This window comes from Thalassospira sp. A40-3 (assembly GCF_015871485.1).
Lineage (GTDB): Bacteria > Pseudomonadota > Alphaproteobacteria > Rhodospirillales > Thalassospiraceae > Thalassospira > Thalassospira tepidiphila.
Window position 1 is genome coordinate 759,215 of record NZ_CP065428.1, and the last position, 57,312, is coordinate 816,526.

Consider the following 57,312-nt stretch of genomic DNA (forward strand, 5'->3'; position numbering starts at 1 on the left):
AAAAATATTTCGAAGCCGCCTGTGATGGATTTTCCGTCATCTGGGAACGGCACGCGGAATTCACGGTCTATGTCTTCAAACGCACCGAGCCATTCGATAACCCGTTCGAAGACCCGGTGATCAATCTTGTGCCGCGCGACTGGCTTGATGAAACACCGGGACAATTGCTGGTGGGGTTGCATATCGTCGTCGACAAGGCTGAGCGGAGTGAGGATGAGCTTTCCCGGCTGTTTGATCACAATGGCCTGACCGGCAGCCGCATATTGGGGGGCACGGCACAGGTCTGGACGGATTTTCGCCTGCATGGCGATGGATTTGGGCGCATCCTGATCAAGGATTGCGGCCTCGAACACCTTCAGGCCGGGCGTCTGGTGCAGCGGCTTAAGGAAATTGAGGTCTATCGCATGATGGCGCTGCTGGCCTTTCCGTTGGCACATACGGCGACACCCAAGGTATCGGAAATCGATACCCGCCTGTCGGAAATCACCGCTGAAATGGCGAGTAAAACCCAGACCAATGACGAAGAAACACTCGCCAAACTGACCGACCTTGCCGCCCAGACCGAGGAAATGGCAGCCTCGCTCAATTACCGGTTCAGTGCAGCGCGGGCCTATTACCGCATCGTACAGGCGCGCCTTGGCGAACTGCGCGAAGAACGCATCGAAGGCATGCAAACCATTGCCGAATTCCTTGAACGCCGCTTGGCGCCAGCAATGCGGACCTGCCAGAATATCGGCGATCGGCTGGAAGTTCTGTCAAAGCGTGTCGCGCGAGCCAACAACCTGCTGCGCACCCGTGTTGATATCCTGCTTGAGGCGCAAAACCGCGACCTTCTGGCCAGCATGGACCGGCGTGTGAAACTGCAACTGCGCCTGCAACAAACCGTCGAAGGTTTGTCGGTGGCCGCCATCACCTATTATGCGGTCGGGCTTCTGGGTTACCTGTTCAAGGCGATCAAGGATACCGGCGTTCCGATCAACGACCGGGTTGCCACCGGTGTTGCCGTGCCACTGGTGCTGGGCGCGATCTGGTTTTCGATGCACCGCATCCGCAAGGCGCTGCATCGTGCCGATGACTAACTAACGATACGTCCGCGACTTAGGCCGTATCGCGCAGTTTGTAGGCGGCATAGGTTGTAGTCCCAACCAGAACAACCGCACCGGCCTGATGGGCGACACCCAGCGGTAGCCACACGACGCTCAGAAGCGTTGTGATGCCAAGCGTGACCTGCAGGCAGGCCGCAAGCAGAACCAGATGGGTGGCAAAGCGTTGGTTGGGGTTAAGGTCCCATTTGCCAGCACGCCACCAGAACACCAGCACCATCACGAATGTCAGTTTCGCCAGCCAGCGATGATCCCACTGTACTGTCATGTGGTCCTCAAATGGCGCGAGCCAGGCCGGATCAAACACGAACAGGCCATCGGGGATCAGTTGCCCGTCCATCAGCGGGAAGGTGTTGTATATGTGCCCGGCATTAAGACCGGCGACAAAGCCGCCGGACAGGGCGGTAAGCACAATCAGACACAGCAACTGCAAGGCGCGCGTTGACGCGGCTGTGGTTGTCACACGCGGGCTCAACTGTTGCAGGGCAACCCACAGCAGGGCGATGAAAATAACCAGTGCCAGACCGAAGTGCGCGGTCAGGCGATACTGGCTGACATCGGGGCGATCAACCAGACCGCTCATCACCATGTACCAGCCCATCAGGCCCTGCAGACCACCAAGGATGAACAGCCCCCAGAGCTTCCACTTGGTTGCGCGATCAATCGATTTCTTGGCCAGGAACCAGACAAACGGGATGAAGAACACGATCCCGATCAACCGTCCCCACAGGCGGTGGATGAATTCCAGCCAGAAGATCGATTTGAAATCCTCCACCGACATCCATGCGTTGATCTTCTGGAACTCGGGATACTGGCTGTATTTTTGATAAAGCGTTTGCCAGTCGGCCTCATTCATCGGCGGAATGATGCCGGTAAAGGGCCGCCATTCCACAATCGAAAGCCCGGATTCAGTCAGGCGCGTCAAGCCGCCGATCACCACCATGATGAACACCATCGCCGCACATGAAAACAGCCAGATGGCGACGTTTTTGTTGGCTTGTGGGTGCGCAAGGCTGACTTCGGACAGGGCAGGGGAGGCACTGCTGGACATCTGGACGCTCTCTTGACGATATCTTCTGGCGGACGGGTTTTGAAATTTGGCCCAATATAGGGCGATTTTGCAAGAATTGCAGGAAAAGCTTTACGGAAAAATCGGGTCTGATGGATCAGTCAGTTCGCAACTATTAAATACCAATATTTAGTGTTATTTATATATAAAACACATAAAAAATGTATTGAATAATTTGCTATCCACACTCATAGTCATGGGCAATAGAGAGAAACCCGCATTAGAGGATCGACGATGTTTCCCATCAATCTGGACCTGACGCGACTTTCGGTCGCTTTGGTCGGCAACGGTCAGGCCACCCTGAACCGGTTGCGCCAGTTTGACGGTGATGGGGCAAAATACGTTACCGTCTATTCTGAAGACCCGATACCCGAACTGACCGAACAGGCCGGTGATCGGTTGCAGCGCTATTTGCCAAATTCGGCGGATGTCAACGCGGCCTCCATCATGTTTATCATCGACCTTGATCTTAAAAAGGCAGCCGAGCTGGCCTCCATTGCCAAGGCCGTTGGCACGATTGCGAATGTCGAGGACGTCAAACAATATTGTGATTTTTCATCGCCCGCGCGCATTCAGCGCGGTGATCTGATGATCACGGTTTCGACCAATGGGAAGAGTCCAAGACTTGCAGGACGCATTCGTCGTGCTATAGAGAACTGGCTTGATCCGAAATGGTCCGAACGTCTATCCATTCTTGCCGACCAGCGAGAGAAGTGGAAGGCCGACGGTGCTGATATGAAGCAGTTACTTGAGAAAACCGACGATTTTATTGATCGTCGTGGATGGTTGCCATGAATGTATTGCGCGAAGAAGATATTGTGACCGGCGGTTCGATGTCTACCGAAGAGGCAACAGACCGTGCTGCGGCTTTGCTAAGCCGTTATGGAGATCTGCAAGGTGTCGCTCTAATTGAACCGATGGTGCATGAAGAATTCAACGGCCGCATCACCATGACCTCATCCTTCGGGACAGAGGCCGCCGCCCTTCTGGCGCTGGTGGCCGAGGTCGACCGTGATCTGCCGGTGATCTTCCTTGATACCCGCAAGCTGTTTGGCGAAACGCATACCTATCGCGAAAAGCTGGTCGACCATTTGGGCCTGACCAATATCAAGATCATGCGCCCGGACGAGGAAAAGCTTAAGGCCGAGGATCCCAACGGCATGCTGTTTGCCTCGGACGTGGCGAAATGCTGCTATCTGCGCAAGGTGGAGCCGCTTCAGCGTGCGCTTGAGGGCTATGACGCCTGGTTGACCGGGCGCAAACGCTTCCACGGTGGCGAACGTGATGCGCTTCCGGTGATCGAGCCGGCGGGTTCGCGGATCAAGATCAATCCGCTGGCGGGGTACAAGCGCGAAGATATCGAAGACATCTTTGAGCATCGCGCGTTGCCGCGTCATCCGCTTGAGGCTGAAGGCTTCCTGTCCATCGGGTGCATGCCTTGCACCGAACGTGTTGATCCCAACACAACCGATGTCCGTGCCGGACGCTGGGCCGGGCAGGACAAGACCGAGTGCGGCATTCACTACATCATCTAGGCCCAATCAGCCTTTTATGAAAAACCCGGCCATCTGGCCGGGTTTTTTGTTAGATGGTGATGCCCTGAAGCTTCCTGAACAGGGTCACCGCATAGCGGTCCGTCATGCCCGATATGTAATCCATCACCCGCATCAGGCGGCTGTAAAGGTCGGGGGCTGCCATCAGCTTGCCCGACAAAAGCTTGTCGATGCGGTCCGCCTGGGGCGGCAGGCGTTTGCCGTGGTTTTTATGCTCATCAATGTCGATGGCGGCCCGAACAAAGCTGTCCAGCAGGCCATTGATGACCTCAAACCCGGCCATTTCAATCGGCAGGACATGCGGTGCGTTATAAATCTTTTGCACGGCCAGTTTCTTGCACGCCTTGGCATAGGGGCCAAGCGGGGTGTTGGCCAAAAGATCACCTTCTATGGTGCCGGCAAGCAATGCGTCTTCATGTTCGATGAAGGCATCAACTGCCGCCTTGACCAGATTGCCAATCGCCTTGCCGCGCAGGAACCCGATCCGGTCATCTTCGGATTTTTCGGCATACCAGCCTTCAGAACGCAGGTCTTTCCAGCGTTGTTCGGCATCGCCGTCATATTTTTCCGGATGGCGGGCAATCGGGGCAAGGGCACGTTCGACTTCCTCGAAACTGACACAGCCCAGTTCCCAGCCATCTTCAAGATCGACCACGGAATAACAAATGTCGTCGGCCGCCTCGACCAGATAGACCAGCGGATGACGCCGCCATGCACCATCAAATCCTTCAAGCGGGGACAGGCCGCAAACCCTGGCAATCGCCTGCGCAATGTCGCGTTCGGCCTGATAATATCCGGGCTTTTTAAGGCCGGTATATTCCTTGCGGCGGGCGTCGGGAACGGACGTGCTGCGCGGATATTTGATGAAACTGCCCAGCGTGCCGTAAGTCAGGTTAAGCCCACCGTCAAAGCGCTTCATTTCAAGCTGGCTGATGATGCGTAACCCTTGGGCGTTGCCCTCAAAATGGCGCAGGTCTTCAAGCTCCGGCCCGGAAAGGCGTGATGTCAGTTCATCCTTGGCAAGGCGCGATGTGGTGAACCATTCATTGATGGCGTCCTCGCCAGAATGCCCGAATGGCGGGTTACCGATATCGTGCGCAAGACATGCTGCCTGCACCATGTAACCGATATCGGCCACGGTGGTTTCCGATCCCTTGGCCAGGTTTTTGACGATATGCGCGCCCGCCATCAGTCCCAATGATTGCCCGACCGAGCCGACCTCGATCGTGTGGGTCAGGCGGGTATGGACATGATCATTTTCGGATAAGGGGTGAACCTGCGTCTTGTTTTGCAGACGCCGGAACGAGGATGAAAAAATCACTCGGTCGACATCGATCTGAAACGGGCTTCGGCCATCGGGTGTCGGATAGGGGGCACCTTCGGGCAGGCGAATTTTGCCATCCTTGAATTCAAGCCGATGAGAAGAAAGAAGATCTTCCCAGCGCATTTTATCGCCGGAACCCTGTACAGACGACGCCACTTTTTACCCCTGTCCAAATCAAATGTTATTATCGGGCAACTTTAGCGGGCCGGGGAGTCCGGTGCAATCGGACAAACAGTCTTTGACCCGATTGCACCGCGTTTATGGGCGATCAGCCAAAGAACCAGCTTTGCGGGCTATCAATCGGACGGCCATTCAGCGCACGCAGAAGGCCGATCACATTACGCCCGATAAACCAGGCGGTGGTGTAAAGGGCCATCAACCCGACAATAGCCCAGCCCAGAAGCGGGATCCAGCCAATCACGAAGGTGAAGAAGCCAAGAATGATAGCATAAAGGATGCTGATCCAGAATGTCCGGATGACAAACGTGTAGTGGCTGTTGGTCCAGTGATTGTCGTCTTCGCGCGCGACATAGGACACAATCAGCGCAATCAAACCGGTGGCAAAGGCCGTAAACAGGGTTGCGATCATCAGCCCGTAACAGACAGCGGCCGTATTCCCGCCGCGCTCGTCAGTATAGCGCGGTGCATTGTCAAAAGACGCATCCTGACCGTGGATATGGTCGTTCATGGATAAAATCCTATCAAGTTGTCGCAATCCCCATCGCGTCTTTGCCATCATATAGCGCGAAAGTTTATAAAAGCTATCCCATAGCGGCATCTTGCGCCTTTGCGGGCACCTTGGGGCTCTTTCACGCGGATTTTACGCCCGGTTTACCGTGTTTTGCCTCGACTCTTGGCAAATTCGCCCTACATTTGGCGCCATGTTGTCAATTGACCAAAAACAGGAATTTCCGCATGTCGGACTATGATTTTGATTTGTTTGTTGTTGGTGCCGGTTCGGGTGGTGTACGTGCCGCCCGCGTGGCATCGGGATATGGTGCCAAGGTCGCCATCGCCGAAGAAAGCCAGGTTGGCGGTACGTGCGTGATCCGTGGCTGTGTGCCGAAAAAACTGCTGGTCTACGGCGCACACTTTGCCGAGGATTTCGAAGATGCCTCCGCCTATGGCTGGACCCTTCCGGGCGAACCGAGCTTTAGCTGGAAGACCCTGATCGAAAACAAGGATACCGAGATCAATCGTCTCAATGGCATCTATAAAAGCCTTCTGAAGGGATCGAATGTCGAGCTGTTTGAAAGCCGTGCGGTCCTGAAAGATGCCCATACCCTTGAGGTCGGCGACAAAACGGTGACCGCCGAACGCATTCTGATTGCCGTGGGCGGTACACCGGTCATGCCGGACATTCCGGGTATCGAACATGCCATTTCATCCAATCAGGCCTTCCATCTTGAAGACTTGCCCGAACGGATCGCGGTTGTTGGCGGCGGTTACATTGCCGTTGAATTTGCCGGTATCTTTGCCGGTCTTGGCGCAAATGTGACCCAGTTCTATCGCGGGGATCAGATCCTGCGCGGCTTTGATAACGATATCCGTAACCATCTGGCCGCCGAAATCGTCAAAAAGGGCATCGATCTGCGCCTGGAGACCAATGTTACGGCGATTGAAAAGAATGATGACGGCTCGCTCAGCCTGACGCTGACCGGTGGTGGGCATCAGGAAGTTGATGCCATCATGTTTGCCACAGGGCGCGAACCCAAAACCCACGGTCTGGGCCTTGAGCAGGCCGGGGTGGAGCTGAACGACCGCGGGGCGATCAAAACCAATGCCGGTTTGCAGACCAGTGTTCCAAATATCTATGCCGTTGGCGATGTCCGCGATCACGTGCAACTGACCCCGGTCGCGATCAAGGAAGGCATGTCATTTGCCGACACTGTCTATGGCGGAAAGCCTTGGTCAATGTCCTATCAGGCCATCCCGACCGCTGTCTTCAGCCAGCCACCGGTTGGCACCGTCGGCCTTTCCGAGGAAGAAGCGCGCGATAAGGGCAAGGACATCGAAATCTATAAATCGACCTTCAAACCGATGCGCCACACCCTCTCGGGACGTGATGAAAAAACGCTGATGAAACTGGTCGTCGACAAAACCACCGATGTTGTGCTTGGCGCGCATATGGTCGGCCCCGATGCCGCTGAAATCATTCAGGGCATCGGCATTGCGGTTCGAATGGGCGCAACCAAGGCCCAGTTCGATCAGACTGTTGCTGTGCATCCGTCAGCCGCCGAGGAATTCGTCACCATGCGCTTCCCGGTCGCGAACTAGGCAATCTGTTTTAACGAAAAAAGGCGGGACCTGATTGGTCCCGCTTTTTTGTTGTTCTTGTTTGGTGTCTTAGCCCCCGGCAAGTCCCGGGAAGATGATCAGAAGGGCCACAGCCAAAATCTGCAGGCATATAAAGGGCAGAAGCGACTTGAAGATGTCGCCAAGCGATATGTCGGGTGGCGCGACCGATTTCAGGTAAAAGGCCGCGGGCCCGAATGGCGGCGACAGGAAGCTGACCTGCATGTTCATGGCAAACAGCACGCCAAACCAGACCGGGTCATAGCCAAGCTCTTTTACGATCGGCACAAAGATCGGCATGGTCAGAAGCGCAATACCGACCCAGTCAAGGAACATGCCCAGCACAAACAGGATCAGCATCATGAACAGGATGATGATGGTCGGATCATCGGAAATGCCGGTGATCAGGGTTGAGACAAACTTGATCCCGCCCATCAGGTTGAATACGCCGACAAGGGCCGATGCACCGATGCCGATCCAGACAATCATGCCACAGGTCGAGAGCGTTTGAAGTGCTGCCGCCTTAAGCATCGGAAGCGAAAATTCACGCCGCAGAACAGTCGAGGCGATCACACCGGCCACACCGACGGCCGAGGCCTCGGTCACGGATGCGATCCCACCATAGATAGACCCCAGAACGCAGAACACGACCAGAATTGGCAGGAAAAGGCCCTTAAGCAGGCGGATCTTTTCTTCGCGCGGGATTTTTTCAGTCTGCGGCGGCGGGGCGATGTTGTTACCAGTGTACGAACGGAACAGCACATAGGCGACATAGAAGCCCGCCAGCATGAAGCCCGGCAAGAAGGCCGAGGTGAACAGATCGCCAATCGATACGTTCGCGGTCAGGCCATAAATGATCAAAACAATCGAAGGTGGCACCATGGTGCCCAGCGACCCGCCAGCACAGACAACGCCGATGGCGAGGTTTTTGTCATAGCCCTGACGCAGCATCTGGGGCAGGGCGATCAGGCCGAGCAGAACAATTTCGCCACCGATGATGCCGCTCATGGCAGCCAGGATCACCGCAACAAAGATCGTTTGAACCGCAACGCCGCCTTTAAGGCGTCCGCCAAACAGGCGCATGGCATCAAACAGGTCGCGCGCAATACCGGATCGGTCAAGGATCGCCGCCATCAGGACGAACATCGGCACCGAGACGAAAACAAAGGATGAAACGAATGAATAGACCCTGCTTGTGATCAGCGGCACCGCCATCGGGCCGAACCAGCCAAGGGTAAAGATCAAGGCAATCAACAGCGTGACAAATGCCAACGGCATGCCGGTCACAAGGAAACCAAGCAGCATGACAAACATGGCAAGTGTGCCGAATTCGATGCCAAGGGACTGTAAATCAAACATTTAAATGTATCCTGTTGCGCTGCTTGGCATGGCCGTGCGAAGACGCATCAATTGATTGGGCACGAGGCGCAGATTATTCGGTCGAAGTGTGGGATGCCGGCATGATCGGTGCCTTGCGGGCATAGTTGAAGGCCTGAACCAGGAACTGAACCATCAATACAATCAGGACCACCAACAAAAATACCTTAAGCACGCCCGGATAAGGCGCATTGAACGCACTGCCGGTTGTTTCAAGGTGGATGTCGCCGGTGGGCGTAAAGACAGCACGTTCGACCATCAGCCAGGCGGCCCAGGCAAAGAAGCCCGATGCGATCATGCAGACCAGCGAAATGCAGATATCAAGCGTCTTGCGCATTTTCGGTCCGGCAATGTCATAGAGCAGGACAACACGAATATGCTTGTCGCGCGCGGCACAATAAAGGCCGCCAAACACAAAGCCGACAGCGCAGATAAAGGTCGTGGTTTCATGCGCCCACAAGGTCGGGCTGCCAAAAACGTGACGTGCCACGATCTCATAAATCAACGTCGCCATGGAAAGCAGAAATCCAATGGCGAACACGCTGGAAACCTTCGTAATCATCTGGCCCAGAAGACCGGACACCTCAGTTGCCTGATCGGTGCTTTCTTCAAGTTCGGGAAGTTCGGGCAACGGTGAGTGTTGCGGGGTGTCAGACATTTCTGCGTTCCTTGCATCAACAGGAAATACAATCCGGCAAGGAGGGAGGCCTTCAGTCCCGATACGTCTCGGATCACGGAACCAGCCGGATTGTATCCCAGCAGTTTGCCGGCAGCAACACGGTGCGTTGCTGCCGGCGAAAAAGCTGTTCTGTCTTAGATCATACCCTGTGACTTAAGGTAGTCTACAAGGGTGTCGTATACACGCTGTGCATCTTCGGAACGTGCCGCGACTTTTTCCCACTGGCTGGTGGCAATCTGACGGAATTTCGCACGCTCTTCAGCCGACCAGTTGTGGATGGTGACGCCACCTTCCGAACGGGCCTTGGCAACAGCTTCCATGTCTTTCATCGCCAGACGTGCATCCATGTCATGGGCCAGATCACGGACCGACATTTCAAGGATCGCCTGGATATCAGCCGGCATGGAATCCCACTTGGTCTTGTTGATCGATACTTCAAGCATCGGCATGGAGTGGAAGCCCGGATAGACCGGATGTTTTGCAACATCATGCAGACCCATGGCCTGGTTGGTCGAGAACACGGTCGCATCCGCAGCATCGATCACTTTTTTATCAAGCGAGGTGAATACTTCGGACTGCGGGATGTTCACCGGCGATGCGCCGGCTGCTGCGAAGACCTGCTGAACCATGCCTTCCGGGGCACGCATTTTCAGGCCTTTAAGATCGGCAACGCCATCAAGCGGGACAGAGGAAACAAATGCTTCCAGGCCCGGGGTAACGGCACCGACGAACTGCAAACCACGCGGGTTCAGAAGGCTGTTCATCAGTTCCTTGCCGCCGCCATATTCAACAAAGCGCAGCATTTCGGACGGTGCCGACCACGCGCCAACCGGGTTGGCGATCAGGCCGAATGCCGGATCTTTACCGGTGAAATAGCTGGTGTCGGTGATGTGACCGTCAAGAATGCCAGCCGCAATTGCGTCCTGGGTTTCGGCATGTTCGACAATCGAGTTAACCGGCAGCATTTCCACGGAAACGCGGCCACCGGTCATGACGCCGACACGTTCGGCCCATTCCTGTTCCAGCTCAAAGTTAGGCACGCCAGCAGCATCGCTCGACTGCATCTTGAGGGTAAATTCCTGTGCATTGGCGGCAAACGGCGCCGTTGCAATCAGGGTTGCGATAAAGCCTGCACCTGCAAGCGATTTAAGAGTCTTGGTCATTCGTCTTCTCCCTAAAATGCCTTATTTTCCGGCAGTATTCTCTTTGACAAAGGAAAAACTGCCGTCTTCACGCTCCGCCAGTCGGTCAAGGACCGTGGCAACAACAGTTTCAAGCGGGGCATCGATAAAGACAGTCACGCAATTCTCGTCCGGCCCCGGCGGCTCGAGAGCTGTAAACTGGCTGTCTAAAAGTGCGGATGGCATGAAATGACCGACACGGCGTTCAAGCCGGGACTGGATTACTTCACGTGTGCCATCCAGAAAAACAAAGGTGATCGGGTCGAGGTGCGTGCGCAACACATCGCGATAGCGACGTTTAAGCGCAGAACAGGCGATGAAAATGGCCTGACCGGACTTTGCGCTTCCCTCTGAACTGGCAACCGAACCAGCCTGCGTGCGGGCCGCTGCTGCGACCGCATCAAGCCAGGGCCAACGCATGTCGTCATTGAGCGGAAGACCACGGCGCATGTGTTCGACATTCGTGCTTGGATGGTGATCGTCGGCGTCAAGATACATGGTATCTGTCATGCTTGCCAGACGACGCGCGACCTCGGTCTTGCCCGATCCGCTCACACCCATGACAACGACATACTGCGTTTGCCGGTTCATTGAATTCGATGCACTCACTGATTTTCAGGGCGGGTTTTACTCTTGGACTGCCCTGTTGTGTTATAATGTTAGCGCTAACATAATGTTAGCGCTAACATTGAGTCAACAGCCGAATTTCCGGTGTTTGCTTTACCGTCACAAGGTGCTTGTCGGTTTGGAAAAGACGTAATAAATGTAAGGTTATGAGGAAGCGCAAAGGGGCCGGACGGCCAACAATATCCGATGTTGCCGAACGGGCTGGCGTCAGCACCATTACGGTCTCACGCGCGTTGCGCGATCCGTCAAAGGTGTCTGATCACCTGCGACGAAAAATCAACGATGCGGTGCGCAAGCTTAATTATGTGCCCCATTCGCATGCCAGTGCGCTGGCCTCGACCCGATCAAATGTCATCGGTGTGATCGTTCCCTCGCTGACCAACAACGTGTTCGCCGATACGCTGCGTGCCATTTATGACGAGCTCTATCAGGGGCCGTTTCAGGTGCAGCTTGGCAACTCGCGCTATGTTGCCAAGGACGAGGAACGCCTTGTGCGCACCTTCCTTGGCCAGGGCCCGTCAGCCATGATTGTCGCCGGGGTTGATCAGACCGATGCAACCCGAGAACTTCTTGAAAATGCCGAATGTCCGGTGGTTCAGGTCATGGACATCAGTGATGACCCGATCGACATGATGGTCGGGTTTTCGCATTTCGAAGGCGGGCGGGCTGCTGGTGTGCATCTGGTGCAAAAGGGTTACAAACGCATCGGGTTTCTCGGCGCGCGCATGGATCCGCGCTCGCACCGCCGTATGGAAGGTTTCAAGGAAGCCTTGCGTTCAGGCGGGCGATACGACCCGGACCTGATGATGACGACGACCGATTCTTCAAGTGTTTCGCTTGGCGGGCATTTGATCGAACAGTTGCGCAAACGTCGTCCGGACCTTGATGCCGTGTTTTGCAACAATGATGACATGGCGCTTGGCGCGCTGTTTGGTTGTCAAAAGGCCGGTATCTCGGTCCCTGATGAAATGGGGATCATCGGTTTTAATGATCTTGAAATGATGGCGGCAAGCTACCCGTCACTAACGTCCATCCGAACCGACCGCTATCAGATCGGCAAACGGGCCGTGCAGATGATCAAAAGCGTGCTGGACGGCGAAACCCCCGAACAAAAAATCATCGATCTCGGTTTCGAGCTTCAGTGCCGTGAAAGCACCATGCGCCCGAAGTCAAAAGCGCGCTAACACCTTTTACTTACTCAGGCATTGGAAACTGAACGCTAAGCTCTGCCAGGCGTTCACGTGGTCCGGTGATTTTGATGCGTGTTCCATCGGTATCGAACTGACGATCCAGGATGGTGATGCCGTCCTCTGCGCAGGCTTGTTCCAGCGTTCCGGCATCGGAAAATCCGGCAAACAGTTCTGCCTCGCCCTGCGGGGTGTATTCGATGATCTCGGCAACGTCGCAAACCGCATTGGCTGCCCCGCTATAGGCGCGCACCAACCCGCCGGTGCCAAGCTTCGTGCCGCCAAAATAGCGCGTCACAATCACCGCAACATTGATCAGACCCCGTCCCTGAAGGACTTTGAGGCAAGGGATGCCCGATGTACCTGATGGTTCCCCGTCATCTTTGCCGTGTTCAATCAGCTGGCCTTCGTCATTAAGATAGCGATAGGCGTTCACATGATGATTGGCCTTGGGATGGAGGGTGCGCAATTCATCAATCCGCTTTGCCAGATCATCGTGAAAAACGAGTTCGGCCAGAAAGCGGGACTTCTTTTCTTCGGTTTCGGCAAAGGCAGGGCGGGCGATGGTTTTCATGGCGATGTGCTATCAGAAATGGCCGGGTTGTGCCAGATGACATCTCGGCCCGTACTGGCGTTTGACCGTTAAGACGCAAACAGTTTGCCGACCAGAATGACGCCAAAAATGATCAGCATGATCAAAACAACCTTGCGGAAGGTTTCCGCATCCATGCGATCCCGCACCCGCGTGCCCAGCTTGGTGCCAAGATAGACTGGTACCAACCCGGCCAGCGATATCCACAGCGTTTCAATCGTCATCAGCCCCAACCGAGCAAGGCCAAGTGCCATGACGATGCTGGAAAGACTGAAAGATATATTGATGGCCGTCAGGAAGCGTTTGGGTTCAAGCCGCATGGAAAGCAGGAAGGGCAACACCGGCATGACCTGCGATCCGGTGATGCCGTTGATCAGGCCCGTGGCAAAGCCGGATATCGGGGCCAGTCGCCGTGCAAGCTTGTCAGATAGCGGCTTGCCATGCCGAAACAGGGTAATCGCCCCGTAATTCATCAACACCAACCCCAAAGCTGCCCCGGCCAGAATGCTGTCGACCATTTCAAGCACGGCAAGCCCGATCAGAATGCCCGGAATGGTCGCCAGAAACATCGGCCAGAACCGGTTGATCGTTTCGCGAAAGTGACCCGCCTGGGCCATGATGATTGAATTGCTGACAAGCGATGGAATGATCACCAGCGGCATACCCGCCTTAAGCCCCAGCCCAAGGGCCAGGATCGGCAAGGCCGATGTCGAAAAGCCAAGCCCGGTTGCCCCTTTGACGAAGGCGGCAACGAAATAGGCGCAGGCAATTATCGCAAGTGTTTCAAGGGGCATAGGGGATCCGGCTGAACGGTGGCGCTTGTGGTGGTAGGCGCTCGCAGTGTGCCCGCAAATCATAAACTGTGCAATTGGTCTGATGATTGCGCAGTGCCGGATTCGCACTACCTTGTTTGGTATGACGAATTGGCATTCACCGGTGCCACATGCATGAATTCACTCTTATGGGTGGAATTTTGCGTGGTTTTTGGGTCGGTTGGCAAAAAATTGCGGGATTTTATTGTCCAAACGTCGAGAAGGGGTGGAAATGCGTTGGCAAAACCCGTATCAAGTTTGGCCCGGTTGCATGACCGGATGCCAAGGCGGAAAACCGCCGGACAACTGGATTTGTGTTATAATGGCGGCATGATGATGAACATGCCGGATTGAGAGGAAGCAAATGAGCAAGAGCTGGAGCATTGAAAGCTGGCGTAACCTGCCGATCAAGCAGGTGCCGACTTATCCTGATGCACAGGCCGTAAAGGCCGTAGAGCAAGAGCTCGGCAGCTATCCTCCTTTGGTGTTTGCTGGCGAGGCGCGTGCGCTTAAGGAAAAGCTTGGTGACGTTGCAGAAGGCAATGCCTTCCTGCTGCAGGGCGGCGACTGTGCCGAAAGCTTTAAGGAATTTCACCCCAACAACATTCGCGACACCTTCAAGGTGATGCTGCAGATGGCGGTGGTTCTGACCTATGGCGCGGCATGCCCGGTGGTCAAGGTTGGCCGTATGGCCGGCCAGTTTGCCAAGCCGCGCTCATCAGACACCGAAACCATCAATGGCGTCGAACTGCCAAGCTATCGCGGTGATGTGGTCAACGGGATCGAGTTCACCGAAGAAGCCCGTATTCCGGACCCGCAGCGCCAGATTCGCGCCTATAACCAGTCGGCAGCGACCCTTAACCTGCTGCGTGCCTTTGCGCAGGGCGGTTTCGCCGATCTGACCAAGATCCATCGCTGGAACCTGTCTTTTGTCGATGGCAGCCCGGCCGGTGAGCGTTACAGCAAGATGACCACCCAGATCGATGAGGCGGTTGCCTTCATGGAAGCATGCGGCATCACGGCTGAAAGCGCGCCGCAGCTGCGTGAAACCGATTTCTATACCTCGCACGAGGCGCTTTTGCTGGGTTATGAGCAGGCCTTGACCCGCCAGGATAGTCTTACCGGCGAATGGTATGATTGTTCGGCACACATGCTGTGGATTGGCGACCGCACCCGTCAGGCCGATCATGCTCATGTTGAATTCCTGCGTGGGGTGAAAAACCCGATTGGTATGAAATGCGGACCGACGATGGATGAGGATGATCTGATCCGTCTGATCGATATCCTTAACCCGCAGAACGAAGCCGGTCGTCTGACCCTGATCGCACGTATGGGGGCGGACAATGTGTTTGATAACCTGCCGCGTCTGGTCAAACGTGTTAAGGCCGAAGGCCGCAAGGTCGTGTGGTCCTGCGATCCGATGCATGGCAACACGATCAAGGCATCAAGCGGATATAAAACCCGTCCGTTTGACGCGATCCTGTCGGAAGTCAAAAACTTCTTTGACGTGCACAAGGCCGAAGGCACCCATGCCGGTGGCGTTCATTTCGAAATGACCGGTACGGATGTGACCGAATGCATCGGGGGTGCCCGCGAAGTGACCGAAGATGCGCTTTCGGATCGTTACCACACTCATTGCGACCCGCGCCTCAATGGCGGACAGGCCCTTGAGCTTGCCTTCCTGATGGCGGAAATGATCAAAAAAGAACGTGACAGTGTACGCGCAGAACAGATGGCTGCTTCTGCTTGATTTGATTGGTCGGGTTGATATTGTCACGGGCGTCCGATTGCCGGGCGCCCGTTTTCTATTGTATTTTTCAGGTGATTACTGCTGTGAAACGCTCAGCCTTTCCAGATTTTCGAGCGTCAACCTTTGACGACAGAAAACTGTACCTTTCCGTCATTTTTATGATCCTACTGTTCAAGATCGCTGTATTGCTCATTTGGGGGCCAGGAGTTGCACCGGATACCGGTGGATATACACGCTTTGCCGAGTTGATATTGGAAAGTTCGGATTGGTTGACCGACGCCGGTCTCGAGGACAGTGCAATGCCGACAACTGTCTTCAGAATAGCCGGATATCCTATGTTCATTGCGCTAACGCAATTGATCTCCTCAGAGAACTGGCAGTGGATTGTTGTTCTTTCACAGTTCTTGCTGTCCGCGGTATCGCTTTACAGCCTTTCGCGCCTTATCTCCGCGTTGGGTATGAAGCCTTTTTGGGGTGCGTTCTGTTTGCTGGCAACGGGGCTGTCATTCTCGTTGCTGTTGGACTCCATGATCTTGACCGACAGTTTTGCCACGAGCCTATTTGTGATTGTGCTTAGCGAAAACGCGGTAGCGACCTTGCGCGGACGCCCCTTTGGGTTTGTTCAAGCGCTGCTCTTTGGCATGCTGATCACCCTTGGCTTTCTTGTTCGAGAAGGAGTGGCGATACTGTCAATCCTGTTTGTCATACCGTTTTTAGTTCGAGCTTTTGTCGCGGAAAAGCAGCGGTGGAAATCATGCGCTGCAATCGCTGTTTTCTTTATTCCACTAATCGTGGCTACGCAATTGTATAAGACGTGGAATGAGGACCGGACTGGATATAGTTTTATCACATCAGGATCGCAAACCATCTACATGGTTGGGCTTGTCGACGCAGCAGAAAAAGATCAGAGAATATTCTCCGGCAATGAACCGGTAGACATAACCGCACGTGAAAAACTAAGCAATTACTCCTTCTCGGAGGTTCTCGCCGTTCAGTGGAGTTTGTTCGAGCAAGGGTGCGTTGCTCCAGAGTTGGCAAATATTTCGAAGCAGAAGTATTTCGAAAGCTGGGTTAACTATCCGGGTTCAATGCTGCGCATGACAATCGGGCACATACGTGAGAACTACGCGACGCTCACTTTCCGCCCGTTCGGCGCGATTAGGGAAACAGGTTTCTGGATTCACGGAGAAAAACCTTGGCCCGATTATCGGGAACTTCGCGAAAGTATGTTTGATGATGCGGCGGCATTCGCACTGTTCTCTGGCGAAATGGTCGAGCGCGTAATTGCTATCATCATTACTGTTGCTTTCGTGATTCTACCGATTGTCTGGCTTGTACGTCTTTATCTCGGCAAGAATGTGTGCAAGAGAGAAGTACTTGTCTGCGCGGCTTTGTGGGCAGTTTATTTTGGTGTGTTATTTGCACACGCTTTGGTCCACTTGGAAACGCGTTATCTTGCACCGGTGGTACCATTCTCAACACTGATTGGTTGTTTTTATCTTCAGCGTATTTTCGATCGGAAGAAGGTACTGGACGCTAGCTCCTGACGTCGTCGACAGGGTTATGTAACCATTTTTTTCCTGCGAGGAATTGTAAAGGGGCAGCGATTGCGACAACAACGAGCGGCGCGATGATATGTGGTACTGAAATTTGTAATGTAATCCACATAAGTGATGCGAATAAAAGAGAATAACCAGAATAAATCAGAAGTGATTTTCCTGCGTTTGCGAGCGTGAGCTTAGCGTTGAAAACAAAAGGTGCCATCATTGCGATCTGAATGACAAACGCTACTGCCAATGCACACCAGTAGGCAGTCATAGGTCCGAAAAACTGTAATGCTATCAGATAGGTCGAATAAGTCGCCGCGGTCGTAATTGCACCTAGTCCAATGAATTTAGCTATTGCTCTCATTTGGTCACTTGTCTCTGGTCGTTAGTGGCAAACGCCAACGGGGTATAGATCTGTTAAAACCGCCCAGTCGGACTGTTTTGCAGCGCCAACCAGTTCCATAGGAAAAAGCGGTTGTCGCTCTTGCCGCTGTGATGCTCAGTCCACTGGGATGCAGCGTAGTACATATCCACCCCTGGGACTGGCCGTGGCGATTGTACCTCAGGCGTTTTACGCATCCAGTCTGCCAACGGGATGCCAAAGCCTTTCTTCTTACGATTTATCGTTTGGCTGGGCAGCAGCGGTTCTAGAGCTTTCTTGAGTAGGTACTTTCTTTGACCGTTCCGGATTTTGAAGTGCGATGGCAGCTTGATGCAGAAATCAACAATGTCGTTGTCGAGGAAGATAGCGCGCGTCTCTAGCGACGACATCATGGATGCACGATCGACCTTGGTCAGGATGTCATTTTGCAGATAGAGATTGGTGAAAAATGTTAGTAGTCGGTCAGTTCTGTCCACAGCAGAATTGCTATCCCAGATTTCCATGGCTTCGGAGTAAAGATCTTCAAGAGGAAGGGGCTCTTCGAAGAACTCTTTCATTTGGTCAGGAAATAGTGGCGCCATCCAGACAGGTGCCCAAACAGATTCCTGATACGACAATCCAGCAAGTGTCCGCCGAAGCTTGAAATCGAAACTCATGTTGCGACCGGATTTCGGTAGTGCGTTTGCAAGTCCGGTAAACAACTTGTGCGCGAGATCTGGCACGTATTTCTTGTAGGCCTGTGCCGGCTTCAGAGCCAAAAAAGGGTCATACCCAGCAAAAAGTTCGTCGGCCCCATCGCCCGAAAGTGCAACTGTAACATTTTCCCTTGTGAATTTACTTAGAAGGTAAGTCGGAAGCAAAGAGGCGTCACCAATTGGCTCGTCCAGTTGCCCCAGGACCTCCGGAATGAGTTCTTGTGCGTTGGCAAGGTTTAGCATTCTAAGATGATGAATGGACCCCGCGTGCTCGGCAACCAACTGAGCGTAACCCGACTCATCATAGGATGCTTCCTCGAAGCCAATGGTAAAGGATGATACCTTCCTATCTTTGGCATTCTTGGCTGCTGCACACAAAATTGCGCTTGAGTCGACGCCGCCGCTCAGGAAAACTCCGAGAGGGACGTCACTTACAAGGCGGCGAGAAACTGATTGCAAAATAAGTTCCTGAAGATGTTCTGCAAGTTCGTCATCTTTGGCTGCGGTGAGGTTGTCATCCGGGGTGATCAAAAATTCCCAATACTTGCTGATCTTCGTGTCAAGTGTATCCAGTTCGACAGTCATTTGCTGGCCAGCTGGTAACTTAAAGACATTCTCAAGCAAACTGTTCGGGGCAGGAATGTAGCCGTAAGCAAACAGTTTCTGCAGGCCAAAGTTGGATATATTGCCGTCGATCCCAGAATGTTTTTCAAGCGATTTCAGTTCGCTTGAAAAGGCAAACAGATCACTTTTAGCTGTATAAAATAGTGGCTTTTCACCAAAGCGATCACGGGCGAGGTAAAGTCTGCCTCGTATCTTGTCGATAATAGCAAAGGCAAACATGCCGTTCAGGCGTCGAGCCAGATCGGTGCCCCAGTGGCGATAGCCATGAATGAGAACTTCGGTATCAGAGTGCGATGTCTGAAAGACGGCACCTAATGCTTCAAGTTCTGCTCGTAACTCGGGGAAGTTATAAATTTCGCCGTTAAAGACGATCCCCGTTTCGTTTGACGCATCCCACATCGGTTGGGCACCGCCTTCAATGTCTCTAACAGACAGACGACGATGTCCTAAGTAGATATGTTTTTCTTCGTCGAAGTAAAACCCTTCCCCGTCGGGACCGCGATGTGCCAGTGCATCAGTCATGGCATGGATATCTGAGCGACTACCCCGTCCCATAAAGCCGGCAATGCCGCACATCGCTATTCTTGCTCCATATTGACCGTCTCTTTGACGAGGTAAGGGCTGCGCCCTTGTGATTCAAAGTATGTTCGGACAATCATCTCCGCCAGAAGACCGAGTAGGATACACATTACGCCGACCAGGAAAGTCATCGTAACGACAAGCGGTAGTGGGGTCTGGATCATTGAAGTATTTTCAAAGAACTTCAGCCAAAGCATCCAGATTGTACTCAGAAAAGAAGCGAAGAAAGACACAAGACCAATTCCGCCGAACACATAGATCGGTTTGACCATGTGACGGTCGAGGAATTTCACGACCATAAGGTCCAGAAGCACTTTCGCTATCCGCTCCAAACCGTACTTTGACTGCCCAAATTGACGGGCATGGTGCTGAACCGGAATTTCACAGACCTTTGCGCCCATCCATGTGGCGTAAATGGGAATAAACCGATGCATTTCGCCATAAAGCCGAATGCCTTTAACAACATCTTTCTTATAGGCTTTGAGCGTGCAGCCGTAGTCGTGAAGGTGAACACCAGAAATCTTTGAAATCAGTCTGTTAGCCAAACGGCTGACAAAGTTCCGGCGTATGGCCGCGTCTTGACGGTCTTTGCGCCATCCAGATACGACATCATAGCCTTCTGCCAGTTTGCCGAGCAGTTTGGGGATGTCGGCAGGATCATTCTGCAAGTCGGCATCAATTGGAATGATGACTTCGCCTGACGCATGATCAATGCCAGCCATCGTGGCTGCGGTTTGGCCGTAATTTCGGCGGAAGTTGACGATTTTCAGTTCAATTCGCTCTTTTGCCGCATCTTGCAACAGCGAGAAAGAGTTGTCTGAGCTTCCGTCATTAACGAAGATTACCTCGAATGGTTTTCCCATTTCATCGAGGACAGAGAGCAAGCGTTCGCAGAGCGGCTTTATGCTTTCTTCTTCGTTATATATCGGAACGATGACCGACAGTTCGGTTAGGTTGACAGTTTGAGAAACAGCTTGCGCCACCTGAATGCCCTGTTATCTGATGCTTTAAAGGAGTAGCGCAATGGTTAGCATGATAACATTGGAAACGTCCAGATTTTGCCGCGTCTACCTTGTTACATTTGGCAAAGTTTCAAGTCTCTTTGTTGCTAGTTGACGACTCAAAATATCAATTTGTTGCGCAATCGGCACGAATTCATAAAAAACATCTACCAATGGGCTGTAAATATTCTTAAGTATGGGTAATTGCAGGGTGTTCCTGACAGACGATTAAGGGCGAGGGATCGCAACGGGTATGATGGACGACGCTGCATTCAGCGCATGGCAAAAGAAGGTGGAGGGAACCAACATTTCCTCGACCACGCTTTTGGCGACCGACTATCTGAACCATTTCAACGAGATCGTCATGCTGCTCGAAATGGTGCCCGACATGCCCGACATGATCGAGGATTGCAAGGAATGGGCGCCGAAAAGCTATCAGGAGCATTTCCGCGATAGTGCCTTTTCCGACAAGGAGCTTGCAATTGAGGCCTATGAACACGTCCCGCCAAGATTCCGTCAGCCGTTCGAGGAAACCATCGAGCACCTCAATACAATCGTGGCACACGCGGTTTCGCAGCTTGAAACCATCATCGAGACGGGTGATGAAGACCTTCTGCGTGTGACGGCCAGCGCAGTGACCACCTCGCTTCAGAAATTCATGGATGTCGCCAGTGGCATTATCCATGGTTCGGCCAAAACCATGAGCCAGGACGAGATCGACGCAGCCCTGGCACTTTAATTGTTGCCGACGTTTTCATGTATGCGGACACAAAAAAACCGGGACTGCGAACAGCCCCGGTTTTGTTTTTGTCTGGTCGAGAAGTTAATCGTGATCAATCCGTCATTTTGGCGAGTTCACCATCAAGACGCTGAATTTCGGACTGCAACAGCGGCAAGACATCGGCACGGGCGGTGGCGACAATTTCCTGCATGTTTTTAAGCGCATGTTTGGCCATGCCGTTGGCATTTTGTTGCATGAACATGATCGTCATCTGGGCTTCGATATCGGAATAAAACCGACGTACACCGGTGATAATTGCCGGATCGACTTCAAAGGTGCGCTGGGAATAGCGCATTGTTTCCCAAACCATATCGTCAAGCTTGTGACGTTCGCGCGGGGCGAGGTTTGCCGCATGCCAGGTCATCGGCCCTTCGGGATAGTCGGCAATCCAGGTTTCGATCTTTTCGATGTTATCGACAAACTCCGCCTCAAGCGATCGTTCGAGGTTATAGACATCAGACGTGCTTTGATAACGGTCGAAATCGACAGCAATTTCAAAACCGGCAAAGCTTGCCAGATACACACCCAGAACGGTTGATGCCAGAATGATGCACTGGGTAAGCCAGAACTCGGTATTGGGCTGGCCACTTACGCTCAGAAAGCGAAACGGGGCGAAAAGTCCGCGCATGGGCTAGTGTCCTGTATTGGTAAGATTGAATTGGTGGCGGTCTTCAAGCGCGCTTGCCGGGATTTCACCGGTGCGCACCAGAAAATTCTCAAAGGCGATTTGAAGATCAACCGGCTCCCCGATCGGAAGACCCTGTTCGCGCGCCATATCCTCAAGCCGTTCCACCCGATCACGCGGATGCGGATGGGTTGAAAGATAATCCAGCAAACTGCGGTCGCCTTGAAGCTGTCCCAGCTTTGCAAAGGTGGTGGATGCTTCTGCGACATGGCCGTATTTGGCCATGAGGATGCGCAGGCTCCAGTCATCGGCATCAAGTTCCTGACTTCGGGAATAGTCCCGATCAGCCAGAAGTTTCGGCCAGCTTGCCGCCCAGGTGGTCAAAACCGCATCGGTCTGAAACATCATGGCCGAAAGTGCGACACCAACGACTTCACGGCCAATGCCTTCAAGGTGATCGCGTCCGTTGTAATGACCGATTTCATGGCCAAGGATCGACAGCAGCTCGTTCTCGGTATCGACCAGTTCAAGCATTCCGGTATGAACGAGCATCAGGCCACCGGGCAATGCCGCGGCATTGGGACTGTCATCGGGGATGATCAGGACGTCAAAGTCATAATCCTTTGCCGGGCCAATGGCCTCCTTGGGGATGGAATTGACCAGATCGAGAAGATAGCGTTCCGGCAGGCTGCGTTCATAATCTTCGCGATGTTCTGCGATCAGTCCGGGTTCAAGCTCCGACCAGATAGCAACTTCTTCCTGAACCGAAATGCTGTTTGCGGCCCATTCAACCGCGAGGCCGCTTGCCGTATAAATCCCCCAGCAAATCAGCAGGAACGCGATACTGCCCGACGCAAATTCGGCCAGAAGATTGCGATGCGAAATATTCACCCCGTCATCGGGAAGGGCAGATGGACGCCCGCCCGTCGGGCGATGATAGGTATAAAGGGCGGTACCGGAAACGATCACCTCGATCATGCCGCGTCCAAGTTCGGCAGAATCAAAGCGCAGACCTATAATGTGACTTGCACCCTTGGCATTGGTGCGAAGCCGCAAGATCGCCTCGCGCTTGGCCCTGGTGACGGTGGCTTCGTGTGCGGCCAGTCGACCGCCGACAAAAATGCGCAGGCGGGCCAGAAGATTGTGAAAACGGTCTTCGGCAATGACGACCTTGCCGGTCACCAGTTTGCTGTCATGCAACGTGATGTCATCGGGAACTGCATCCCCGGAATCAAGATATTGATGGGGCAGCAATGCTTCGTCGCGTCTGAGCGCGCGTTCATGTGCCCCATCGGCCAAACGGCCGGTTATATAAGCGATTCCGATCAGGATGGTCAGGGCAATTCCCGGAAGAAACAGATCTTCCATGGTACTGTGCCTGCCCTGTTATTTCAGTCGTACGGCTGTGCCGTATGCGAAAATCTCGGCCGCCTTGTAGGCCACCTGTGACGTTGCGAAATGAACATCCACAACTGCGTCGGCATCCAATTTTTTGGCTTGGGCAATCAGGCGGCTGGTGGCTTCCTGCTGGGCGTCTTCCAAAAGCCGGGTGTAGGAACGTACTTCACCCCCGAACAGGTTTTTCAGCATCGCAAAAATATCGAAAAGGAAGTTGCGGCTGCGCACGGAACTGCCAAAGACAATGCCAAGGTTTTCACTGATTTCGCGGCCTGGAATATGGGAAATGGTTACCGCCGCCATTTCGGCGGCCGCATTGGGGCTGTGGGTCATGTTGTTTGCTCGTATTTTAATTTGTGTTTATTGCCGTGTTTTCACGGTCGCCTGTAATAGATCGGGATGAAGCCGATTTTGCAAGTCATTATCAACACGCTAAGTCGTTGATAAGAATAAAATCACGCTGAAAGACAGCGTACTTGCAGGTTTCAAAGCTTTGCATTTCTGCCATGCAAGAATGGTGATCTTGTCTGAAACATGGGATATTGCGCATTCCGCAATTGACAGCGCGCAGGGGCGATCCTATTCCAACATCATGACAAAGAAGCTTGCCATTGCGATTGCCCAACTCAACCCGATTGTCGGTGATGTCACCGGGAACCGGGACAAGGTTGTGGCTGCCTGGGAAACTGCGGCCGATCAGGCTGCGGACGTGGTTCTGTATTCTGAACTGGTCCTGTCGGGCTATCCGCCCGAGGATCTGGTGATGAAGCCGGCCTTCATGCGCCATCTGCATGACGCGGTCGAATTTATCTGTGAACACACGGCCAAACGCAAAGATGGTCCGGCCTTGCTGTTGACCACGCCATGGGAAGTCGATGGCACACGTCATAATGCGGTGTTGCTGATTGATCAGGGCAAGATCGTTGATGTGCGCGCCAAGAATGATTTGCCGAATTATGGCGTGTTTGATGAAAAACGCGTCTTTGCCGCAGGCCCGATGCCGACCCCGATTTCATTCAAGGGCATCAAGCTCGGCGTGCCGATTTGCGAAGATGTCTGGACGCCGAACGTCGTTGCCCATCTGGCGAACGCGGGGGCAGAAATCTTCCTTGTGCCGAACGGATCACCGTTTGAAGCCGACAAGGATGATTTGCGCCATAAGCTGATCGAGGACCGGGTGCGCGAAAGCGGCAAGCCGATGATTTACTGCAACGAAGTCGGCGGTCAGGATGAGCTGGTGTTTGACGGCGGATCATTCGGGCTGAACGGCGATGGATCGCTTGCAGTAGCTTTGCCTGCCTTCGCCGAGGATGTGGTGCTGACCAACTGGCAACAGGATGAAAACGGTCAATGGCGTTGCGCAGATGACGCGCCGAAGGTTGGCTATCCCACCGGGCTGGATGCGATCTATCAGGCGCTGGTTCTGGGCCTGCGCGATTATGTGAACAAGAACAGCTTCCCCGGTGTTGTGATTGGCATGTCGGGCGGGATCGACAGTGCGCTTTCGGCCGCGGTTGCGGTGGATGCGCTGGGTTCTGATCGTGTGCGTCTGGTGATGATGCCATCGCCTTATACCTCGGCCGAGAGCCTTGAGGATGCGGAGCTTTGCGCAGGCATGCTCAAGACCGGGATCGAGAGCATCAATATCGGTCCGGCCATGGCCGCGTTCGAGCAGATGCTGGCCCCTGCCTTTGAAGGCCGCGATGCCGACATTACCGAAGAAAACATTCAGGCCCGTTCGCGCGGGATTATCCTGATGGGGCTTTCAAACAAGTTTGGCCACATGGTCCTGACGACCGGCAACAAGTCGGAAATGTCGGTTGGCTATGCGACGCTTTATGGTGATATGTGTGGTGGCTATTCGGTTCTCAAAGACCTTTATAAAACGACCGTGTTTAATCTGTGCCACTGGCGCAATGAACACAAACCGGTTGGGGCTGTGGGCCCGGATGGCATGGTGATCCCGGAACGGATTATCACCAAGCCGCCATCGGCCGAACTTCGCCCGGATCAGAAAGACGAAGATAGTCTGCCGCCTTATGATGTTTTGGATGATATCCTGCATCAGATGATTGAAGGTGAGCGGTCTGTTCGCGATATCGTGGATAGCGGTCACGATGAGGCAACAGTACGCCGGGTCTGGCGGTTGCTGGATCGGGCGGAATACAAACGCCGTCAGGCACCCCCGGGGGTCAAGATTACCCCGCGTGCCTTTGGCCGTGACCGTCGCTATCCGATTACCAATGGTTTCACGAACCTTGTTACGTGATTGAAAAGTTTGAAATGACAAAACCTGTTCTGCGATTTGCCCCCAGCCCGACCGGGCTTCTTCACGTCGGTAACGCCCGTGTGGCGCTGATGAACTGGCTTTATGCCCGTAAATCAGGCGGGAAATTCATCCTGCGCTTTGACGATACCGATCCGGTGCGCTCCAAAGACGAATATGTCGATGCGATCCGTGAAGACCTTGCATGGCTTGGCATCGACTGGGATCAGGAAGAACGTCAAAGCCTGCGTCAGGATAAATATGACGCGGCGATTGATGACCTGAAAAAGCGCGAATTGCTCTATCCGTGCTACGAGACCGAGGGCGAGCTCAACTGGAAACGCAAGGCTGCCCGCCAGCGTCACCAGCCCTTCATCTATGACCGCAAGGCTTTGACGCTGTCTGATGAAGAAATTGCCGCCCTTGAGGCCGAAGGCCGCAAGCCGCATTGGCGTTTTCTTCTGACTGACGGCATGGTCGAATGGGATGACCTGACGCGCGGGATTTGCTCGTTCGATACCGAACATGTATCTGACCCGGTCCTGATCCGTGAAGATGGCTCGTTGCTTTATATGCTGGGCTCGGTGGTGGATGACCTTGAAATGGGTGTTACCCACATCATTCGCGGCGAAGACCACGTGACCAATACCGTGTCGCAGATCCTGTTGTATCTGGCGCTTGGCGGCAAGCCGGGCGCGCTTGAATTTGCCCATATGCCGCTTTTGGCCGGGCCGGGTGGTTCGCAGCTTTCAAAGCGCCTTGGCAGTCTTTCACTGCGTGAGTTGCGTAATGACGGGTTTGAGGTCGAGGCGCTTGTTGGCCTTCTGACCGGCCTTGGTGCGTCGGACAAGATTGAGCCGGCGAACCTTTCGCAGGTGCTCGAGAAATTCGATCTGGATCATTATGGCCGTTCGACGCCGAAATTCGATCCGGCCGAACTGGCAAGCCTCAATGAAAAAGTCATTCACGAGATGTCGTTCGAGGCCGCCAAGCCGAAGCTTGAAGCAGCTGGCATGGCAGATGCTGATGAGATGTTCTGGAATGCGGTGCGCGGCAATTGCTGGCGCGTGGCCGAGGCACTGGAATGGTGGGATGTGATCCACAAAAACGTCATTCCGGAAATCGATGCCGAGGACGAAGCTTTCCTCAAACAGGCCGCCGATATGCTGCCCGAAGGTGAACTTGATGGCACCAGCTGGAAAACCTGGACCACGGCGCTTAAGGATGAAACCGGCCGCAAGGGCAAGCAGCTTTTCATGCCGCTGCGCAAGGCGTTGACCGCGCGCGAACATGGTCCGGAAATGTCGACGATGCTGGTTCTGATCGGGTCTGAAAAGGCGCGTGACCGGTTGTGTGGGAAGGCGGTCTAAGCATCTGCTTTGATCGCCGGAAAATGCACGCATTTGACCCGATAACACAGCCAAACGGACGTTTGAAATGACCAAAACCCTTCGCATCTTTGATACGCTCACCCGCGAAAAGCAGGTGTTCGCGCCGATCGATCCCGATCACGTGCGGCTTTATGTCTGCGGCCCGACGGTTTATGACTATGCCCATGTCGGCAATGCCCGCCCGGTGGTGGTGTTTGATACGCTGGTGCGCGTGTTGCGCCATATCTATCCTAAGGTGACTTACGTTCGGAACGTCACGGACGTTGATGACAAGATCAACGCACGTGCCAAGGAAAGCGGCGAGCCGATTTCCGAAATCACCAAACGCACCCATCAGGCTTATCTGGAAGATATGGGCGCGCTGAATGCCGCCAAGCCCGATATCGAACCGCGCGCGACCGAACATATCGCGGAAATGATCGCCATGTGCGAAAGCCTGATCGAGCAGGGCTTTGCCTATGCCGCCGAGGGCCATGTGCTGTTCTCGGTCGAGGCGTTCGATGATTATGGCAAGCTGTCGCGCCGTGACCGCAAGGAAATGATTGCGGGCGCCCGTGTGGAAGTCGCCCCCTATAAAAAAGACCCGGCGGATTTCGTTCTGTGGAAACCGTCGAGTGATGATATTCCGGGATGGGATAGCCCGTGGGGCCGTGGTCGTCCGGGCTGGCATATTGAATGCTCTGCCATGTCGACGCGTTATCTTGGCGAAAACTTTGACATCCATGGCGGTGGTTCGGATCTGGTGTTCCCGCACCATGAAAACGAACTGGCGCAAAGCTGCTGCGCGAACAAGGGTTCAAGCTACGCCAAATACTGGATGCATAACGGCCATCTGATGGTCGAGGGCGAAAAGATGTCCAAGTCATTGGGCAACTTCGTCACCGTGCACGAGCTGCTTAAAAAATGGCCGGGTGAGGCGATCCGTCTGGCGATGATGGGAACGCATTACCATCAGCCGATCAACTGGACCGAGGAAAACCTGCGTCAGGCCAAAGAGGCGCTTGATCGTTTCTATACAGCACTTCGTCAAAGTACCGATGTCACGCCGGAAACCATGCCGGTGCCGCGTGCGGTGCTTGATGCGCTGTGTGATGACCTTAATACGCCGCTTGCGATTTCGGAATTCCATAACCTTGTGACCAAGTTCAACAAGGCGGAAAAGAAGTTCGAACGTGCTGAGGCCAAGGGTGAAATCCTTGCCGCAGCCAAGCTTCTGGGCATTCTTGAAGCGGATCCCGAAGCCTGGTTCACCGGATCAGCCGATGAAGACGAGGCGGCTGAAATCGATGGGCTGATCGCAAAGCGCGCAGATGCCAAGAAGAACAAGGATTTCGCAACGGCGGACAAAATCCGTGATGACCTTCTGGCACGCGGCATCATCCTTGAAGACTTTAAGGAAGGTACAAGCTGGAAGCGCGTTTAACCCAGATTGACAGTTTTTGACCAAAGGGCTGCAAACATCAGGTTTGCAGCCCTTTTTTCGTTTCGGGTGATATAGGTCTCTTGTCAGTTTACCAAAAGTTGCGTTCGGGCAGAATTCTGCCCAAATCTTGATGGATCATGTTTGAAGATTGGTCCGAAGCAACGAAAAGGTGCTCTAAGCCATGTCTGAATTTGACCGCCGAGGGTTTCTGAAGGCTTCTGCCTCGTTAGGCGCGCTTGGCCTGTTGTCGTCGGGTATGCCGGCCTGGGCGCAGGGAAGCTCCGATGCGCGTGCATCGGAAGTTTTGCAAAAGCAAATCCCTTCAACCGGTGAAGAAATCCCCGCTGTCGGGCTTGGAAGCTGGATCACGTTCAATGTCGGCCAAGACATTGAATTGCGCAATCAATGCGCGGATGTGATGTCGGCGTTTTTCGATGCCGGTGGCCGCATGATTGACAGTTCGCCGATGTATGGCTCCGCCCAGGATGTGATTGGCTACGGGCTTGATAAGCTTGGTGCGCGCGATCGGGTGTTTTCGACCGACAAGGTCTGGACCGCAGGCGATGGTGCCGAACAGATCGCCGAGACGTCAGATCGTTGGAAGGTCGAGCAGTTTGACCTTTTGCAGGTCCATAACCTGCTGGGTATCAATGAAAACCTGCCGCTTCTGTTTCGCATGAAGGACGAAGGGCAGTTGCGCCATGTCGGTGTGACGACCTCGCACGGGCGACGTACCGAAGACCTGATCGCGGTGATGAAGAACGAACGGCTTGATTTCGTGCAGGTGACCTATAACCCGATTGACCGCAAGGTTGAGGACTACCTGCTGCCACTGGCATATGATCGCGGCATTGCGGTGATTGTGAACCGGCCGTTTCGTGGCGGCAGCCTGACCGAACGTCTAGAAGGCCAACCCTTGCCGGAATTTGCCGCCGAACTTGAAGCCAAAAGCTGGGCGCAGCTGATTTTGAAATATCTGATTGCCCATCCGGCGGTGACCTGTCCGATCCCGGCCACCACCAAACCGGCCCATGCGGCGGAAAACATGGCGGCCGCAACCGGTCCGTTGCCCGATGAAAAAATGCGCGAACAGATCGCCGCTGTGATTGGCGTTCTGGTGTGATCAAGGCAATCAGGGGCAGACAGCATGACTGAATGGTGGGATTACGGACTGGCGGACTTGTTGCTGTTTTCGCCGCGCGTCTATTACCGGCTGTTTGAAACCATGAACACCACCTGGTGGCTGGTGGTTGCCAGTGCGCTGATTGCCGGGTTGATCGCATCGGGCCTTGCCCTGCGTCACGGTTTTCGCGGCAACCGGGTTATTCTGGTATTGTTGGCGCTGGTCTGGGCCTGGTCGGGCTATGGCTTCCTTTGGCAATATTATCAGCCGATCAATTGGGCGGTGCCCTATCTGCTGCCGGCCTTTGCCCTGCAGGTGGTCTTGTTTGCCATCTTTGCTGCGCGTCCGTTGCCGCTTCGTTTTGGCTGGCGCGGGGATTTGTCGTGTTATGTCGGGGCGTCTCTGGTTGCCTTTGCGCTGATTATCTATCCGTTTATTGGCCTGCTTGAAGGGCGCGACTTGGTGCAGGCCGAAATTTTTGGCAGTGCCGCCGATCCAACCGCCCTTGGCACGTTGGGCTTTGTTTTGCTGTCACGCGGAACCTGGCGGTGGGTTTTGTTGCCGGTTCCCCTGGCGTGGTGCGTGATATCGGCAGGCACGCTTTGGGTGATGGATCAGTATGTCGCGTATTTGATGCTAGCCGCCGTCTGGGTGACTGTTTTTTGCGGCTGGCTTGATCTTAAAAACGGGGTCACCACCAAACGCCTGACCGAGGCAGAGATCAGAGACCCGGCTGCCTAGGCCAAAAAATCCCCTTCATACCGAAAAAAGTCTGGAAACTGAATGTGATCAGTGGTTTCGTACTTTCCGCTGAGACTTATCATTTGTCTGAACCAACACGACATCAGACCAAGGCGCGCTGAGCTCACAGACAGTCCGGTAATCCCCAAAGTGCGAAAGGGCGATTCATGATCCAGGTTTTAACCAGTGTCTGGGCACTTCTTATTGGAGTTGTCCTGATCATGCTGGGCAATGGCATGCATTTCACCCTGATCGGTTTGCGCGGCGGGATTGAAGGTTTTTCCTCTGCCGAACTGGCGATTGTCACATCGGGTTACTTTGCCGGTTTCCTGTCGGGGGCGCGCATCACACCGCGCATGATCAAGCGGGTGGGCCATGTGCGCGTCTTTGCCGCACTCGGCAGTTTTACCTCGGCCGGGTTGATTGCCTTTCCACTGATTGCCGAGCCATGGGCATGGACGGCGTTGCGCGTAATCTTGGGCTTTTGCATGTCGGGGATCTATGTCACGGCGGAAAGCTGGCTTAATGATGCCTCGACCAACGAAACCCGCGGCAAGGTTCTGTCGGCTTATATGATTGCCCAGACGCTTGGCATTATCGGCGCGCAGGGTCTGTTGACGCTTGGCGATGCCGCGAACTCGGCGCTGTTTATTGTTGCGTCCATTCTGGTGTCGATTTCCTTTGCTCCGATCCTGCTGTCGGCCTCGTCCGTGCCAGTGACCGAGGCCGCCCGCCCGATGGGCCTTAAGGAACTGTTTGCGGGATCGCCGCTCAGTACTGTGGGCATCTTCCTGTTGGGGTGTGTGTATGCCACCCAGACCGGTATGGCGGCGGTTTATGGCACCCAGATTGAAATGACGACCGTGCAGATCGCGACCTTTGTGGCGATGCTGTTTGCCGGTGCGTTGGTGTTTCAATATCCGATTGGCTGGTTGTCGGACCGCATGGATCGTCGCAAGCTGATTTTTGGTGCGGCGGCAGTTGCCATGTCAGCCTGTATGCTTGGCTGGCTTTCGGGTAACCAGTTGGTCTTTATGATGTGTGCAGCCTTTGTCGCAGGCGGCATGACCACGCCGCTTTATGCGCTGTTTCTGGCCTACACCAACGATTTCCTATCACTTGAAGAAATGCCGGCGGCATCGGGTGGTCTTGTTCTGACCTTCGGGGTGGGGGCAATTCTTGGCCCGTTGATTGCCGGTTGGTCGATGGAACATCTTGGCCCGCAGTCGTTCTGGCTGGTGCTTGCCGGGACCTTTGCGGTGATTGCGGTTTATGCACTTTATCGCATGACGCGTCGTGAAGCCCTGCCGGTTGAAGAAACCGAAAGCTATGTCAGCGTTCTGCCGACGGCATCCCCCATGGCGGTTGAAACCGCCGGGGTTTGGGCAGCTGAGCAGGCCGAGGCCGCCGCAGAAGAAGCTGCTGCCGAGGAAGCTGCTGCTGAAGAGGCCGAAGCAGAAAAGGCCGGGGCTTCTGAAGACAAGAAGCCCAAGGCATAGCCTTTCCCTGACAGCTTAGCGGTTGAACAACAACCGCAGCCCAACGGCGGCAAAGAACACACCAAGCAACCCGTTGATCCATCCACCGCCCCGGCGATAAATCGAAATCGCCGGGGCGGTGGAAAAGGCGGTGGCATACAGCAAATGAATGCTGGTTGAAATCAGACCACAGCCAATCACAATCGCCGCACCAACCCAAAGCGGGGCGCCTTCGTGAAAGCCGATTGAAATGATGGCAATCCAGGTCAGGATGGCCTTCGGATTGGTCAGGTGAAGCCCCAATCCTCGAAAATAATACCCGCGTCCGGATATCTTTCGGGCATCAACAGCGTCAGCGATGTCTGATGTGGTGGGTGGTTTGCGAAATGCCGTACGAAACGCCCGATAGGACATCCACAGCAAATATAGCCCGCCAAAAATCCGGATGGCCGTCATCGCATCGGCATAAGTCGCCAGAACAGCCGACAGCCCCGTCAGGGTCAGAAGACCGATCGAAAACGATCCGGTTCCAATGCCAAGGGCAAAATGTTGTCCGGCACGGCGGCCCTGATCAAGTGACACGCCCATCAAACCCAAAAGGGCAGGGCCGGGGCTAATCAGGCCGACAAGCAAGGCAGCATAAGACAGCAATATTCCGGGCAGATATTGCCCAAATTCGGCAAGGCTGATCATGGGGCGTTTCCTTGTGTGGTGGCAAGATCAGCCTAGATCGGTATTTGAGTTCTGTCGAGGGCCACGAAAAAGCCCGATCCAATGGACCGGGCTTTGTTCAACTGTCTGCACTGGGGTCTAATCAGGCGTCGTTTTGGGCTTCGGCAAGGATTTCGTCACCCTGACGCGCAATTTCCGAAAGGGCCTGCTCGAACACTTCTGGCGGGTGGCCGCCGGAAATGGCGAACTTGCCATTGACCACATAGGTCGGTACTGAACTGATGCCGGCATCGCCAAATTCGTCTTCCTCGGCGCGGACTTCCTTGGCGAATTCGTCGCTGGCAAGGATTTCGGCGGCACGTTCCGGTGAAAGACCAACTTCCTCGACCGCGCGTTTCAAAACACCATGGTCGGCGGTGTTATCGCCACCCTGGAAGTAGGCGGCAAACAGGTTAAGTTTAAGCGCGGTCTGCTGGCCGTATTCGCCTTCTTTGCCCGCCCAATACAGCAAACGGTGGGCGTCAAAGGTGTTATAGATGCGTGCATCTGATCCGAAATGGATCGGGAAGCCGACATTTTCGCCCATCATGGTGATGCGTGCGCGGTTATCGGCACTTTGATCGGCAGTCAGTCCGTATTTTTCGCTGATATGTTCCGAGAGGTCCTGGCCCTCGGGCGGCATATCGCGGTTAAGTTCGAACGGGTGCCAGCGCAGGGTGACGTCAATTTCGCCGTCCAGACGGCTGATGGCATCTTCAAGGTTCTTGTAACCGATGATGCACCACGGACAGACAACGTCCGAAACAATGTCGATCTGCATGGGAATGGCTTTGGTCATTGGATTAGGCTTGCCTTGGATTATGTAACGTTGTGCTACCCCAACACATAATCGACATGGCGTCAAACGCAAGGAAAAGCCGGGGTGGACGCGTATTTGAGGGGCGATTTATTAGTTTTATCTGATTTTTTGGGCGTGGTTACCCGCCGATCATCAGGACGATTGCCGCCGGGCGTTATCGACCATGTATTCGGCAAACGTTTCAAGGATCGGGCAAGACCAGTCCGCACGGGTCAGTTCCCCGTCCCGTTCCCAGTCGCCATACCAACGTTCATCAATGTCACGGAATATGATGTAGCGGGCAAAACGGTCTGATGCAGTCCAGCAATTGCGACCGGTACGTTCCCACGTCAGGCCGGCAAGCATCATGATATCAACGCTGGTGGGGGCGTCATTTGCCATTTTTATTGTCCTTGGACGTCGCGCGATCATTAGCTTTGTTCTACATGTGCAGGGATTTGATCAAGCGTACTACAACCTAGGATAAAGGTAATCATCGCATAGTGGTGGTTGCAACCATTCAAGGGGACAGGTCAGCTATCCTAAAGATGGGTAATTTGTTGAATTAGAGCAGAAATTGTCGTCGGGATGGCAATTTGAGTAATGCTGTTGCGCTGCTGTCTGTTTTGCGGCAATTTGCCAGACCCGCAAAAGACATGAAATCATGAGCCTTGCGAACAGAATAGCGGCGGCCAAAAAGCCGGTCGCGGCACCCGAGACGATCGATCAGTTGGAATGAAAATGTCAGACAAGCGCGTCTATCTCTATGACAGTACCTTGCGCGATGGGCAGCAGACCCAGGGCGTGGATTTTTCGGCCGCGGACAAGACCGCGATTGCCAAGGCACTGGACGAACTGTCGATTGACTATATTGAAGGCGGCTGGCCGGGGGCAAACCCGACGGATGATGCATTCTTTGCCAATCCGCCCAAACTCAAGAATTCCAAGCTGACCGCCTTTGGCATGACCCGCCGTGCCGGTCGTTCGGCGTCAAACGATCCGGGGCTGACCAGCCTTGCGCAGAATGCGCCGATCGTTTGCATGGTCGGCAAAAGCTGGGACTTTCAGGTGACCGAGGCACTCGGGATCGAGCTTGATGAAAATCTGGCGATGATTTCGGATTCAATTGCCCATCTGAAAACCAAGGTTTCCGAAGTCATGTTCGATGCCGAGCATTTCTTTGATGGTTACAAGGCCAACCGGGACTATGCGCTTGCCGCGATCAAATCGGCCTATGAGGCTGGCGCGCGCTGGGTTGTTCTGTGTGACACCAATGGCGGTACGCTGCCCGACGAGATTTTTGACATTGTCACCGATGTCTGCAGCCAGATCCCCGGCAGCCATGTTGGCATCCATTGCCACAACGATACCGAGAATGCGGTCGCGAACTCTTTGGCCGCCGTACGTGCTGGTGCGCGGCAAGTACAGGGGACGCTGAATGGTTTGGGTGAGCGATGCGGCAATGCCAACCTGATTTCGATCATTCCGACGCTGATGCTGAAAATGGGCTATGACGTTGGCATTTCCCACGACCAGCTGACCCATCTGCGGCGCATTTCGCACATCCTTGATGAGCGGCTGAACCGTGAACCGCTGCGTCAGGCGGCCTATGTCGGCGACAGTGCCTTTGCCCACAAGGGCGGCTTGCATGTCTCAGCGGTCGAAAAGAACCCGACCTGTTACGAACATATTGAACCGCATCTGGTTGGCAACCAGCGCCATATCCTTGTTTCCGATCAGGCGGGGCGATCCAACATTCTGGCGCGTTTCCGCGAGATTGGCGTTGAAGTTGATCCCAAATCCGAGGCGGTCGGCAAACTGGTTGAAACCGTCAAGCGCCGTGAGTTTGACGGTTATGCCTATGACGGGGCCGAGGCCAGCTTTGAATTGCTGGCGCGTAAGGCCATGGGCGAGCTTGATCGTTATTTCCGGGTGACGTCTTTCCGTGTGATTGACGAACGCCGCTGGGTTGATGAGCAGGACGAGCAGGTCATCACCATGAGTGAGGCCACCGTCAAGGTCGTGGTCGGTGATGATCAGTTCATGTCGGTGGCCGAAGGCAACGGCCCGGTCAACGCCCTTGATGCGGCCCTTCGTAAGGTCCTTTTGACCGTGCCGGAATACCGTGATGCGGTCGAACAGATCGAACTGATCGACTATAAGGTCCGCATCATAACCCGTGGCGATGGTACGCGCGCAGTCACCCGCGTCATGATCGAAAGCCGTGATGCCGAAGGCAATAACTGGGCAACGGTTGGCGTTTCGACCAACATTATCGAGGCGTCCTATAACGCGCTTCGGGATTCCATCACCTATAAACTGTTCAAATCCGGTGTGCGCAGCCAGCACGCCTGATGATGTGATCGGATATCCGTCAAATACATGCAGCCGGGCCATATCAAGGTCCGGCTGTTTTCGTGACGGATAAGGAGACTTAAATCTGGAGGCTGGCGCGAACGGTTGGCTTTTGCTAAGTAAGCGCCAATATGGACGGGGACGCCCGAAAAACAGCTTCTATGCCTTCCTTTGACGACCGGAGAATACCGCGATGAGCGAGCCCATCGGCAGTGCCAAGCCTGAAACAGGCGGAATTGCCAATCCGCCCGTAATCATTCTGATTGAGCCGCAGCTTGGCGATAATATCGGCAAGGCCGCGCGCGCGATGCTCAATTGTGGTCTGGTGGATTTGCGTTTGGTGCGGCCGCGCGATGGCTGGCCAAATGAACGGGCAACCGCCAATGCATCGGGTGCCGATATCGTCATCGACAACACCAAGGTGTTTGAGCGCGAAGAAGATGCACTGGCCGATCTGAACCGGGTTTACGTCACCACCGCGCGCACCCGTGATGCCATCAAGCCGGTCTTTACCCCCAAGGGGCTGGCACCGGAAATGCGTGCTGTGATCGGGCGTGGTGAAAAGGTCGGCGTGATGTTTGGTCCGGAACGCACCGGCGTTCGCAACGAACATATTGCCATGGGTGATGCGGTGGTGACCGTCCCGCTTAATCCCGGTTTTACGTCGCTTAACCTGGCCCAGGCGGTTTTGTTGATCGGGTATGAGTGGTGGCAGGCGGGTGTTGATGTGCCTGACTATCAATTGATGATGGCCGATACCTTCCCGGCGACCAAGGATGACATGGAACGCCTTTTCCTTCATCTTGAAAGCGAACTTGATGAGTCGGGGTTCTTCCGGGTGGCGGAAAAGCGCCCCGGCATGGCGCGCAATATTCGCAACATCTTTAACCGTGCCAATCTGACCCATCAGGAAGTCCAGACGCTGCGCGGGATGATTGTTGCCATGCGTGGTGGCAAGCACAAGCCAAAGGACTGATTTTCCACCCGATTGCCAAGTGCGGGGCAGGTGGGGTGCCATTCGTGCAGAACTCGGCAGAAATGCAGGGCTTCCATGCGGGATGGCCGGCGCGATTAATGTTTGACTCTTGATCAATCATCTCTATATTGCGCCTCACTTCCGAGAAAGTGGGTCGAAACATGTGGTTTCGTCCCCGTTCCGCATGCTCAGGTTTGGGCGGCTGGAAACTATCGGGACAATAAGTGATCTTTAAAAAAAGAGAGTTACAAAATGTCGAAACGTATTGCTGCAAAGCATAAGATTGACCGCCGCCTTGGTGTGAACCTTTGGGGCCGTGCAAAGTCGCCGCTGAACAAGCGCGAATATGCACCGGGCATGCACGGCGCAACCCGCCGTAAGAAGCCGACCGACTATGGTACCCAGCTGTTTGCGAAACAGCAGCTCAAAGGCTACTACGGCTCGATCTCTGAAAAACAGTTCCTGCGCTACTACAAAGAAGCATCCCGTCGTCCGGGTGATACCTCCGAAACCCTCGTTGGTATTCTTGAGCAGCGCCTTGATGCGGTTATCTACCGCATGAAATTTGTTCCGACCGTGTTTGCTGCACGTCAGTTCGTGAACCACGGCCACATTCTTGTTAACGGCAAGAAAGTAACCATCCCGTCCTACCTGGTACAGGAAGGTGACGTTGTCGAAGTGAAACCTGCTTCGCGCGAAATCCCGATGGTTATGGAAGCTGCCAACCTGAACGAACGTGACGTTCCGGAATATCTCGACGTTGACGCGAAGGCCTTCAAAGGTACCTTCGTTCGCGTTCCGAAATTCGCCGAAATTCCGTACCCGGTTCAGATGCAACCGAACCTGGTCATCGAATTCTACTCGCGTTAATCCTTACGGATTTCGCGACGAACCGATACGAAGACGCCCGCTGGAAACAGCGGGCGTTTTTGTTTTGATGGTGTGTTATCTGAGCGGGTGTCGGCTTGCTTCAACAGTTGTGTTCTACTCTTGTGGACAGGTTGACGTCTTCACCTGTTTCCTGAACGCTGATCTGGGCTCTGTATCTATATTCTCGGATTTTATTTTTCAGGTTGAGGTTGATGTTATGAAGATAACGAAATTGGCAGCGATTGTTGGGCTGTCTGTACTCACGTTAAGTGCTTGCCAAACAACAAAAGAGGCGGAAAATATGGCTTCTTTGGATGTGTCATTCGATTGGCACGGAACTTCCGCTTGCTCCACCAAGTCGCCTGCGTTCATCATTTCAAACATTCCCGCTGACACAGCTTCACTCCGCTTCAAAATGGTCGATCTGGACGTCCCAACCTATAATCACGGAGGAGGGACGATCGATTACTCTGGTTCCAGTGAAATTCCGGCTGGTGCCTTTTCCTATAAAGGGCCATGTCCTCCAAGCGGATCGCATGACTATCGCTTTACCGTCACGGCTTTGAATGCCGATGGCAGCTTGATTTTGGGCAAAGGTGAAGAAACTCAGGCATTTCCACCCAAGTAAGCCAAGTTGTCTTGTTTCGGGCGTCAAGCTCTTTAATCTCGAACTTCCGAGCCATTCGGTTCGGAAGTTCGTTTTAGGAATGGATCAGGCGGGCGGCTTGTTCAGTTGCTCGGACGCCTGCTGGGCGGCGGCGGCAACCGCTTCCTGTTTTTGTTCAGGTGTTGCATCTGGCGGTACATCGACCTTGACGTTGCGCGAGGCCATCTGGATGCCGTTTTCCTTGAACATCGCCAGAACCCGCTGATAGACGGTTTTGCGGATGGTGAATTGTTCGCCGGGTTTTGAGGTGTATTTCAGCCCGATCACCATGTTGAATTCTTCCATCCGGCGCACCCCCTGGGATTTCAGCGGTTCGATGAAGCTGTCGCCAATCAGCGGATCTTCCAGAAGTTCGGCCGCCAGTTTCTTGACCAGTTTCTTGATCTTGTTGACGTCGGTTTCAAACGGCACACGGAATTCGAGTTTGACGATCACCCAATCGCGGCTGTGGTTGACGATGGATTTGATCTCGCCAAACGGGACGGTCTGAAGCGGGCCACGGTGATGGCGCAGCTGCATGGACCGGATGGAGATGTTTTCGACCCGGCCACGCAGATTGTCGACTTCGATATATTCGCCAAGCCGAAACGCATCATCAAGCAGGAAGAACACACCGGCGACCACATCGCGCACCAGTGCCTGACTACCAAAACCAAGGGCAAGGCCGACAACACCGGCACCGGCAATCAGCGGTCCGATATCAACGCCAAGTGATGACAGGGTCACCATCGCGACCATGATGACAATCACGGTCAGCGCGAAGTTTTTCAAAAGCGGCAACAGGGTTTCGACCCGTGACAGCCCGGTGCCACCGCCCTCATCGCCGGCATTGCCCGTTGCTGACGCGCTCATGCGTTCATCAAGGAACGTCTTGATCAGCGACCAGATCAGATCGGCGATCAGAAGGATCATGATGATTTCGGTCGAGCTATCAATGATCCGGGCAATGATCCCGGCATCATCGGCCTGAGCCAACCGGTCAAAGCCCCAGATGCGCCAGATACTTGCCAGCACAAACACCAGTGCCAGAAGCCGCACACCGCGTTTAAGCACCTTGGTAAAAACAGGTGACTTGGGCTTTACCGGTTCAAACACTTCGTCATGTTCATGCGCAGCCGCCTCTGCCCGGGCATTGTGCTCTGCGGCTTCCTGTTTGGCGACTTGCAGTTTCTTGCGATGCTGGCTTTCGATGATGTTGCGAAACACCACGTCGAACAAGCAGGCAAGCCCGATGGCAAGCAGTGCCTTAAGGATGCGTTCGGCACCAATGATTGCAACCCCGCCCACCAGAATGAACCAGCCACAGACAATCATCGGCCACAGACGGGCAATCGATGTTGGCAGGGCCATTTTCTCGACCTCGGCACTTGCCGCATGACTGGCAAAGAACTGGCCAATTGAAAACGTGACCGCGCAAAAGGTGACGACTGAAATTACCACGGCCGCATCAAACAGGATGATATCGCCCGCAACCATGGTCGGCGCGGCACCAAACACATTGGCCAAGGCAAAGGCAAACAATGATATCCCCGCAGCCCAGGTCAGGCGTCTGGTCAGCACGATTGCGGCCTGCGGATCGACATTGATCATGCGAAGGCCTTCGGCCTTGGGCGCAAACAGGAATTGCAAAACGATGATCAGGACACGCAGGGCAAAGAACGCCATCAGAAGCGACATCACAGCCGATTTCATGATTGGCGGCCAGTCAAACATCATAAACGCGCCAAGCGATCCGATGGCAAAGACAAGCAGCGAAAACAGCGAAAGCACACAAAGCCCGACCATGTGTTTGAGGCGTTCCGAAAACTTCCGCGGGCTTTGCGATTCAAGATAGGCACATGCCGGTGCCGAAAGACGGCGATAGATCACCTCGGCCACAATACCGACACCAACGAAAATGACGGTAAATAGCAAAATCCGCATCAGGCCGGTCTGGCCAAAATCGGTCGACAGCAAGGCCCGCGTGGCATCGAGTTCTGCGGGAAAGGCATCAAGGCCGGACATGGTTTCGGCAATGCGGGCCTGGGTGTGGGTGACACCTTCTTCAAGGAAGCCATAATAGCTGAAGGTTTCGGCAATCACCCCGTCTTCGGGAAGTTCTGTGGCGGGGGCTGATCCGTCTTCTGATGCGTCTTCTGAGCCGCTTAGGGCGGTAACGGCCGCCATCTGTGCTGCTGTGGGCGGGATGGGCAAGGCAAACCAGATTACAAACAGCCAGATCGCAAAACATGCCATTGTTTTGATTGCCGGTTTCATGCCTGTGACTTCCCCTGTGGCGCAAATTGCAGCATGCCCTAAAGATGGGGAATAGCAGACAAACCATCAAGAAATAGTTTTGTCGCGCTCGGGATATGATCGCATTTGGCGAGTTTGGCGATGGTCCGGCACAAAAAACGCGCTGGCAGAAAACCTGCGCAGCGCGTTTTGATTGGACTTGTTTGTCGCGCCTTAGGCGGCAACGGCAACGCCTTTGTCTTTAAGGTGCTGGGACAGCTCGCCGCTGGCGGCCATTTCACGCACGATGTCGCAACCACCAAGGAACTCGCCCTTGACGTAAAGCTGCGGAATGGTCGGCCAGTTGGAGAAGTCCTTGATGCCCTGACGGATCGCCGGGTCGACCAGAACGTTGATATCCTTGAACTGAACGCCAAGCTCGGCCAGGACCTGAACAACAGCGGCAGAGAAGCCGCACTGCGGGAACATTGCGGTACCCTTCATGAACAGGACGACGTCATTGTCATTGACGTCTTTCTGGATGCGTTCGAATACCGGATTGTCGGTCATGATGATTGTCCTTGGCTTGGGGGCCCTGTTCGGGCCGCGAATTCAGGTTAAACTTTTATGGGCGAAGATATGGCTGGAACCTGCGGTTCTGTCAACTCTTGGCGCGATTTTGCCGCGCGGTACGCAGGTTATCCCAGGTGAAAATACCCAGCCCGAACCACACCAGCGCATAGGTGATCATGTGGGCCTCGGTAAAGATCTCGCCGAAAATCAGAACCGCGACAAAGAACTGGATGGTCGGATTGAGATATTGCATCAATCCAAGGGCCGAGAATTTCATGTTGCGCGCCGCAAAGGCAAACAACACAAGCGGGGCTGTCGTGCAAACCCCAAGCCCGATCAGAAGCGCATCTTCGACCCGCCCGATATGCCCAAACGTCATATCCCCCTGATAGGTAAGCCAGCCAAGATACCCCAAGGCAAACGGGGTCAGAAGAATACATTCAACAAAAAGACCGGCGATCGGGTCGGCCGGGACGAATTTGCGAATCACACCGTAAAAGCCAAACAAGGTCGAAAGCCCGACGGCAACCCAGGGCATATTGCCATAAAAAACCAGAAGGTTCAGAACCCCGGCCGCACAGATCAAAACGGAAATGATCTGAATGCGGTTGAGTTTTTCGGCAAAGAAAATGCGGCCAAGGATCAGCATGATCAGCGGCATGATGTAATAGCCAAGGCTTGCTTCCAGGGCGTGCGCATTATTGACCGCCCAGATGTAAAGCAACCAGTTCCCCGCGACCAGAAGGCTTGAAAGAAACAAAAGTCCGACGGTGCGTGCTGATGAAATCAGCTCAAGCAGCTTCTTGCGCCGACCCAGAACAAACACCAGCAGAAGTGTGAGAAGTGCTGACCACACAATGCGGTGCGACAGGATTTCAAGCGGGGTGGCAAAGGCGACCTGTTTGAAATACAGGCCGAAAAACCCCCAGAAGATGAAGGCGCCAAGCCCGGCGAGGGGGCCGGGGCCGATCAGTGCCGGTTTTTCTTTAGAAGACATAATTTCAAGCCGTGGTCAGTGAATGGGGCTGTGACCGGCCGCTTAAGTCTTCGGACCAGCTCAGTTCGATCGGAAAGGCAACAGGGGCCGAAGGCAAACGGCCCCTGAGTTTGGTCTGGCGAAGCGGTTCGTGGTGGCGAGGTGCTCTGCCAAAGCTTTATCTTGGATGACCTTATTCCGGTGCAGAAGTCTGCAGGGCCAGCGCATGCAGATCGCCGCCCATTTTGCCCTTAAGGGCGGAATAGACCATCTGGTGCTGAACCACGCGGGTTTTGCCGCGGAACTGCTCGGAGACGACAATCGCTGCATAATGATCGCCATCGCCGCGCAAATCCTCGATGCGGACCTGTGCATCGGGAAGGGCTTCCTTGATCATGCTTTCGATTTCATAGGCTTCCATGGCCATGGCGCATATTCCTTATGGTTGATCGGCGCATATTCGGGACCGCCGATATGACGTGTTTTCACTGGTATATGTTGTTGTCACGGGGGCTGTCAATTTTTGAGAAAGGCGCGCCATTCGCCGATGTCAGGCGATAACCACGCAATATCAGGCAATGCGAAAACCTTGTTTTTGGGCCGAGATTGGGCTAACACGCTTTTTACGGGGTGCGCACCCCTGCCGTCCGCAAGGTATATGCCTTTGGTAAAGTGCGTGGAACGAAATTTTCGGACCCGTTTCCCGATCAGGATACGGCCCGGCAATGCGGACCCCCGGCCTCCTGCGTGGAGACGATTTATGACTTCCAATACGCTCAATATCAGCCGTGCCGACATTGAAACGGACGCGACCGAGCAATTCAAGGCACAGGCCAAACGCCTGCGCAAAGCCTTGGCCGCGCGTGATGTCTCGATCTCGCATACCGGTTCGCTCGAACTGCTGGCACAAAGCCACGGTTTTCGTGACTGGAACACCGCCGTTGCCATGGCACGGCGCAATATCCCGACCAGTGTGTCTGATCTTGGTATCGGCAAACGTTTTGCCGGCTCCTACCTTGGTCATGCCGTCACCGGCCTGATCCGAAGCGTTACGGCGACCCCGACACCGGGCGTGTTTCGCGTCGAAGTGCATCTCGACGAACCGGTCGATGTCGTGGAATCAAAACGCTTTAGCGGCTTTCGCCAACGCATTGGCGCACGGATCAACGAACATTGCGAACCGGTCCTGACCAACGGCATGGCTGGCCCCGGACTTTCTATTGATCTGTTGCTGCGAGAGTCCCCGGACGCGTGAGCACGTTCTTCCCAGAGATCAATGACCAAACCCTCCGGCAGCTTCCCAAAGTTGCCGGAGCTTACGTTCTGGTGATCGAACTTACAGCTGACCTGACGCTTCAAAATAAACGCTTCACAGGCATCACCCTTGCCAAAGGCACCTACCTCTATTGCGGCTCCGCCAATGGCCCCGGCGGCATTGCCGCGCGCGTCAAGCGCCACTGCAAGGCGACCAAGAAACCCCATTGGCATGTCGATGAACTGACCTCAAACGGGGCCGGGCGGGTTGTGTCGGTGTTGGTGGTGCCGGGTGGGAATGAGTGTGAACTGCGTGCTGGATTACAGGACCAAAGCTCACCCGTGCCAGTGCCGGGATTTGGCAGCAGCGATTGCACCAAATGCGCGTCACATCTGATCAGTACAGGCGTTGGGAATCATTTGATGATTCTGAGAAGTCTTGCCGGGGCTGCTTAGCCCCCGGTCATACTCATATGGCGCCCGACAGCCGGTTTCTGGCCTTTGCGGTCGATGACAAAATCATGGCCCTTGGGTTTGAGGTCCATGGCGGCATCCAGCATTTGATCAAGGGCGCGCGGGTCGCCGGTGCGAAGGGCGGCACGCAGATCAACGTGGTCTTCCTGCCCCAGGCACATGTAAAGCGTACCGGTGCAGGTCACGCGCACGCGGTTGCAACCTTCGCAGAAATTATGGGTCAGCGGCGTGATGAAGCCAAGACGCCCGCCGGTTTCAGCCACGGTGGTATAGCGGGCCGGGCCCGGTGTGACATATTCGGACGGGATCAGGGTGTATTCCTGCTCCAACCTTTCGCGCACAGCAGTCAACGGCAGGTATTGGTCGGTCCGGTCACCATCAATGTCGCCGAGCGGCATGGTTTCGATCAGGCAAAGATCAAAGCCCTCCTTACCGCACCAGGCGACAAGGCGTGACATTTCGTCTTCGTTGAAGTTACGCAATGCGACCGTGTTGATCTTGATCGAAATGCCGGCCTGTTTGGCGGCCTCAAGCCCGGCCAGCACCTGTTCAAGGCGGCCACGGCGGGTGATTTCGGTGAATTTCTGGGAATCCAGACTATCAAGCGAGATGTTAAGGCGCTTCACACCCAGGCGCGCCAGATCATCGGCATAGGTGGCCAACTGGCTGCCATTGGTGGTCATGGTCAGTTCATCGAGCGCGCCGGTTTTAAGATGGCGTGACAGATTGGTGATCAGATCCATGATGCCACGACGGACCAGCGGTTCGCCGCCGGTCAGGCGCAATTTACGCACGCCACGCGTAATGAAAGCCGTGCACAGCTGATCAAGTTCCTCAAGCGAAAGAACATCGGATTTTGGCAGGAATGTCATGTTTTCCGCCATGCAATAGGTGCAGCGGAAATCGCAGCGATCGGTTACCGAAACGCGCAGGTAAGAGACATGTCTGCCATATTTGTCGATCAGCGGTTTGGTCATGGTGGCGTTTCAACGGTGTTGTTGAGTTTCCGGGCTTTTCGCAATCGTTGTGAGGCGACTGTGGCACAGCAGACGGGGTTTTGACCAGTCTGTTTCGATCTGTGGTGTTCACCTTTCCGTCAGGTGAAAACGATATGAGCCGCGATCCGATAACAGATCGCAGCTCATATATTCGTTCGTTGAGGGGTAACCGTCAGGTAACGGGTGCCCAAAAGGTCGACCATCACTTTGATAATTTGGCGACGTCGTCATCAATGCATTTGACCACTTCGCGCAGGGTGGCGACATTTTCGCGGCCCATCCGCGCGACCAGTTCGGCGGAATGTTCCGGCACGGCAAGCGTTTTGCGCACATCGGCAAACAGCGCATCAAGCAGTCGGATGCAATGGGTTTCGGTGAATTCCCAACGTTCTTCGCCGTGGACCATGTTGTCATTGACGAGCTGGATCAGCCATTTCTTGCGGTGTTCATAGTTGCTGAAATGCAGCGCCATGCGGGCAAACACCAGATTGATCCGCGACCGGACTTCCGGGGTTTTCGCCAGATGATCCCAGTATTCGGAAGGATTGCGCAATTCGTCATCATCATTGGCGTGGGCTTCGATGATTTCGTGAATTTCACGATCGATTTCCTGAAGCATGTCCATGCCGACCATCATGCGGATGACCTTGAAGAAAGGCTGCAGGATGGTGCGTGACAGGGCACCGTGTTCGGTATCGCCGGCTGCGTTGCCTTCAAGCAGATGATCAAAGCGCGAGACCAGCAGACGTCCGAACGGATCGTGGCGCAGGGCTGCATGTTCGCGGGTCTTGATCGCTTCGAGGTCGCTTTCAAGGATCGCCCATGCATTGTCGAACAGATCTTCGTTGTCGCGCAGGCTATTGAGCGATTTCAGGATCTGTTCTTCGGTAACGGAACCGCCATGGTCGCGGGCAACATGCACAAGACCCTGGGCAAATTGTTCCAGCACGGTAAAGGCCGCGACGTGGTGGCGCTGTTTAAAGCTGTCACGCGGTGGTTTATTGGCTGCGATCATGGGCTTCGAAACCTTCTTAAGACTGTTGTGCTCGTGTCAGGTTCATCTATCGAGTGTATGATAGAGTCCATCTTTATGGTGAATTGATTAACAATTCGATCCGAGCAATCCATGTGCCAAGCGTCGCCTTCAAGGACCGGTTGCAGGAAGGGCGCTTATTCGTAGCCCGCCGCGGCTTCGACAATTTCCAGAACGACATAGCGCTGGCGGATGATCTGGCGACCGGCCTCTTCGAAATTGACAGCGATTCGATCTCCGTCAACGGCCTGAATGCGGCCCAGTCCCCAGTCCGGTTGATTGGGATGACGCACGATGGCGCCTGGCGTCAGCAAGAAATCCATTGGGTGCTCTGTATCCTGTGTTGCTGGCTTCAATATAGGTCGTTTGCCGAGGTCGCGCAATTTGCGGCTGCGTGTTGCGGGCCGGATATCGGGTCCGATATCGCAAAGCGGCAAAATTTGCCGGGTCGGAAAAGCCTGATTTTCGAGCGTGCTAAATAAGCTCTTAATATATCGGCGGCAATCTTGTGGCTTCTGCGAGTGACCTGTTCGCTCAGAACGGACCATTCGGGAAGCGCATTGTGTCTTGGGGCATGATGTTGTGACGATACGCAAAGACCTTGGAGAGCCCGCGCTATGGAAGAGGATGCCACCCTTGAACTGACCTTGATCGAACTGATCAGTTCGCGGATCTGTCATGATCTTGTCGGTCCGGTCGGGGCGGTCAATGCCGGGGCAGAACTGATGGGGGAAGACGGGGTTAGCGACGATGAGGCGCTGGCACTCATGCGCAAAAGCGGTCTTGAGGCCGCACGTCGTTTGCAACTGTTCCGGTTGGCCTTCGGGCGTGCGGGCAGCAGTGCCGATACCGCCGCGATGCGTGAAGCGGCAAAACAGACCTATGCGGCCGAAGGGAAGGTCGCACTTGATTGGCCGGATCTTCCGATTGATCCATCTCACGGGCGAATCGTATTGAACATGGTTATGCTTGCCCGTGAAGCTTTGCCGTTCGGTGGAACGCTTTCGGTTATGCGCGACTCCGGTAAAGTAACGGTTCTGGGCGAAGGCAAACGCGCGGCCTTGCGCCCTGAAATCATGAATGTATTGGAAAAAGAAGTTTCTACTGATGCACTCGATCCGCGCAATGTTCAGGCGTTTTTCTTGCGGAAACTGGCTAAACTCGGGGGTGGAGTGCTTTCGGTCTTGCAACAGGACGGAAATATTGCATTGATCTATGGATAAAAATTTGACCGGCAGGTCTGGTAATGGCGTGCAATAGCTTCTACCTAAGATACCAAAGTATAGTACGTTTGCGCCATTTGGCGCTTTAATGGGAGTTCCAGTTCCGACAAGCTATTGATTGTTGGAGATTTGGAGGGGGTATATGGACGATCTTTTAAGTGAATTTCTGACCGAGACTTCTGAAAGCCTGTCGACGCTTGACGTCGAACTGGTGAAGCTGGAACAGAACCCGAATGATCCGGACATCTTGTCCAATATTTTCCGCTTGGTTCACACCATTAAGGGCACTTGCGGCTTCCTTGGCCTGCCGCGCCTTGAGGCTGTTGCCCACGCTGGCGAGAACGTACTCGGTAAAATCCGTGACGGCGAACTGGTGGTGACACCTGATGCCGTGACGCTTGTTCTTGAGTCGATCGACACCATTAAGTATCTGCTGGGGGAGCTCGAACAGAACGAAGCCGAGCCGGACGGAAATGATGCTGACCTTATCGGTCGTCTGAACCACTTTGCCGATACCGGTCAAATTCCGGGTGGTGCGCCGGCTGCTGCAGCAGCCCCGGCAGCAGAGGAAGCCGAAGAAGAAGTTCCGATGACGGATGACGAAAAACTGCAGGCTGCTTTTGACGCCGCAGAATACGATCCCGATTTCGAAGTTCCTGACGAACCGGCTGCGGCCGCTGAGCCGGAGCCGGAAGCACCGGCAAAACCGGCTGCTCCGCCCGCAGCCGCAAAATCCCAGGAAGTTGCGCCGGCCAAAAAGGCTGCCGAAAAGCCAAAGGCAGAGGCACCGCGCGCAGAAGCCAAGGAAAGCTCGGTTGCAGCCCAGACCATTCGTGTGAATGTCGAGCTGCTTGAAAACCTGATGACACTGGTTTCAGAACTTGTCCTGACCCGTAACCAGCTTTTGCAGATGGTTCGCGGCAAGGATGACAGTGAATTCACCGTGCCGTTGCAGCGCCTGTCGCACATCACGACCGACCTTCAGGAAGGTGTGATGAAGACCCGTATGCAGCCGATCGGCAACGCATGGGCAAAACTGCCGCGTATCGTTCGCGACCTTGCCCTTGAGATGAACAAGAAAATCGATCTGCAAATGATCGGTGCCGACACCGAACTGGACCGCCAGGTTCTTGAACTGATCAAGGACCCGCTGACCCACATGGTGCGTAACTCTGCCGACCATGGTCTGGAAGATATTCCGGGCCGCCGCGATGCGGGCAAGCCTGAAACCGGTACGGTCACGCTGAACGCGTATCACGAAGGTGGTCACATCATCATCGAGATTTCCGATGATGGTCGTGGTCTGAACCTTGAGCGGATTAAGGCGAAGGCGATTGCCAACGGTCTTGCGACCGAAAGCGAGCTTGAAGGCATGGGTGAACAGCAGATCCAGCAGTTCATCTTCAAAGCCGGCTTCTCGACCGCGGAAAAAGTGACTTCGGTTTCCGGTCGTGGTGTGGGTATGGACGTTGTGCGTACCAACATCGAAAAGATCGGTGGTACGGTCGAACTGAAATCGGTCGAAGGCCGTGGGTCGACCTTCATCATCAAGATCCCGCTGACGCTGGCGATTGTGTCGGCCCTGATCGTGGAGAGTGGCGGCGAACGCTTTGCCATTCCGCAGATCAGCGTTCTGGAACTTGTTCGTGCATCGAACAATTCCGAACATTCCATCGAACGCATTCATGATACGCCGGTCCTGCGCCTGCGTAACCGTCTGCTGCCGCTGGTCACGCTCAAGAAAATTCTTGGTCTTGATACCACCCAGGAAAGCGACGATGCGGTTGATGAAGAAGCATTCATCGTGGTTGCACAGGTTGGTACCTATTCGTTCGGTATCATCGTTGACCGCGTGTTCGACACCGAGGAAATCGTTGTTAAACCGGTGGCCCCGATCCTGCGCGATCTGTCGCTGTTCTCGGGTAATACCATCCTTGGCGACGGTAGCGTGATCATGATCCTTGATCCGAACGGCATTGCAACCCGCACCGGCGAAATCACCGTTGGTGGCTCGCAAGGTGTCGAAGGCAAGGCCAAGGCCGATGCATCGGATCGCGAAACCACATCCATGCTGGTCTTCCGGGCCGGTGGCAGCGAAGTGCGTGCGGTTCCGCTGGCGCTTGTTGCCCGTCTTGAAGAAATCGATGTCGAGAATATCGAACATTCGAATGGCCGTCCGCTGGTCCAGTACCGCGGCAAGCTCATGCCTCTTGTCTTTATCGACGGTAGCTACCAGATGAAGTCAGAAGGCCGTCAGCCGACCCTTGTGTTCCAGGATCGTGAACGCACCATGGGTCTGGTTGTCGACGAGATCGTCGATATTGTTGATGACGTTCTGAATGTTGAACTGACCGCGGATCAGGATGGTCTGGTTGGTTCGGCCGTGATTGACGGCAAGGCGACCGATCTTATTGATGCCGGTTACTATCTTGAACTGGCCTTCAGCGACTGGTTCGGCACCGAGGATAACGGCGGCGAGAAGAAGCGTGTTCTTCTGATCGATGACAGCCCGTTCTTCCGTAACCTGCTGACGCCGATGCTGTCGGTTGCCGGTTTCAATGTTACTGCGGTCGAAAATGCAGAACAGGCCATGGACCTTAAAAACCGTGGTGTTCTGTTTGACGCGATCATCAGTGATATCGAAATGCCGGGCATGAACGGCTTTGAATTTGCCGAAGCGCTTCAGGATGATGCAGAATGGGGTGAAATTCCGATCATTGCCCTGTCTTCGCACACCAAAGAGGAAGACTTCGAACGCGGTCGTCAGGTCGGTTTCAGCGACTATGTGGCCAAATTTGATCGCGATGCGCTTGTCTCGACCCTGATCCAGACACTGAGCAGCATGTAAGCGGGAGAACAGTCCTATGAGCGATAAAAACGCACTCGTCCCGAGCCAGGAAAAAGGAGGCGCCCTTGAACTTGGTGGTGACAGCCAGGATTTCGTGACCGCGAATATTGGCAAGCAGCTTTTCGGTATCCCTGTCCTGACCGTTCAGGATGTCCTGGGGCCGCAACGCATTACCCGTATCCCGCTTTCACCGCCGGAAGTGGCCGGATCGTTGAACCTGCGTGGTCGTATCGTAACCGCGATTGATGTCCGCAAACGTCTTGGTCTGCGTGACCGTGAAGACGATGAGCCGGGCATGAGCATCGTTGTCGATGAAGGTGGCGAGCTTTACAGCCTGATGGTCGATCAGGTTGGTGAGGTTCTGAGCGTTCCGAAAAAGGCGTTCGAACAGAACCCGGCAACGCTTGATCCGCGCTGGCGCGAATTTTCGGACGGTATTTTCCGTCTCGACAAGAAGCTTCTGGTGATTCTCGACGTGACCCGTCTGCTTGATTTCACGTCTTCGATCAAGCAGGCCGGTTAACCTGATTTCCCATGCCGGGCACGCAATGTGCCCGGTTCCTGCCATTGTGGCTTAACGACCTAAGTAAGCGAGAAGGAAGTCGATGAAGAGTTGTCTCGTCGTCGATGATTCGAAAGTCATCCGGATGGTAGCAAGACGCATTCTCGAGGAAATCGGGTTTGCGGTTGTGGAGGCAGTGGACGGTCAGGAGGCACTCGACAAGTGCCTTGAGTCCATGCCCGACGCGGTTCTGCTTGATTGGAACATGCCCGTCAAAAGCGGGATCGAGTTCCTGCGTGAACTGCGTGCAACGCCTGGTGGCGATGATCCTGTTGTTGTGTTCTGTACAACTGAAAACGACCTTGAACACATTCAGGAAGCCATCACCGCTGGCGCGAACGAATACATCATGAAGCCGTTCGATAGCGAGATCATCCAGGCCAAGTTCGAGCAGGTCGGCCTGATCTAGGCCGGGGTGCTCACGAACCTGTAAGCCTTCAAGATCCGATCTCCATCATCAAGCGGGGACGCTACCACGTGGAAGAAACGCCCATCCATTCGCCATACAAAGTCCTGATCGTGGATGATTCCGCCATCGTGCGCGGACTTGTTACACGTATGATGACCGAAGACGCCGAAATCGAAGTCGTCGGATCGGTCAGCAATGGCGAAGAAGCACTGGCAGTCATGGAAAAAGGCGGCATCGAAGCCGTTGTTCTTGATATCGAAATGCCGGTGATGGATGGTTTGACGGCCTTGCCGAAACTGTTGGAGATTGATCCGACAGTCCGCGTGATCATGGCGTCCACACTCACTAAACGAAATGCCGATATCAGTTTCCAGGCGATGACGCTAGGGGCGGTGGATTACATCCCCAAGCCAAGCTCGTCAAAAGACCTGAATGTCGGCGAGGGGTTCCGCGAAGAACTTCTCGACAAGGTGAAAGCCTGGGCTGAACAGCGTCGCAAGATGCTTGAGGTCGAAGAAGCTGCCGCGGCAGAAGCGGCTGCTGTCCAAGCCGCACCCGAACCGGAACCGGAAGAAAAATCAACTGCGCCCGATGCCGAGGCATCCGAGCCCGATGACGCAGCTTCTGGCGGCAAGGCGGCTGCTTTCCGGGCGGAAATGTCGGTCGAACATCAGCAGCTTCACAAACAAGGCCGGATCCAGCGCAAACGATTTACCGCCGAATTGCGCCCCCGCCCGATGCAGCAACACCGTCCGCAACCAACGCAGATGCGCCAGACGCCGATGCCGCAGCAACCGGCACCTAAGCCGCAACCGGCCACACCCGCATCGTCGGAGGCCGCAACGCAAGGTGCAAAACCGGCTGCCAACCCGGCTGGTGGTGCAGCAGCGCGTTCGACGACACCGTCACGCGATCCGGGCAGACTTATTCGCGATGCGGCCATTGCGGCAGGCGGGCAGGGCAAAACCGTGCCCAAAATGCCGGAACGCCCCGCCACAGCAGCACCCAGCGCAAGAACGGCACCGCCGGCCAAGCGGCCAACCGCACCCGCGCCGCAAAAAAGTGCGCGCGCCCAACAGGCCCGTTCGGCAAGTGCACCCGCCCCGGCAAAACGCCAGTCCGCGCGCGGTGGTGTCACGCTGCTGCCCGAAAAACGCATCAATGTCGAAGCCATCGCGATTGGCAGCTCGACCGGTGGGCCGCAGGCCTTGTTTGAAGTGTTGCGCGGCCTGAATGGCGTGCGTCAGCCGATCTTCATTACCCAGCATATGCCCGCCACCTTTACCACCATTCTGGCCGAGCACATCACCCGTCTGACCGGGCTTAAATGTCAGGAAGCACAAAACAATATGCCAATTGTTGGTGGACAGGTTTATCTTGCCCCCGGTGATTACCACATGACTGTAGAGGGGCGTGGTGCCAGTCGGCATCTGAAGTTAAATCAGAACCCGCCCGAGAATTTCTGTCGTCCGTCGGTCGATCCGATGTTGCGCAGTCTGGTCGCGAGTTACGGAGGAAACATTCTGACTGCAATACTTACCGGAATGGGGCAGGATGGTATGCTTGGTGGACGTGACGTGGTCAATGCGGGGGGCATGGTCGTGGCACAGGACGAGCAGAGTAGCGTTGTATGGGGGATGCCGGGCGCTGCGGCGCATGCCGGTATCTGTTCTGCGGTTTTGCCGGTGGGTGGGATTGCGGCCTATATCAAAAAATTCGCGGGGGGTCGTTAACCCACAATGATGAAGCCGGATGACTTCGAGTTTGTAAGCAGATTGATCAAGTCAAAGTCCGGGCTCGTTCTGAGCCAGGACAAGACTTATCTGCTCGAAAGCCGGTTGATGCCGATTGCACGCAAACGGGGTCTCAAGGACCTGACTGAGCTGATCGGTACGCTGCGCGGTGGCGACCGCAATCTGGTCGAAGAAGTCGTTGATGCGATGACGACCAATGAAAGTTTCTTCTTCCGCGATACCAAACCGTTTGACCAGTTCCGCCATGTTGTCCTGCCGCACATGATCAAGACACGTGCGTCGAAGAAACATCTGCGCATCTGGTGTGCGGCGGCCTCTTCCGGGCAGGAACCCTATTCGCTGGCGATGATCCTTGATGAATTCAAATCTCAGCTGGCTGGCTGGCGGATTGATATCGTCGGGACCGATATCTCGCGCGAGATCCTGACCAAGGCGCGCGCGGGCCTGTATTCCCAATTCGAAGTCCAAAGGGGCCTTCCGATTGGTCTTCTGGTCAAGTACTTCCAAAAGAAGGAAGACCAGTGGCAAATCTCGGCCGATATCCGGTCCAAGGTGCAGTACAAGGAATTCAACCTTCTGGAAGATTTCCGTCCGCTTGGGCAGTTTGACGTCGTCTATTGCCGTAACGTGCTGATCTATTTCGATCAACCGACCAAAAGTGACGTCCTTTCGCGTGTTTCCGCCTTGATGCCAGATGACGGTTTCCTGTTCCTTGGCGGGGCAGAGACGGTTCTGGGCATTTCCGACAAGTTCAAACCGCTTGCGCGTCAACGTGGCATTTATCAGCTTAACCGTCCGGGGGCGCCGGAAGTTGATCTGACGGCGCTTGAAAAGGCGCAGGCGGGGGCTGCCAGTGCGGCCGGTGCTGCTGCGCCCGGGGGCTTGGCCTTCCAGAAGCCCAAACATATGCAAACCGGTGCCGCGGGCACGGCCGGTACAACTGCCCGCCCGGCAGTCGGGACAACCGGAACAACCGGAACAGCAGGGACAGCAACAACCCGCCCCGCAGGTTCAGGTTTTGGCACAACGTCGACCCAGCGGCCACTTGGCACCACCCCGTCAACCACCCGCCCGGGAACAACCGGAACCGGCAGCACGGGATCGGGCACAACTGGCAGCGCGTTCAGCAGACCGTCAGGTTCGACTGGTACAGGTTCAACCACACGTCCGGGAACAACGGATACCACTGGTTCGACCTATCGCCGCCCGCTTGGCACCGGAACCGGTGCTGGTGCCGGTGGTACGACACAGCGGCCGGGGACAGGCAGCAGCAATACAAGCGGTTCCAGCGGAACCACGCGCCCGTCCACGACCTTTGATCGGTCCCGCTTTGGCAAACCGGACGACAAGAAGTAGCTGACAGTTGGTTTCTTGCCGACTGTTCTGTTGAACTGAAAGTCGGGAAGGCCAATGACCTCAAATCCATCAAACACGATCGCCACACCGCGTCAGGACCTTCGCCGTGTCCAGCGCCGCCGCAAGCTTGCCATTGCAGGTATCGCGCTGTTGGTGCTGTGTGCGCTTCCGCTCATGCAGTCGCTGGCGCAGGTGGAGATGTTTACCCATGAAACGGTCGAGACCGGCGGGATTGTCCTGATCCTGATTGCCATTTTCGGGCGGGCCTGGTGCACGCTCTATATCGGCGGGCGCAAGGCCCGCGATCTGACCGATACCGGCCCCTATTCCATCAGTCGCAATCCGCTTTATATGTTCAGCTTCATCGGCGCAGTCGGCATTGGCGCGCAAACCGGAAGCCTGTTGATTGCCCTGTTGTTCGGGGTGGGGGCGTTTGGTGTGTTCTTGCCGGTGATCCTGCGCGAAGAAAGGGCGCTTGCGACACTTTTTGGCGCATCCTTTAATGACTACAAAACGCGTGTACCGCGCTTTGGTCCCCGGTTTGGTGCCTGGCGCGATGCCGATATCCTTGAAGTGCGCCCGCATCTTTTGTGGCGAACATTGCGCGACGGGCTGGTCTTTTTGATGGTGATCCCGATTTTCGAACTGATTGATCGGTTGCAGATCAGCGGCCTTGTTGATCCGCTTATCTATTTGCCGTGATCGGAAACGAAAAACGCCCCGGATATGAACCGGGGCGTTTTTCGTATAGCGGCAACTGTTGGGGCGGTATCAGGCATGCCTGATACCAAGTTCCCGAAAATCAGGCCGCAGCGCTGTTGGTGTCGGGATCGCGCAGGACATAGCCCCGGCCCCAAACCGTATGGATGTAATTGTCGCCCTTGGTCGCAGACTGGATTTTCTTGCGCAGTTTGCAGACAAAGACGTCAATGATCTTGAGTTCCGGCTCGTCCATACCGCCATAAAGGTGGTTGAGGAACATTTCCTTGGTCAGTGTCGTGCCCTTGCGCAGCGACAGCAGTTCCAGAATGCCATATTCCTTGCCGGTCAGATGCAGCGGTTTGCCATCGACATCGACGGTGCGTGCATCCAGGTTGACGTTGAGCTTACCGGTCGAAATCATCGACTGGGCATGGCCGCGTGAACGGCGAACAATTGCCTGCACACGTGCCAGAAGTTCGGTTTTCTCGAAAGGCTTGGTCAGATAATCATCTGCGCCAAAGCCAAGGCCTTTGACCTTGTCTTCGGTTTCGGTCAGACCCGACAGGATCAGGACCGGTGTTTCGACGCGTGCGTCGCGCAAACGTCTCAGGACCTCGTAGCCGTCAATATCTGGCAGCATAAGGTCCAGAAGAATAATGTCATAATCGTAAAGCTTGCCGATCTCGAGACCATCTTCCCCAAGGTCGGTAGTGTCAATCACCATGCCCTCAGACTTAAGCATCAATTCGATGCTGTCAGCATAGGTGTTGTCATCCTCAACAAGCAGCACCCGCATGTCTCTGCTCCGTTACCGTGTTCCGCAATAAGTCCGTGTTGATCCGGTAGATCGACAAGCGCCCCAACGATTGCCGGCCTTTGGGAAATTTTCCCCATTCGGTTAACGATACGTTGCTTTGCGACTCGTGGCAAGCAGGCGAGTCGCAACTTGTTAACTTTTTTTCGTTCAAACAAGCGACTCGGGGACGGAACGCAAGTTTTCCCAACGGTTTGCGGTGTTAATTCCAAAAGCCTTATGCAACGAAAAAAAATCGATTTAATCGTCTACACGGCTTTTTAATACCGACTATGACTATATATTTGGTACGACGCGGTACGATTTGCCACCCCTGTTACCGTTCGGCAGGGCAAATTTCCGTGTTACAAGAGTTGTTTGTACCATTTTCGCTGAAAAGAACCGCCTGTGTTTCAGATTGGCCGCAATATCGTCGCAGAACTCCGCCGTATTCCCGACTATCGCGTGGTTGGCCGGGTGACTGCCGTTTTGGGCCTTCTGGTCGAGATTGGCGGTGTCGAAGGTGCGTTGTCGGTTGGCGACCGGTGCAAGGTCAAACGCCGCGATGGCAAAACCGTGATTTGCGAGGTTGTCGGTTTTCGCAATGAACGCGCCCTTTTGATGCCGTTTGGTATTCTGGACGGAATCGGGATCGGCTGCGAAGTCGAACTTGGCGATACCCAACCGCAAGTCTATCCCGATGAAAGCTGGCTGGGCCGTGTGGTCAATGCCTTTGGCGAGCCGGTTGATGGCAAAGGTCCGCTGTCTGAGGGTAACCGCCCTTATCCGATCCGCAACATGCCACCATCGGCCCATTCGCGCCAGCGCGTGGCGGGCAAGATCGATCTTGGCGTTCGGGCGATGAACACGTTTCTGACCTGTTGCCGCGGGCAACGTATGGGCATCTTTGCCGGGTCGGGTGTTGGTAAATCAAGTTTGCTGTCGATGATGACGCGCCATACGACATCGGATGTGTCGGTGGTGGGGCTGATTGGCGAACGTGGCCGCGAAGCACGCGAATTTATCGAAGATGATCTGGGCGAAGAAGGCTTGCGTCGTTCGGTTGTCGTCGTGGCGACATCAGATGAACCACCGCTGATGCGCCGCCAGGCGGCCTACATGACCATGGCGCTGTCGGAATATTTCCGCGATGTCGGTCGCGATGTCTTGTGCATGATGGATTCCGTGACCCGCTTTGCCATGGCGCAACGTGAAATCAGCCTGTCGGTGGGTGAACCGCCGGCATCAAAGGGCTATACACCGACCGTGTTTGCCGAATTGCCGCGTCTTTTGGAACGTGCCGGTCCCGGTGGACCGGGGCAGGGATCGATCACCGGGCTGTTTACGGTTCTGGTTGACGGCGATGACCACAACGAACCGATTTCGGATGCGGTGCGCGGTATTCTGGATGGGCACGTGGTGCTTGATCGTGCGATTGCCGAGCAAGGCCGTTATCCGGCGATTAATATCCTGCGCAGTGTGTCGCGTACCATGCCAGGCTGCAATAACGAGGAAGAAAACCAGATCGTTGCCCGTGCACGCCAGCTTCTGGCGACTTACGATGATATGGCGGAACTGATCCGTCTGGGGGCCTATCGCAAGGGAACTGATCCCAAGGTCGACGAAGCCATTCATTACTTCCCGCTAATCGAGGAATTCCTTAAACAGCGCAAGACGGAATGCACGCGCCTCAATGAGGGATATCTGGAATTGGCCCGGCGTCTCGACATGCTGGCCGAGCAACCCGAACAGCCTGCCCATGCCCAAGGACAACCGGGTGGGCAGGCGCGGCAAGCGGGAAGTGCCAAGCCGCAACAGCCCGCAGGAGGGCCGGAAATGCCAGCCCCCCGCCCTGCACCACCGCCGTCAATCGGGCCCAAGATCAATCGCGGGCCCAAGGTTAACAGCCGGTCACAACGTGACGGGCAGGACCTGAACGCGGCCAAGCGTGCGCTGAGCGAAGGCGGGAATGACGCATCAGGGAATGGATCGTAATGATCGCGGACCCTAGGGGGTAACCCATGGCCAAGGATTTCAAAACACTGGTGCGCATGCGCAAATGGGCGCTTGATGAAAAGCAGCGCCAATTGGGCGAAATGCTTGGTGTTCTGGGTAATCTTGAAGCGGAAAAAGAAGCCCTCGAACAGGCGGTACTGGCCGAA

The 57,312-nt window shown here is 54.8% G+C and carries 54 protein-coding genes and 1 pseudogene (2 of these 55 only partly in view); 29 read left to right on the top strand and 26 right to left on the bottom strand.

The features are described from left to right. Positions 1-1,079: the 3' portion of a DUF3422 family protein gene (locus tag IT893_RS03390; RefSeq protein ID WP_063087365.1), read on the top strand. 190 nt of this gene lie to the left of the window's left edge; 1,079 of the gene's 1,269 nt are visible here — the last part of the coding sequence; the start codon falls outside the window, past its left edge; the stop codon is at positions 1,077-1,079. A 19-nt stretch (positions 1,080-1,098) separates the two neighbouring features. On the opposite strand, the gene IT893_RS03395 is transcribed toward IT893_RS03390, so the two are convergent. Next, on the bottom strand, positions 1,099-2,154 hold the full coding sequence (locus IT893_RS03395) for a COX15/CtaA family protein (protein ID WP_064782127.1): 1,056 nt from the start codon (positions 2,152-2,154) through the stop codon (positions 1,099-1,101). A 252-nt stretch (positions 2,155-2,406) separates the two neighbouring features. Here IT893_RS03395 and IT893_RS03400 point away from each other — a divergent pair, with 252 nt between their 5' ends. Together IT893_RS03400 and IT893_RS03405 are read left to right on the top strand one after the other, a co-directional pair. After that, the gene (locus IT893_RS03400; protein ID WP_197146827.1) at positions 2,407-2,967 is read left to right on the top strand and encodes a bifunctional precorrin-2 dehydrogenase/sirohydrochlorin ferrochelatase; all 561 of its coding nucleotides are present in this window, start codon (positions 2,407-2,409) and stop codon (positions 2,965-2,967) included. Next, positions 2,964-3,707, top strand: a complete 744-nt coding sequence (locus tag IT893_RS03405) for a phosphoadenylyl-sulfate reductase (protein ID WP_197146828.1) — start codon at positions 2,964-2,966, stop codon at positions 3,705-3,707. Before IT893_RS03400 ends, IT893_RS03405 begins: the two co-directional genes overlap by 4 nt. Positions 3,708-3,756: 49 nt before the next feature. Here the strand turns inward: IT893_RS03405 and IT893_RS03410 are convergent, their stop codons facing one another. Further along, positions 3,757-5,205: a deoxyguanosinetriphosphate triphosphohydrolase gene (locus IT893_RS03410; RefSeq protein WP_252724068.1), complete on the bottom strand. Its 1,449-nt coding sequence runs from the start codon at positions 5,203-5,205 to the stop codon at positions 3,757-3,759. Between the two features lie 112 nt (positions 5,206-5,317). Then, positions 5,318-5,737, bottom strand: a complete 420-nt coding sequence (locus tag IT893_RS03415) for a hypothetical protein (RefSeq protein WP_197146829.1) — start codon at positions 5,735-5,737, stop codon at positions 5,318-5,320. Positions 5,738-5,964: 227 nt separating this feature from the next. On the opposite strand from IT893_RS03415, the gene gor reads away from it, so the two are divergent. Continuing rightward, positions 5,965-7,326 (top strand): glutathione-disulfide reductase, encoded by a 1,362-nt coding sequence (gene gor, locus IT893_RS03420; RefSeq protein ID WP_064782124.1) that lies wholly within the window; start codon positions 5,965-5,967, stop codon positions 7,324-7,326. 69 nt (positions 7,327-7,395) lie between these two features. Here the strand turns inward: gor and IT893_RS03425 are convergent, their stop codons facing one another. From IT893_RS03425 to IT893_RS03440, 4 genes are all read right to left on the bottom strand, one after another. Next, entirely contained in the window at positions 7,396-8,703 is a 1,308-nt protein-coding gene (locus tag IT893_RS03425; RefSeq protein WP_008891577.1) for a TRAP transporter large permease subunit, read from the bottom strand. Positions 8,704-8,776: 73 nt separating this feature from the next. Further along, the gene (locus IT893_RS03430) at positions 8,777-9,379 is read right to left on the bottom strand and encodes a TRAP transporter small permease subunit (RefSeq protein ID WP_064788924.1); all 603 of its coding nucleotides are present in this window, start codon (positions 9,377-9,379) and stop codon (positions 8,777-8,779) included. Positions 9,380-9,534: 155 nt separating this feature from the next. Then, complete coding sequence (locus IT893_RS03435) at positions 9,535-10,563, bottom strand: TRAP transporter substrate-binding protein (RefSeq protein ID WP_008891579.1); 1,029 nt, start codon at positions 10,561-10,563, stop codon at positions 9,535-9,537. A 21-nt stretch (positions 10,564-10,584) separates the two neighbouring features. Next, entirely contained in the window at positions 10,585-11,172 is a 588-nt protein-coding gene (locus IT893_RS03440) for a gluconokinase (protein ID WP_197146830.1), read from the bottom strand. Between the two features lie 182 nt (positions 11,173-11,354). Here IT893_RS03440 and IT893_RS03445 point away from each other — a divergent pair, with 182 nt between their 5' ends. Next, positions 11,355-12,392, top strand: a complete 1,038-nt coding sequence (locus tag IT893_RS03445) for a LacI family DNA-binding transcriptional regulator (protein ID WP_197146831.1) — start codon at positions 11,355-11,357, stop codon at positions 12,390-12,392. A 10-nt stretch (positions 12,393-12,402) separates the two neighbouring features. Here IT893_RS03445 and IT893_RS03450 read toward each other — a convergent pair whose 3' ends face one another. Both IT893_RS03450 and IT893_RS03455 read right to left on the bottom strand, forming a co-directional pair. Next, on the bottom strand, positions 12,403-12,969 hold the full coding sequence (locus IT893_RS03450) for a YigZ family protein (RefSeq protein WP_197146832.1): 567 nt from the start codon (positions 12,967-12,969) through the stop codon (positions 12,403-12,405). A gap of 68 nt (positions 12,970-13,037) precedes the next feature. Continuing rightward, a complete protein-coding gene (locus IT893_RS03455; protein ID WP_197146833.1) occupies positions 13,038-13,781 on the bottom strand; it encodes a sulfite exporter TauE/SafE family protein in 744 nt (247 codons plus the stop codon). Positions 13,782-14,163: 382 nt separating this feature from the next. Between IT893_RS03455 and IT893_RS03460 the strand changes: the two genes are divergently transcribed. After that, a complete protein-coding gene (locus tag IT893_RS03460) occupies positions 14,164-15,549 on the top strand; it encodes a class II 3-deoxy-7-phosphoheptulonate synthase (protein WP_064782115.1) in 1,386 nt (461 codons plus the stop codon). 83 nt (positions 15,550-15,632) lie between these two features. Next, a complete protein-coding gene (locus IT893_RS03465) occupies positions 15,633-17,096 on the top strand; it encodes a hypothetical protein (protein ID WP_197146834.1) in 1,464 nt (487 codons plus the stop codon). Here IT893_RS03465 and IT893_RS03470 read toward each other — a convergent pair. The 3 genes from IT893_RS03470 to IT893_RS03480 are packed head-to-tail and all read right to left on the bottom strand — an operon-like array spanning position 17,086 to position 20,359. Beyond that, entirely contained in the window at positions 17,086-17,460 is a 375-nt protein-coding gene (locus tag IT893_RS03470) for a GtrA family protein (RefSeq protein WP_064782113.1), read from the bottom strand. The genes IT893_RS03465 and IT893_RS03470 overlap by 11 nt on opposite strands. A 53-nt stretch (positions 17,461-17,513) precedes the next feature. Further along, positions 17,514-19,373: an asparagine synthase (glutamine-hydrolyzing) gene (asnB, locus tag IT893_RS03475; protein ID WP_197146835.1), complete on the bottom strand. Its 1,860-nt coding sequence runs from the start codon at positions 19,371-19,373 to the stop codon at positions 17,514-17,516. A gap of 2 nt (positions 19,374-19,375) precedes the next feature. Further along, positions 19,376-20,359 (bottom strand): glycosyltransferase family 2 protein, encoded by a 984-nt coding sequence (locus IT893_RS03480; protein ID WP_157097785.1) that lies wholly within the window; start codon positions 20,357-20,359, stop codon positions 19,376-19,378. A gap of 271 nt (positions 20,360-20,630) precedes the next feature. Between IT893_RS03480 and IT893_RS03485 the strand changes: the two genes are divergently transcribed. Beyond that, the gene (locus tag IT893_RS03485; protein WP_197146836.1) at positions 20,631-21,116 is read left to right on the top strand and encodes a hypothetical protein; all 486 of its coding nucleotides are present in this window, start codon (positions 20,631-20,633) and stop codon (positions 21,114-21,116) included. Between the two features lie 94 nt (positions 21,117-21,210). Here the strand turns inward: IT893_RS03485 and IT893_RS03490 are convergent, their stop codons facing one another. From IT893_RS03490 to IT893_RS03500, 3 genes are read right to left on the bottom strand one after another with little or no spacing between them, the layout of a single operon-like run. Beyond that, positions 21,211-21,786 carry a hypothetical protein gene (locus IT893_RS03490; protein ID WP_197146837.1) on the bottom strand — a complete coding sequence of 192 codons (576 nt, stop codon included), beginning with the start codon at positions 21,784-21,786 and terminating at the stop codon, positions 21,211-21,213. 3 nt (positions 21,787-21,789) lie between these two features. Beyond that, entirely contained in the window at positions 21,790-23,151 is a 1,362-nt protein-coding gene (locus tag IT893_RS03495; protein ID WP_197146838.1) for a M48 family metallopeptidase, read from the bottom strand. An 18-nt stretch (positions 23,152-23,169) separates the two neighbouring features. Next, entirely contained in the window at positions 23,170-23,514 is a 345-nt protein-coding gene (locus IT893_RS03500; RefSeq protein WP_120225464.1) for a YbjQ family protein, read from the bottom strand. A 259-nt stretch (positions 23,515-23,773) separates the two neighbouring features. Here IT893_RS03500 and IT893_RS03505 point away from each other — a divergent pair, with 259 nt between their 5' ends. The 6 genes from IT893_RS03505 (at position 23,774) to IT893_RS03530 (ending at position 31,624) form a co-directional block, all read left to right on the top strand. Beyond that, positions 23,774-25,450, top strand: coding sequence for an NAD+ synthase (locus IT893_RS03505; RefSeq protein WP_197147647.1), 1,677 nt, complete (start codon positions 23,774-23,776; stop codon positions 25,448-25,450). A 14-nt stretch (positions 25,451-25,464) separates the two neighbouring features. After that, on the top strand, positions 25,465-26,817 hold the full coding sequence (gltX, locus tag IT893_RS03510) for a glutamate--tRNA ligase (RefSeq protein ID WP_197146839.1): 1,353 nt from the start codon (positions 25,465-25,467) through the stop codon (positions 26,815-26,817). A gap of 67 nt (positions 26,818-26,884) precedes the next feature. Beyond that, positions 26,885-28,261, top strand: coding sequence for a cysteine--tRNA ligase (gene cysS, locus IT893_RS03515; RefSeq protein WP_197146840.1), 1,377 nt, complete (start codon positions 26,885-26,887; stop codon positions 28,259-28,261). 181 nt (positions 28,262-28,442) lie between these two features. After that, positions 28,443-29,384 carry an aldo/keto reductase gene (locus tag IT893_RS03520; protein ID WP_197146841.1) on the top strand — a complete coding sequence of 314 codons (942 nt, stop codon included), beginning with the start codon at positions 28,443-28,445 and terminating at the stop codon, positions 29,382-29,384. A gap of 24 nt (positions 29,385-29,408) precedes the next feature. Then, positions 29,409-30,125, top strand: coding sequence for a hypothetical protein (locus IT893_RS03525; RefSeq protein ID WP_197146842.1), 717 nt, complete (start codon positions 29,409-29,411; stop codon positions 30,123-30,125). 167 nt (positions 30,126-30,292) lie between these two features. Beyond that, a complete protein-coding gene (locus IT893_RS03530) occupies positions 30,293-31,624 on the top strand; it encodes an MFS transporter (RefSeq protein ID WP_197146843.1) in 1,332 nt (443 codons plus the stop codon). A gap of 15 nt (positions 31,625-31,639) precedes the next feature. On the opposite strand, the gene IT893_RS03535 is transcribed toward IT893_RS03530, so the two are convergent. The 3 genes from IT893_RS03535 to IT893_RS03545 all read right to left on the bottom strand — a co-directional run bounded on the left by IT893_RS03535 (position 31,640) and on the right by IT893_RS03545 (position 33,515). Then, a complete protein-coding gene (locus tag IT893_RS03535; RefSeq protein ID WP_197146844.1) occupies positions 31,640-32,296 on the bottom strand; it encodes a LysE family translocator in 657 nt (218 codons plus the stop codon). A 121-nt stretch (positions 32,297-32,417) separates the two neighbouring features. After that, positions 32,418-33,113: a DsbA family oxidoreductase gene (locus tag IT893_RS03540; protein WP_064782103.1), complete on the bottom strand. Its 696-nt coding sequence runs from the start codon at positions 33,111-33,113 to the stop codon at positions 32,418-32,420. A 153-nt stretch (positions 33,114-33,266) separates the two neighbouring features. Then, on the bottom strand, positions 33,267-33,515 hold the full coding sequence (locus tag IT893_RS03545; protein WP_008891599.1) for a hypothetical protein: 249 nt from the start codon (positions 33,513-33,515) through the stop codon (positions 33,267-33,269). Positions 33,516-33,854: 339 nt separating this feature from the next. On the opposite strand from IT893_RS03545, the gene cimA reads away from it, so the two are divergent. From cimA to IT893_RS03565, 4 genes are all read left to right on the top strand, one after another. Next, entirely contained in the window at positions 33,855-35,468 is a 1,614-nt protein-coding gene (gene cimA, locus IT893_RS03550; protein WP_064788905.1) for a citramalate synthase, read from the top strand. A 193-nt stretch (positions 35,469-35,661) separates the two neighbouring features. Further along, positions 35,662-36,444: an RNA methyltransferase gene (locus IT893_RS03555; RefSeq protein WP_063087426.1), complete on the top strand. Its 783-nt coding sequence runs from the start codon at positions 35,662-35,664 to the stop codon at positions 36,442-36,444. A gap of 252 nt (positions 36,445-36,696) precedes the next feature. Then, positions 36,697-37,314 carry a 30S ribosomal protein S4 gene (rpsD, locus tag IT893_RS03560; RefSeq protein WP_063087428.1) on the top strand — a complete coding sequence of 206 codons (618 nt, stop codon included), beginning with the start codon at positions 36,697-36,699 and terminating at the stop codon, positions 37,312-37,314. A 232-nt stretch (positions 37,315-37,546) separates the two neighbouring features. Further along, a complete protein-coding gene (locus tag IT893_RS03565) occupies positions 37,547-37,942 on the top strand; it encodes a hypothetical protein (protein WP_197146845.1) in 396 nt (131 codons plus the stop codon). Positions 37,943-38,026: 84 nt separating this feature from the next. On the opposite strand, the gene IT893_RS03570 is transcribed toward IT893_RS03565, so the two are convergent. The 4 genes from IT893_RS03570 to IT893_RS03585 all read right to left on the bottom strand — a co-directional run bounded on the left by IT893_RS03570 (position 38,027) and on the right by IT893_RS03585 (position 42,171). Next, positions 38,027-40,237, bottom strand: coding sequence for a mechanosensitive ion channel family protein (locus IT893_RS03570; RefSeq protein ID WP_197146846.1), 2,211 nt, complete (start codon positions 40,235-40,237; stop codon positions 38,027-38,029). 192 nt (positions 40,238-40,429) lie between these two features. After that, positions 40,430-40,765, bottom strand: a complete 336-nt coding sequence (gene grxD, locus IT893_RS03575) for a Grx4 family monothiol glutaredoxin (RefSeq protein WP_044827586.1) — start codon at positions 40,763-40,765, stop codon at positions 40,430-40,432. Positions 40,766-40,856: 91 nt separating this feature from the next. Then, positions 40,857-41,765, bottom strand: coding sequence for an EamA family transporter RarD (gene rarD, locus IT893_RS03580; RefSeq protein ID WP_197146847.1), 909 nt, complete (start codon positions 41,763-41,765; stop codon positions 40,857-40,859). Positions 41,766-41,937: 172 nt separating this feature from the next. After that, positions 41,938-42,171: a BolA family protein gene (locus tag IT893_RS03585; protein WP_008891609.1), complete on the bottom strand. Its 234-nt coding sequence runs from the start codon at positions 42,169-42,171 to the stop codon at positions 41,938-41,940. A gap of 333 nt (positions 42,172-42,504) precedes the next feature. Between IT893_RS03585 and IT893_RS03590 the strand changes: the two genes are divergently transcribed. Beyond that, positions 42,505-42,999 carry a glyoxalase superfamily protein gene (locus IT893_RS03590; protein WP_063087434.1) on the top strand — a complete coding sequence of 165 codons (495 nt, stop codon included), beginning with the start codon at positions 42,505-42,507 and terminating at the stop codon, positions 42,997-42,999. Positions 43,000-43,070: 71 nt separating this feature from the next. Then, entirely contained in the window at positions 43,071-43,454 is a 384-nt protein-coding gene (locus tag IT893_RS03595) for a DUF123 domain-containing protein (RefSeq protein ID WP_197146848.1), read from the top strand. Here IT893_RS03595 and moaA read toward each other — a convergent pair. The 3 genes from moaA to IT893_RS03610 all read right to left on the bottom strand — a co-directional run bounded on the left by moaA (position 43,451) and on the right by IT893_RS03610 (position 45,826). Continuing rightward, positions 43,451-44,449: a GTP 3',8-cyclase MoaA gene (gene moaA, locus IT893_RS03600; RefSeq protein ID WP_197146849.1), complete on the bottom strand. Its 999-nt coding sequence runs from the start codon at positions 44,447-44,449 to the stop codon at positions 43,451-43,453. The two genes, IT893_RS03595 and moaA, sit on opposite strands and share 4 nt — an antisense overlap. 223 nt (positions 44,450-44,672) lie before the next feature. Beyond that, entirely contained in the window at positions 44,673-45,485 is an 813-nt protein-coding gene (locus IT893_RS03605; protein ID WP_197146850.1) for a hypothetical protein, read from the bottom strand. A gap of 155 nt (positions 45,486-45,640) precedes the next feature. Then, a complete protein-coding gene (locus IT893_RS03610) occupies positions 45,641-45,826 on the bottom strand; it encodes a DUF3553 domain-containing protein (protein ID WP_008891614.1) in 186 nt (61 codons plus the stop codon). A 294-nt stretch (positions 45,827-46,120) separates the two neighbouring features. On the opposite strand from IT893_RS03610, the gene IT893_RS03615 reads away from it, so the two are divergent. The 7 genes and pseudogenes from IT893_RS03615 to IT893_RS03645 all read left to right on the top strand — a co-directional run bounded on the left by IT893_RS03615 (position 46,121) and on the right by IT893_RS03645 (position 54,357). After that, positions 46,121-46,726, top strand: a complete 606-nt coding sequence (locus tag IT893_RS03615) for a histidine phosphotransferase family protein (RefSeq protein WP_063087440.1) — start codon at positions 46,121-46,123, stop codon at positions 46,724-46,726. Between the two features lie 142 nt (positions 46,727-46,868). Further along, on the top strand, positions 46,869-49,574 hold the full coding sequence (locus IT893_RS03620; RefSeq protein ID WP_197146851.1) for a chemotaxis protein CheW: 2,706 nt from the start codon (positions 46,869-46,871) through the stop codon (positions 49,572-49,574). Between the two features lie 16 nt (positions 49,575-49,590). Further along, positions 49,591-50,097, top strand: a complete 507-nt coding sequence (locus IT893_RS03625) for a chemotaxis protein CheW (RefSeq protein WP_008891617.1) — start codon at positions 49,591-49,593, stop codon at positions 50,095-50,097. A gap of 82 nt (positions 50,098-50,179) precedes the next feature. Next, positions 50,180-50,545 carry a PleD family two-component system response regulator gene (locus tag IT893_RS03630; protein WP_008891618.1) on the top strand — a complete coding sequence of 122 codons (366 nt, stop codon included), beginning with the start codon at positions 50,180-50,182 and terminating at the stop codon, positions 50,543-50,545. A 68-nt stretch (positions 50,546-50,613) separates the two neighbouring features. Further along, positions 50,614-52,278 (top strand): chemotaxis protein CheB, encoded by a 1,665-nt coding sequence (locus IT893_RS20290; RefSeq protein WP_197146852.1) that lies wholly within the window; start codon positions 50,614-50,616, stop codon positions 52,276-52,278. 9 nt (positions 52,279-52,287) lie between these two features. Next, positions 52,288-53,100: pseudogene (locus IT893_RS20135) on the top strand (protein-glutamate O-methyltransferase CheR); the annotation flags it as partial. Between the two features lie 609 nt (positions 53,101-53,709). Then, positions 53,710-54,357, top strand: coding sequence for an isoprenylcysteine carboxylmethyltransferase family protein (locus tag IT893_RS03645; protein ID WP_197146854.1), 648 nt, complete (start codon positions 53,710-53,712; stop codon positions 54,355-54,357). A gap of 100 nt (positions 54,358-54,457) precedes the next feature. Here IT893_RS03645 and ctrA read toward each other — a convergent pair whose 3' ends face one another. After that, positions 54,458-55,153, bottom strand: a complete 696-nt coding sequence (ctrA, locus tag IT893_RS03650; RefSeq protein WP_008891622.1) for a response regulator transcription factor CtrA — start codon at positions 55,151-55,153, stop codon at positions 54,458-54,460. 405 nt (positions 55,154-55,558) lie between these two features. Between ctrA and fliI the strand changes: the two genes are divergently transcribed. Beyond that, the gene (gene fliI, locus IT893_RS03655; RefSeq protein WP_197146855.1) at positions 55,559-57,145 is read left to right on the top strand and encodes a flagellar protein export ATPase FliI; all 1,587 of its coding nucleotides are present in this window, start codon (positions 55,559-55,561) and stop codon (positions 57,143-57,145) included. A 26-nt stretch (positions 57,146-57,171) separates the two neighbouring features. Next, positions 57,172-57,312: the beginning of a hypothetical protein gene (locus IT893_RS03660; RefSeq protein WP_197146856.1), read on the top strand. It continues 288 nt past the right edge of the window; 141 of the gene's 429 nt are visible here — the first part of the coding sequence; its start codon is at positions 57,172-57,174; the stop codon falls past the right edge of the window.

Excerpts from the sequence above, each read along its gene's own strand:
- IT893_RS03630 (WP_008891618.1), top strand. The coding sequence starts at position 50,180 with ATGAAGAGTTGTCTCGTCGTCGATGATTCGAAAGTCATCCGGATGGTA.
- rarD (WP_197146847.1), bottom strand. The coding sequence starts at position 41,765 with ATGTCTTCTAAAGAAAAACCGGCACTGATCGGCCCCGGCCCCCTCGCC.
- IT893_RS03460 (WP_064782115.1), top strand. The coding sequence starts at position 14,164 with ATGAGCAAGAGCTGGAGCATTGAAAGCTGGCGTAACCTGCCGATCAAG.
- IT893_RS03440 (WP_197146830.1), bottom strand. The coding sequence starts at position 11,172 with ATGAACCGGCAAACGCAGTATGTCGTTGTCATGGGTGTGAGCGGATCG.
- grxD (WP_044827586.1), bottom strand. The coding sequence starts at position 40,765 with ATGACCGACAATCCGGTATTCGAACGCATCCAGAAAGACGTCAATGAC.
- IT893_RS03495 (WP_197146838.1), bottom strand. The coding sequence starts at position 23,151 with ATGGAAGATCTGTTTCTTCCGGGAATTGCCCTGACCATCCTGATCGGA.
- IT893_RS03400 (WP_197146827.1), top strand. The coding sequence starts at position 2,407 with ATGTTTCCCATCAATCTGGACCTGACGCGACTTTCGGTCGCTTTGGTC.
- IT893_RS03430 (WP_064788924.1), bottom strand. The coding sequence starts at position 9,379 with ATGTCTGACACCCCGCAACACTCACCGTTGCCCGAACTTCCCGAACTT.
- IT893_RS03525 (WP_197146842.1), top strand. The coding sequence starts at position 29,409 with ATGACTGAATGGTGGGATTACGGACTGGCGGACTTGTTGCTGTTTTCG.
- cimA (WP_064788905.1), top strand. The coding sequence starts at position 33,855 with ATGTCAGACAAGCGCGTCTATCTCTATGACAGTACCTTGCGCGATGGG.
- IT893_RS03395 (WP_064782127.1), bottom strand. The coding sequence starts at position 2,154 with ATGTCCAGCAGTGCCTCCCCTGCCCTGTCCGAAGTCAGCCTTGCGCAC.
- IT893_RS03450 (WP_197146832.1), bottom strand. The coding sequence starts at position 12,969 with ATGAAAACCATCGCCCGCCCTGCCTTTGCCGAAACCGAAGAAAAGAAG.
- gltX (WP_197146839.1), top strand. The coding sequence starts at position 25,465 with ATGACAAAACCTGTTCTGCGATTTGCCCCCAGCCCGACCGGGCTTCTT.
- IT893_RS03535 (WP_197146844.1), bottom strand. The coding sequence starts at position 32,296 with ATGATCAGCCTTGCCGAATTTGGGCAATATCTGCCCGGAATATTGCTG.
- ctrA (WP_008891622.1), bottom strand. The coding sequence starts at position 55,153 with ATGCGGGTGCTGCTTGTTGAGGATGACAACACCTATGCTGACAGCATC.
- gor (WP_064782124.1), top strand. The coding sequence starts at position 5,965 with ATGTCGGACTATGATTTTGATTTGTTTGTTGTTGGTGCCGGTTCGGGT.
- IT893_RS03500 (WP_120225464.1), bottom strand. The coding sequence starts at position 23,514 with ATGACCCACAGCCCCAATGCGGCCGCCGAAATGGCGGCGGTAACCATT.
- IT893_RS03485 (WP_197146836.1), top strand. The coding sequence starts at position 20,631 with ATGATGGACGACGCTGCATTCAGCGCATGGCAAAAGAAGGTGGAGGGA.
- asnB (WP_197146835.1), bottom strand. The coding sequence starts at position 19,373 with ATGTGCGGCATTGCCGGCTTTATGGGACGGGGTAGTCGCTCAGATATC.
- IT893_RS03470 (WP_064782113.1), bottom strand. The coding sequence starts at position 17,460 with ATGAGAGCAATAGCTAAATTCATTGGACTAGGTGCAATTACGACCGCG.
- IT893_RS03490 (WP_197146837.1), bottom strand. The coding sequence starts at position 21,786 with ATGCGCGGACTTTTCGCCCCGTTTCGCTTTCTGAGCGTAAGTGGCCAG.
- IT893_RS03585 (WP_008891609.1), bottom strand. The coding sequence starts at position 42,171 with ATGGCCATGGAAGCCTATGAAATCGAAAGCATGATCAAGGAAGCCCTT.
- IT893_RS03570 (WP_197146846.1), bottom strand. The coding sequence starts at position 40,237 with ATGAAACCGGCAATCAAAACAATGGCATGTTTTGCGATCTGGCTGTTT.
- IT893_RS03505 (WP_197147647.1), top strand. The coding sequence starts at position 23,774 with ATGACAAAGAAGCTTGCCATTGCGATTGCCCAACTCAACCCGATTGTC.
- IT893_RS03455 (WP_197146833.1), bottom strand. The coding sequence starts at position 13,781 with ATGCCCCTTGAAACACTTGCGATAATTGCCTGCGCCTATTTCGTTGCC.
- IT893_RS03545 (WP_008891599.1), bottom strand. The coding sequence starts at position 33,515 with ATGGCAAATGACGCCCCCACCAGCGTTGATATCATGATGCTTGCCGGC.
- IT893_RS03615 (WP_063087440.1), top strand. The coding sequence starts at position 46,121 with ATGGAAGAGGATGCCACCCTTGAACTGACCTTGATCGAACTGATCAGT.
- moaA (WP_197146849.1), bottom strand. The coding sequence starts at position 44,449 with ATGACCAAACCGCTGATCGACAAATATGGCAGACATGTCTCTTACCTG.
- IT893_RS03530 (WP_197146843.1), top strand. The coding sequence starts at position 30,293 with ATGATCCAGGTTTTAACCAGTGTCTGGGCACTTCTTATTGGAGTTGTC.
- IT893_RS03555 (WP_063087426.1), top strand. The coding sequence starts at position 35,662 with ATGAGCGAGCCCATCGGCAGTGCCAAGCCTGAAACAGGCGGAATTGCC.
- IT893_RS03620 (WP_197146851.1), top strand. The coding sequence starts at position 46,869 with ATGGACGATCTTTTAAGTGAATTTCTGACCGAGACTTCTGAAAGCCTG.
- IT893_RS03590 (WP_063087434.1), top strand. The coding sequence starts at position 42,505 with ATGACTTCCAATACGCTCAATATCAGCCGTGCCGACATTGAAACGGAC.
- IT893_RS03610 (WP_008891614.1), bottom strand. The coding sequence starts at position 45,826 with ATGGATTTCTTGCTGACGCCAGGCGCCATCGTGCGTCATCCCAATCAA.
- IT893_RS03405 (WP_197146828.1), top strand. The coding sequence starts at position 2,964 with ATGAATGTATTGCGCGAAGAAGATATTGTGACCGGCGGTTCGATGTCT.
- IT893_RS03540 (WP_064782103.1), bottom strand. The coding sequence starts at position 33,113 with ATGACCAAAGCCATTCCCATGCAGATCGACATTGTTTCGGACGTTGTC.
- IT893_RS03415 (WP_197146829.1), bottom strand. The coding sequence starts at position 5,737 with ATGAACGACCATATCCACGGTCAGGATGCGTCTTTTGACAATGCACCG.
- IT893_RS03625 (WP_008891617.1), top strand. The coding sequence starts at position 49,591 with ATGAGCGATAAAAACGCACTCGTCCCGAGCCAGGAAAAAGGAGGCGCC.
- IT893_RS03605 (WP_197146850.1), bottom strand. The coding sequence starts at position 45,485 with ATGATCGCAGCCAATAAACCACCGCGTGACAGCTTTAAACAGCGCCAC.
- IT893_RS03435 (WP_008891579.1), bottom strand. The coding sequence starts at position 10,563 with ATGACCAAGACTCTTAAATCGCTTGCAGGTGCAGGCTTTATCGCAACC.
- IT893_RS03520 (WP_197146841.1), top strand. The coding sequence starts at position 28,443 with ATGTCTGAATTTGACCGCCGAGGGTTTCTGAAGGCTTCTGCCTCGTTA.
- cysS (WP_197146840.1), top strand. The coding sequence starts at position 26,885 with ATGACCAAAACCCTTCGCATCTTTGATACGCTCACCCGCGAAAAGCAG.
- IT893_RS03445 (WP_197146831.1), top strand. The coding sequence starts at position 11,355 with ATGAGGAAGCGCAAAGGGGCCGGACGGCCAACAATATCCGATGTTGCC.
- IT893_RS03645 (WP_197146854.1), top strand. The coding sequence starts at position 53,710 with ATGACCTCAAATCCATCAAACACGATCGCCACACCGCGTCAGGACCTT.
- IT893_RS03425 (WP_008891577.1), bottom strand. The coding sequence starts at position 8,703 with ATGTTTGATTTACAGTCCCTTGGCATCGAATTCGGCACACTTGCCATG.
- rpsD (WP_063087428.1), top strand. The coding sequence starts at position 36,697 with ATGTCGAAACGTATTGCTGCAAAGCATAAGATTGACCGCCGCCTTGGT.